Consider the following 57,671-nt stretch of genomic DNA (forward strand, 5'->3'; position numbering starts at 1 on the left):
CTGGCGCAGGCGGGATACCGTACGCTGGCGCAGAAGCTGCAGCAGGACGCAAACGTCACGTTCCCCCCGGTACTGGTGACGATGCTTGACGGGCTGGAGGCGGAGCTGCGGTGCGGGGAAATCAGTGCTGCTAATCAGCAGTGGCTGGCGCAGTGTGGACTGACGGCGGAGCAGATGGCGCGACAGCTGGAGCCGGTGTACACGCCGCTGCGTAAACTGCACCTGTACCACTGCGACCACCGGGGGCTGCCGCTGGCGCTGATATGTCATGACGGGCGTGTCGCGTGGCAGGCGGAGTACGATGAATGGGGGAACGTGCTGCGGGAGGATAACCCGGACGGGCTGGCACAGCTTCTCCGCCTGCCGGGTCAGCAGTACGATGCGGAGACGGGGCTCTGTTATAACCGGCACCGGTATTACGACCCGGCGCAGGGAAGGTATATCACGCAGGATCCGATAGGGCTGGCGGGGGGATGGAATCCTTATATATATCCGTTGGATCCTGTGGCATATGCAGATCCATTGGGGTTGCAGCCATTTGCTGGATTTGGTACGGGGTTCAATAATTATATGCAGGCCGCAGGTTCGTTGGGTTTTTCGATGGCAGAATCAGGAGCATCTCCTGAAGAGGCTACTGCTGCATTTAACCACATGGCAAAAGGAGATTTACCAAAACAAGCAAGACAATATATAGAGGGGTGGATATACGGTTCTGCTTCCCTTGCGTCTGTGACGGCAGTTGCCTGTTTTTCCGCTCCCTTAGCAATATCAGGAGCCTTAACCGGTGGAGCTAACGCTTTAAATCAAATATGGAATGGCGGAGATTTTAGTTTTAGTGACACTTACGTCGCAACTAATGTAGGGATTTTGACAGAAGGTCGTGGTCTGCTGGCAACCACAGGGATAAATGTCGCCGGTTACTCGATTAGTAATATAATTAAAGGAACTGCTCAGACAGTCGAAGGCATTATTTCAACAGTTTTTGGTACTATAACCGGATATGGCACAGCAAAAGGTTTAGGAACGACTGTCGGTAGTAATATTTCCACAGGAGTTGGAGCTATTGTAACTGAGGTTACTACAAGCCAAACTGTCGAAAAACTTAATGAGTAAGTACAATAAAATGAACACAAAGCAAAGCCCGTATATAACCCTTCTAATATTGACAGTCAAATGCTGTATTTCTGTTAGCGTCGCTCTTTATTTAGCACTGCTTGGCGTTTCTATTTTTCAGGGAGTGAAGGCTGGCGTATTTACATTCCATTTTTACAACGAATTTATCTTTTCTGTTAAGAAAGGGGTGTTTTTTGGCGTGATATATGGATTAGGTGAATGGTTAATAAAGAAAGCTAAAGATCCTGCCAAAAATAAAAAATAATTAAATCATTTTGGGCAAATTATTTATATAAGCGAATAATGCCCCTGATAATTATCAGTTTTTTTTGGAAGAAAAGGGTACTGTCTATGCATCTAACGGTCTTCCGCATCCGGCAGGTTTTTTACCTATAGAGCCGTTTGCCCCTTTACAGTTTCAAGGATGAAATATTTAGGTGGTAATGAGATTTTACCAGAGGATATCGTCACTCTTGGGGGAAAGATGACCAGAATCGTTGTTTATAATTTTGTAAAAGCTGAAGATTTCGATATTGAGGATTAGGAAGATTTTAAGACGTCAACAAATGGATGGACAGTCCGTGTCAGTTTATACACAACGGCTTAAACTCTGCTTATACCATTATCTGTCGCTGGCTTGATATACCTTGAGGGGACGTCTGCTAAGGGGAGTACTCGGCGCAGGGTTGAAGTATCATGGAAGTTTTGATTAGGTTGAGAGAGTGTTAAAAAATGTATGGATACCCGCTGAATCCTGTTACAGATGTAGAGCAGTTGGTGTTGTGGCTCTTTGTCATTTCGCTGGCAGAATGCGCGATCAAAAATACCTACACGGGTACGCATAAGATGAATGCTGCTGACGATCTGCCATAGCCCTTCCCGACCGGGTAAATGAACGTTCTGCACAAGTCAAAGCGGTGTTGTAGACATACCTTTCTCTAAAAAACCGGCTGAAATTTAGGAGTACCCTTTTTTAAAATTTAGCCCCTTAATTTGTACACAAAATCAACGATGACGAAAAGTCTGCGATTTCCAGAACTTATAAAAATCCTGACAAATCAGCAATCTACCACCTAAGGAGTAGTTTAAGGCGTATTTGATTTGCATCAATAAGTGCCTCTGCTGAATCGTTAAGGTAGGCAGTAATAGAAAAGAAATCGAGGCAAAAATGAGCAAAGTCAGACTCGCTATCATCGGTAACGGCATGGTCGGCCACCGCTTTATTGAGGATCTTCTCGATAAAGCCGATGCTGACCAGTTCGATATTACCGTGTTCTGTGAAGAACCCCGCAAGGCGTACGACCGTGTGCACCTGTCTTCCTACTTCTCCCACCATACCGCCGAAGAGCTCTCTCTGGTGCGCGACGGGTTCTACGAGAAGCATGGCGTAAAAGTGCTGGTGGGCGAACGCGCTATCACCATCAACCGTCAGGAGAAAGTGATCCACTCCAGCGCCGGGCGTACGGTTTTTTACGATAAGCTGATCATGGCGACTGGCTCGTATCCGTGGATCCCGCCGATTAAAGGGTCGGAAACCCAGGATTGCTTCGTTTACCGTACCATTGAAGACCTCAACGCCATTGAATCCTGCGCGCGTAGAAGCAAACGCGGTGCGGTTGTCGGCGGTGGTCTGCTGGGCCTGGAAGCGGCAGGCGCGCTGAAAAACCTCGGCGTTGAAACCCACGTCATCGAATTTGCCCCGATGCTGATGGCGGAACAGCTGGACCACATGGGTGGCGATCAGCTACGCCGTAAAATCGAAAGCATGGGCGTGAAGGTTCACACCAGCAAAAACACCAAAGAGATCGTGCAGGAAGGTACCGAAGCGCGTAAAACCATGCGCTTTGCCGACGGCAGCGAGCTGGAAGTGGACTTCATCGTCTTCTCCACCGGTATTCGTCCACGCGACAAGCTCGCCACGCAGTGCGGCCTGGCCGTCGCCCAGCGCGGCGGGATCATGATCAACGATACCTGCCAGACCTCCGATCCGGATATCTACGCCATCGGCGAATGTGCCAGCTGGAATAACCGCGTGTACGGTCTGGTGGCGCCAGGATACAAAATGGCGCAGGTTGCCGTTGACCATATCCTCGGCAACGAAAACGCCTTTACCGGCGCAGACATGAGCGCCAAGCTGAAGCTGCTGGGCGTGGACGTAGGCGGCATTGGCGATGCGCATGGCCGCACCCCGAACTCCCGCAGCTACGTCTATCTGGACGAAAGCAAAGAGGTCTACAAACGCCTTATCGTCAGCCAGGACAACAAAACCCTGCTCGGTGCGGTGCTGGTGGGCGATACCAGCGACTTCGGTAACCTGCTCCAGCTGGTGCTGAACGCCATTGAGCTGCCGGAAAACCCGGACGCGCTGATCCTGCCGGCGCACGCCTCCAGCGGTAAACCGTCGATCGGCGTAGATAAACTGCCGGACAGCGCGCAGATTTGCTCCTGCTTCGACGTCACCAAAGGCATGCTGATCTCCGCCATCAACAAAGGCTGCCACACCGTTGCGGCGCTGAAAGCCGAAACCAAAGCCGGTACCGGCTGCGGCGGCTGTATTCCGCTGGTCACGCAGGTGCTGAACGCTGAACTGGCGAAACAGGGCATCGAAGTGAACAACAACCTGTGCGAGCACTTCGCTTACTCTCGCCAGGAGCTGTATCACCTGATCCGTGTGGAAGGCATCAAATCCTTCGACGAGCTGCTGGAGAAACATGGCCAGGGCTACGGCTGTGAAGTGTGTAAGCCTACCGTCGGTTCCCTGCTGGCGTCCTGCTGGAACGAGTATGTGCTCAAACCAGAGCACACCCCGCTTCAGGACACTAACGACAACTTCCTGGCCAACATTCAGAAAGACGGGACTTACTCGGTGATCCCGCGTTCTGCCGGAGGGGAAATCACTCCGGAAGGGCTGGTCGCCGTGGGCCGTATCGCCCGTGAGTTTAACCTGTACACCAAAATCACCGGTTCTCAGCGTATCGGCCTGTTTGGTGCGCAGAAAGACGATCTGCCGGAAATCTGGCGTCAGCTGATTGAAGCGGGCTTCGAAACTGGTCACGCGTATGCCAAAGCGCTGCGCATGGCGAAAACCTGCGTGGGCAGCACCTGGTGCCGCTACGGCGTAGGCGACAGCGTGGGCTTCGGCGTCGAGCTGGAAAACCGCTACAAAGGCATCCGTACCCCGCACAAAATGAAGTTCGGCGTCTCAGGCTGTACCCGTGAATGTGCCGAAGCGCAGGGTAAAGACGTGGGTATCATCGCCACCGAGAAAGGCTGGAACCTGTACGTGTGCGGCAACGGCGGGATGAAACCTCGCCACGCGGATCTGCTGGCGGCGGATCTCGATCGCGATACGCTGATCAAGTATCTCGACCGCTTCATGATGTTCTACATTCGTACCGCCGATAAGCTGACCCGTACCGCGTCCTGGCTGGATAATCTAGAAGGCGGTATCGACTACCTGAAGTCGGTCATCATTGACGACAAGCTGGGTCTGAACGAACAGCTGGAGTCCGAGATGGCTCGCCTGCGCGAGGCGGTGATCTGCGAGTGGACCGAAACCGTGAACACGCCTGCGGCGCAGACGCGCTTCAAACACTTTATCAACAGCACCCAGCGCGACCCGAACGTGCAGGTGGTGCCGGAGCGCGAACAGCATCGTCCTGCAACCCCGTATGAACGCATTCCGGTGATGCTGGTGGAGGAAAACGCATGAGCCAGTGGGTAAACATCTGCAACATTAATGACATTCTGCCAGCAACCGGCGTCTGTGCTTTGCTGGGTAACGAGCAGGTGGCGATTTTCCGCCCTCGCCACGATGAACAGGTCTTTGCCATCAGCAATATCGACCCGTTTTTTGAGGCCAGCGTGCTCTCCCGCGGACTGATTGCCGAGCACCAGGGCGACCTGTGGGTCGCCAGCCCGCTGAAAAAGCAGCGCTTCCGCTTAACCGACGGGCGCTGCATGGAAGACGAAAGCTTCTCTGTGAAGCACTACGACGTCCGCGTGAAGGACGGCGAGGTGCAGCTGAAAGCGTAACCCTCCGCCTTTCCAATAGGAAAGGCTTATGACCTCTTGTGGGTAGCAGCAGGAAAAACCGTATGTTCTGTACGATCCCTGCTGTTATCCTGACGTCAATTCTTCCCCCGCTATGAATGCTGTGAGGTAACGTCGTGGATCACCTGCCGATTTTTTGTCAATTACGCAACCGCGACTGCCTGCTCGTGGGCGGCGGCGATGTGGCTGAGCGCAAAGCCCGCCTGCTTCTGGAGGCTGGCGCCCGCCTGACCGTTAACGCCCTCACCTTCGCCCCACAGTTTGACGTCTGGGCGCAGGAAGGGGTGCTCACGCTGGTGCAGGGCGAATTTGATGAATCCCTGCTGGAAACCTGCTGGCTGACCATCGCCGCAACGGATAACGATGACGTTAACCAGCGCGTCAGCGACGCCTGCGAAGCGCGCCGCATCTTCTGTAACGTGGTGGATGCGCCGAAAGAGGCGAGCTTTATCATGCCGTCGATTATCGACCGTTCACCGCTGATGATTGCGGTGTCGTCCGGCGGCCGCTCGCCCGTGCTTGCGCGCCTGCTGCGGGAAAAACTGGAGGCCGTGCTGCCGCAGCATCTCGGCCAGATTGCCCACTACGCCGGGCAGCTTCGTTCCCGCGTGAAGCAAACCTTCTCAACCGTGGGCGAGCGTCGTCGCTTCTGGGAGAAATTCTTTGTCAACGACAGGCTGGCGCAGTCGCTGGCCAATCAGGACGCAAAGGCGGTTGAAGAGACCACCGAGCAGCTTCTCTCTGAACCGCTGGATCACCGCGGTGAAGTGGTGCTGGTGGGCGCAGGTCCCGGCGATGCGGGCCTGCTGACGCTGAAAGGCCTACAGCAGATCCAGCAGGCCGATATCGTGGTGTATGACCGTCTGGTCTCTGATGACATCATGAACCTGGTACGCCGGGATGCTGACCGCGTGTTCGTCGGCAAACGGGCGGGCTATCACTGCGTGCCGCAGGAAGAGATCAACCAGATCCTGCTGCGGGAAGCGCAAAAAGGTAAGCGCGTGGTGCGCCTGAAGGGTGGCGATCCGTTTATCTTTGGTCGCGGCGGCGAAGAGCTGGAAACCCTGTGCAACGCGGGTATTCCGTTCTCCGTAGTGCCGGGCATTACGGCGGCATCCGGCTGTTCTGCCTATTCCGGTATCCCGTTGACCCACCGCGATTATGCCCAGAGCGTGCGCCTGGTAACGGGGCACCTGAAAACCGGCAGCGAGCTGGACTGGCATAATCTGGCCGCTGAAAAGCAGACGCTGGTCTTCTATATGGGGCTAAATCAGGCCGCCACTATTCAGGCGAAACTGCTGGAGCACGGCATGGAAGCAGATATGCCGGTCGCGCTGGTAGAAAACGGTACCGCCATTACGCAGCGCGTGGTTGATGGCGTGCTGACGCAGTTGGGCGAGCTGGCGCAGCAGGTTCAAAGCCCGGCGCTGATCGTTGTTGGACGCGTGGTTGAGCTGCGCGAAAAGCTGAACTGGTTCTCGAACCACTAACCATAGTCTCTCTTCCTGGAGTAGTCCTTATGCGGACTACTCCCTTCATACCTCAGTCGATAACATACCGCCCGCATAATGGAACTTTTCCATTTATTCCCTCGTGTTACATCCAATTTTAGATTTTTAGACAAGGAATGCGTATGTTCAAACTGGCAAAAGCTGCCGTTCTGGTCGGCCTGTTATCAACTCTGACGGCCTGCACCGGTCACGTTCAAAATACTAAAAATAATTGCAGCTATGATTACCTGCTGCACCCGGCGATCTCCATTTCGAAGATCATTGGCGGTTGCGGCCCGGCGGCACAGCAGTAAGCATTTTTCAGGCGTAAAAAAACCGGGAATTTCCCGGTTTTTTATTGAGTCCGTATTTGTCGGGTGGCGGCTTAAGGTTTCGCCACAAACCCAATCGCCTCGTACACCGCTTTCAGGGTTTCCGACGCGCGCGCGCTGGCTTTTTCCGCGCCCTCTTTCATCACTTTTTGCAGGAAAGCTTCGTCGTTACGGTAACGATGATAGCGCTCCTGCAACTCGGTCAGCATACCGGAAACGGCGTCAGCTACTTCGCCTTTCAGGTGGCCGTACATCTTGCCTTCGAAGTGTTTTTCCAGCTCAGGGATGCTCTGTCCGGTTACGCCGGAGAGGATGTCCAGCAGGTTGGATACGCCCGCTTTATTCTGCACGTCGTAGCGCACTACCGGCGGCTCGTCGGAGTCGGTTACCGCACGCTTGAGCTTTTTCACCACCGATTTCGGATCTTCCAGCAGGCCGATAACGTTGTTGCGGTTATCGTCAGACTTGGACATCTTTTTGGTCGGCTCCAGCAGCGACATCACGCGCGCGCCGGATTTTGGAATAAACGGCTCCGGCACCTTGAACACGTCGCCGTACAGCGCGTTGAAGCGCTGGGCGATATCGCGGCTCAGCTCCAGATGCTGCTTCTGGTCTTCACCCACCGGCACCTGGTTGGTCTGGTACAGCAGAATATCGGCCGCCATCAGCACCGGATAGTCAAACAGACCGGCGTTAATGTTTTCAGAGTAACGGGCAGACTTATCCTTGAACTGGGTCATGCGGCTCAGCTCACCGAAGTAGGTGTAGCAGTTCAGCGCCCAGCCCAGCTGCGCGTGCTCCGGCACGTGAGACTGAACGAAAATGGTGCTCTTCTCGGGATCGATACCGCAGGCCAGATACAGCGCCAGCGTATCCAGCGTCGCTTTACGCAGCTTCTCGGGATCCTGACGCGCGGTGATAGCATGCAAATCCACGATGCAATAAATGCAGTGGTAGTCATCCTGCATGCTCACCCACTGACGTAACGCACCCATGTAGTTACCAATGGTCAGTTCACCTGAAGGCTGTGCGCCACTAAAAACGATGGGCTTAGTCATTATTCAATTCCTGATGTTCACTGTGCGAGAGCCCGAGTGCGGGCAACAAATCTTTGAAGTGGTCGAACACAACGTCCGGCTCACTCAGCGTAATGGCCTCACCGTAGTTGTAGCCGTAGGTCAACCCAACAGACGGGCAACCTGCCGCTCTGGCAGCCAGAATATCATTGCGGGAATCTCCGACAAAGAGCAGCTCCGCCGGCGCTAAGGATAATTTTCCTGCCACCAGCAGTAGCGGTTCCGGATGCGGCTTTTTATTCTGCACGTCATCGCCGCCCACAATCACGGAGAAGTATTTCGCGATATCCAGCGCTTCCAGCAGAGGCGCAACGAACGGTGTTGGCTTGTTGGTCACCAGCCCCAGCGGGATGCCTTTCGCGTGCAGCGCGCTCAGGGTTTCAGCGACATCCGGGAACAGGAAACTGCCCTCTTCGACGGTCTCTTCATAGAAACGGTCGAACAGTTTACGCAGAATACGCTGCTGTTCGTCCTGGGGGATATCCGCGAGATCAACGCTCGGTTTTCCCTGTGCGGAACGCTGAGAGGCGCGCTCCTGACGCGCCCAGGCCAGCGCGCGCTCCATCAGCACGTCCGCACCGTTACCAATCCACGTCACGACGCGCTCTTCGCCCGCAACGGGGAGTTCAAGCGCATACAGCGCCCGATCGACGGCGCTGGTTAATCCTGGCGCGCTGTCGACCAGCGTGCCGTCGAGGTCAAATGCTACACCCCGAATAGCCTGCAATTTATCCATGACTTACCTTCGCCAGTTCACGGCGCATTTCATCAATAACTTTTTTGTAATCCGGCTGATCGAAGATGGCGGAGCCCGCAACGAACATATCCGCACCCGCAGCCGCAATCTCACCGATATTATTCACCTTCACGCCGCCGTCCACTTCCAGGCGAATATCATAGCCAGACTCATCGATACGGCGGCGCACTTCACGCAGTTTGTCGAGGGTCTGTGGGATAAACGACTGGCCGCCAAAGCCCGGGTTAACGGACATCAGCAGGATCACGTCCAGCTTGTCCATCACGTAGTCGAGATAGCTCAGCGGGGTCGCCGGGTTAAAGACCAGCCCCGCCTTACAGCCGTTCTCTTTGATCAGTTGCAGCGTGCGGTCAACGTGCTCGGAGGCTTCCGGGTGGAAAGTGATGATGCTGGCACCCGCTGCGGCAAAATCAGGCACGATGCGGTCAACCGGCTTCACCATCAGATGCACGTCAATGGGCGCGGTGATCCCGTAATTACGCAGCGCTTTAAGCACCATCGGACCGATGGTCAGGTTGGGAACGTAGTGGTTATCCATCACGTCGAAATGGACGACGTCCGCGCCAGCCGCGAGAGCTTTGGCAGTGTCTTCACCCAGGCGGGCAAAATCGGCCGACAGAATTGAGGGAGCAATCAAAAACTGTTTCATCCGCATCTCCTTGAAATGTGTTTACCGGCGGGCAAAGGCTCAGGGTCGATAAAGCGCCAGAAGTTCGTCCACCTTTTTACGTGTGCCGCCGTTGCTGCTAATGCTACGCCGCACTTTTACCTGAAAATGCTTCGCGGCTTTGTACCATTCGCGCGTATCAGGCGTGTCGTGATTCGAAATTAACACCGGAATTCTTTTGCTGACCAGCTTTTCCGCCAACTCCGCCAGACGCGCCTGCTCGGCAGGGCTAAAGCTGTTGGTATGGTAGGCGGTGAAATTTGCCGTGGCAGACAGCGGCGCGTAAGGCGGGTCGCAGTAAACCACCGAGTTTACGCCCGCCAGCTCCATGCACTCTTCATAGGAGAGGCAATAGAATTCGGCATTCTGCGCTTTTTCAGCAAAGTGATACAGTTCGTCCTGCGGGAAGTAGGGGCGCTTATAGCGGCCAAACGGCACGTTAAACTCGCCACGCAGATTATACCGGCACAAGCCGTTGTAGCCATGGCGGTTGAGATAAAGAAACAACAGCGCGCGACGGAACGGATCCTGGCTCTGATTAAACTCAGCGCGGAACTGATAGTAGACGTCCGGGTTGTTGTTCTCTGGGGTAAACAGCTTCCGCGCCTCTTCCACGTACTCATCGGTACGCAGTTTGACGATGTTATAGAGGCTGATAAGGTCGCTGTTGATATCCGCCAGGATATAACGAGAAAAATCGGTATTCAGGAACACCGATCCAGCACCCACGAAGGGCTCGATAAGACACTCGCCTTTCGGCAGGTGCTTTTTAATATCATCGAGCAGGGGGTATTTCCCCCCTGCCCATTTCAGAAAAGCGCGATTTTTTTTCATGCTGACTAACTGATTACACCTTCTCCGGCTGTGGAGAAAGCTCCGACAGCATCCTGCGCTTTAAACATTACTTCAGATCGGCCTGCACCTGATGAATCGGCTTCGCCCACGGATTTTTCGCCTGCACATCGGCTGGCAGCGTGGAGACGGCACGTTTTGCTTCATCTTTAGAAGCATAAACACCGCTTACCAGCACGTACCACGGCTGTCCGTTACGGGTCGTCTGATAAACCACATAGTTTTTCAGATTCGATTTCTTCGCCCAGGCGTTGAGGTTGTCGTAGTTAGACGAACTGCTCAGCTGCAACGTGTAGTTGCTGGATGACGCAGCTTTAAGAGAACCCACGTTACCCGTCGTTTTCCCTGCCGTAGTGCCGGATGCACTAGCGGCTGGCGTTGCAGCCGGTGCCGCAGGCGCGGTTGTGGTCGCCGTTGCTTTCGGTGCAGCGGTTGCCGCAGGCGTTGGCGCTTTAACCGGCTGGCTCACCGCAGGTTTTGTCTGCGCTGGCGCTTTCGTTTCTGGCGCTTTTGCCACAGCCTGTGGTTTCGTCTCACGCTTCGGCTCAATCACGGCCTGCTTACGTTCCTGACGCGGCGCAGTCTGCGTCTGGCGCGGTTTGGTTTCCGTTGCCGCAGTTTGCTGCTGGGCATTGCTGCCATGCACTGGCGCAACGGTGGCGGGTTCAGTTGGCAGCGTGGAGTTCACCACGGCGTTGTTAACCTGCTCCTGATTCTGCGGCTGCATCAGCGCGTTGTTCAGATCGCCCTGAACCTCAACACGCTGCTGGCCTTCAGGCGTAGCGGGTGCCTGGCCCTGAGTCGGGGTAGCAGAGACGGGCGGCAGAGAGATATCCTGACCGGCGCTGGTGTTGCCTGCGGTCTGCTCTGCGGAGGTGGTGCCCGGCGCAGGCTGAGCGCCATTCGCCTGGTTGCTCGCATCGTTACCAGACAGGTCGATGCTCTTCTCGGCAGACGCGGTCTGCTCGGTAGAATGGGTAGAAGGGGCTTTTAGCGCGGAACCAATGCCGACAATCAGCAGTACCAGCACCAGAACGCCAAGGCCCATCATGATGTACTGACGGGAGGCCGGTTTTGCCGCTACCGCTTTTTTACGCTTGCGCGGACGACGTTCAACAGGCTGTTCATCCATTAACTCTTCTTCGGATTCAAACGCCTCGTCTTCACGCTCATTGCGCGCGTTGCGGCTACGCGAAGGGCGACGATCGTCTGCATCCAGATCGACATCGTCAAAGTTGATCTGCGGCTCGTTATCACGTTCTGAAGATTGACGAGAACGACCAGTACGACGATCGCTGGGATCGGGTTTCAGCTCGTCTTCTGGTTTGAATTCATCCATTTAACACCCCACTCAAAGGCTTCTGCCAACGACTCTGCATTTACCTGAAGCTAAAACGACCACCTGTTACAGCGGTCTGACCTTTCTAGTTGTTACGCCTGCTGACAATCAGCAATAGCGCCAAGTACGACTTCGTGCGGCACTCCGCCGCGCACTTCACTTTTCCCTATTGCAAGCGGGAGCACCAGACGCATCTCACCTGCCAATACTTTTTTATCGCGCATCATGTGGGGAAGGTACGCCTGCGCAGACATTTCCTGCGGACCACTCACCGGCAAGCCAGCGCGCTTAAGCAACGCAATGATACGCGCTGTCTCTTCCGGCCTGAACTGCCCCAGACGTTCAGAGGCACGGGCCGCCATAACCATCCCGGCAGCGACAGCTTCACCGTGAAGCCAGTTACCGTAGCCCATTTCGGCTTCGATCGCGTGACCAAACGTATGCCCCAGATTCAGTAAAGCACGTAAGCCGGTTTCACGCTCATCTGCGGCAACGACTTCTGCTTTCAGCTCACAGCAACGGCGAATACAGTAGGCCATTGCCTGCCCATCGAGGCGCAGCAGTGCATCCATATTCTCTTCCAGCCAGTTGAAGAACTCACCATCAAGAATAATGCCGTATTTGATCACTTCTGCAAGGCCAGACGCCAGTTCGCGTGCTGGCAACGTTTTCAGACAGTCGAGATCCACCACCACCGATGCAGGCTGGTAGAACGCGCCAATCATGTTTTTGCCGAGCGGATGGTTAACCGCCGTTTTACCGCCTACAGAAGAATCGACCTGTGACAGCAACGTGGTTGGAATTTGAATAAAGCGCACACCGCGCTGATAGCTGGCGGCTGCAAAACCGGTCAGATCGCCCACAACGCCGCCGCCAAGAGCAAGCAGTGTTGTATCACGACCGTGCGGTTTTTGCAGAAGTGCGGTAAAGACGGTATCCAGTACCGTCAGGCTTTTGTACTGCTCGCCATCGGGCAGAATCACACTGTCGACCTTCACGCCCGCCTGCTCAAGCAGGTGGCGTACACGGTCGAGATAAAGCGGAGCCAGCGTCTCGTTGGTGACCAGCATCGCCTGATCACCCGCTTTCAGTGGTAAGAAGGAAGCTGGATCGTTAAACAAACCAGCCGCGATGGTGATAGGGTAACTACGTTCCCCGAGAGTAACTGTAATCCTCTCCATGACGCGACATCCACCTTAAATGCTTTTACCCGCAGGCGAGTGTATATAAAGCCAGAATCAGTTGCTTTCCAGCATATGAATAATCTGGTTTGCAACCACTTTAGCGCTTTGATCGTCAGTACGAATGGTCACATCAGCAATCTCTTCGTACAGAGGATTGCGTTCATCGGCCAAAGCTTCCAGAACTTCACGTGGCGGTGTTTCAACCTGCAACAACGGGCGCTTTTTATCACGCTGCGTGCGTGCCAGCTGTTTTTCGATGGTCGTCTCAAGATAGACCACTACGCCACGGGCGGAGAGACGGTTGCGGGTTTCGCGAGATTTTACAGAGCCGCCGCCTGTTGCCAGCACAATGCCCTGTTTTTCCGTGAGTTCGTTGATCACTTTTTCTTCTCGGTCACGGAAACCTTCTTCGCCTTCTACGTCGAAGACCCAGCCCACATCCGCTCCGGTTCGTTTCTCAATCTCTTGATCAGAATCGTAAAATTCCATATTGAGTTGTTGAGCTAACTGACGCCCAATAGTGCTTTTGCCGGCACCCATAGGCCCAACCAGAAAGATATTGCGTTTCTCTGCCATTTTTTCGGTACTACTAAGACTATTCGTTAATGGTAATCCCCGCTGCGCAGACACCTGGCGTAGCAGGACATGAACTGAAACCTCATTTGCAATAGAGCGAGAGTCAGACGAAAAATTATCTCAATACTCCGGCTTGTTTGGCAACTGATTAAATCACCGTTCCCGGCGCATAAGGAAATAAGACGTAAGTCCAACTCAAATCGGTACTCCTTGTATGCTAATTCATGCCCCACGTCAAACATCTGCAACAAACTGAATGCAAAATCATTGCGGGGATCGTTACCCATTAATGAATACTGACCAGACGTGGCGTGATAAACACCACCAGCTCGCGCCGTTCGTTATCTTTTCCGTCATGGCGAAACAACTGACCCAGCCACGGTATGTTGCCCAGCACAGGCACGCTATCGCGTCCGGTTTTATTCTTTTGCGAAAAGATCCCGCCCAGCGCGATCGTTTCCCCACTTTTTACTTCTACCTGCGTTTCGATCTCCTGTTTATCAATCGCCAGCGTTTCGCCGTCTGCCTGTTGCAGTACCTGTCCGGGCATATTTTCACTGATATGCAGCTTCAGACGTACGCGGCCGCCTGGCAGCACTACCGGTGTGACCTCCATCCCTAATACCGCCTCTTTAAATTCAACGGATGTCGCCCCGCTCTCGCCGCTGGAAACCTGATACGGAATTTCACTGCCCTGCTTGATGCTGGCCGGCTGCATATGCGACGCCAGCAGCCGCGGGCTGGCGATAATGTCCACCTGCTGCTTTTGCTCAAGCGCAGACAGCTCAAGATCCAGCATCCTGCCGTTGATGCGCCCGATGTTGAACCCCACGTGGGTGGTTGCGCTGGCGACCGACAGATCGGCACCAAGCGTCGTCACCTGCCCCACTTTTCCCGCCTCCGACGCCTCGGCGAGACTCCACTTCACGCCCAGCTCGCGCAGGCTTTTTTCATTGATGGTCACGATTTGCGCCGCCAGCTCCACCTGCTCGATGGGCAGATCCATCTGCGCCGCCCAGCGCGAGAGCGTGTCCACAACCGTCTGGTTATCCCTTATCAGGAGACGATTGGTGCGCTTGTCGACGGACAGACTGCCTTTCGGGCTTAAGAGCTTCTCCGCCGCTTTTTGCAATTCGGCTGCATCCGCCCAGGCAAACGGAATGCTGTGAGAGAGAAGCGGGGCATCGAGCAGACGCTGGGCCCGCTCCTGCTCTTTACGCGTCTGTTGTTCCCGTTGCCAGGCCGCCGTATGCACATAAAAAATGCCGCCCTCTTCCCGCAATACCAGCCCGGCGCTGTTCACTACCGTCTGGAGCGCCTGCCTCCAGGGCACCCGTGTTAAATTCAGCGAAAGCGAACCGCTGACGTCCGGCGAGACCACCAGATTGCGGTCCGCCTGTGCTATCAATGCCTGTAAAATCTGCACCACCGGGACATCATCCACCAGCAGGGTGACCGGTTTTGGCGTGGCGGCCCACAGGGGTTGGCTGAGTGCCGTCAGCAACAGCAATATCCTTAACTTCACTTTTTTTCGTTCCTTCTCGTTGCCATGTCCATCGCTTCGGCTCGCACATGTCGCCGACATCAACGGTCAGTTGTTGTTTATCTATCGCACTCACCCGCCAGCCTGGCGGTAACCGCATCTGCGTTTTTACCCGGTGCCAGCGTTTCTGCTCGTCCTGCATAAGGCCGATATCCATGCCGCCACTGACTATCCCCTGATAACGCCACTGGCTCAGTTGCCCTGCGGCGCAGCTCTCGTGTGGCACTGAGAAGGGATCCCGCATCCCGGTCAGGAAAAGCGGAGAAAGCAGGATCAGCAAACGGGCTTTACCGCGCATGACCGACCTCCAGTTGCAGGCTGAGGCGTAGCTGTTTGCCCTGAGGCGTAAGATCAAATGCGCTCACCCGCACGTTCTTAAGCGCCAGCCGTGAAAAGAGCGCCGGAACGGCACTCCATGAGATATCCAGCGCCAGCTCTCCCCCACTCTTTTGCGGCTTCCAGTACACCAGCCTTGCGTCCTCACGCTGAAATGCCAGCGGAGAAAAGGGCTGCAAGGGCTTCCCTTGCGTAACCCCCGGTCGCCGTCTGGCTTCTGGCCACAGCGAGGCATTAATCCGCTGTGTACTGATGGCCTGCGCCTGAATATCGGCGTGGCGAAGAGCTGCGGGTCTGAGCAGCAGCCCCCACATCACAAACGCGATGACCCCCGATGCCATCAACCAGCAAAGTACGCGTCGGGAAGGGCGTGCATCAGCCCAGCGTTGATACCAGATCCCCACTGGTTACCTCCGGCTATGCAGCTGAAAAGAGAACATCCATCGCCCCTGGCTATCCTGTTTCAGTTCGCCTGTCGGCCCGGGGTTAAAACCCGCCACCCTTTTTAGCGCATCGGTCATGGCGGAGAGCGCCGGGAGTGAGGAGGCATAACCTGTCAGGATCAGCGAGGGTGGCTGGTAACGCAGCGCCGTCAGCCAGGCCTGCTGGGGCATGGCGCCAGCGAGAGATTCCAGCGCGGGTTGCCAGGCCACCGGCTCGGGCGGCTGCGAAGGGGTATTCAGCGCCGCAGGCTGCGGCTGACGGGCTTTCAATACCTTCTGCACCGCACGCGTGTCCGCCAGATCGCTTTGCAACGCCTGTGACGATAGAGACTGAGCCGCCCGCAGGCTAACGCCGCCCGCCAGCATCACCAGCAACGAGGCGACGTACAGCAGGCCCCAGAAGCGCAGGCGCTGGATACGCTGTTGCCAACGCCACGGTAAAAGATTGGGCATGCTCATCAACGTGCCTCGCTCATGGCCAGCGCCAGGGCGACGGTGTACTCAGCACCGCATTCAGGCAGCGGCGGCTGACACAGCGTCACCGCTTCCCAGGGATCGCGAGCAGCATCAAAAACGGCGATGTCAGAAGCAGACAGCGCAAGCAGCGCCGCCAGCTCATTCACCGTCGCCGCTTCTGTGGTATAGCGCCGCCCCCACTGATGACGCATCGCCCATAACCACTGGTCTTCATCTCTCCAGGCCACGCACCGGGCGGGTTCAACAGCAGAGAGAAGATTAGCCAGCGCGCCGGCATCCGGGGCGATGGCGGCCAGGCGCAAACGCAGCGCTTTCGCCAGCGACAGCAGAGTATCGACCTCTCTGTTTTGCGCCGCGGTGACATGAAATGTGTTGCTGAACGTATCCTGCGCGTAGTCAAAGCAGAGCGTATCGGCGGGCATCTCCAGCTCACGTGCTAATGTGGCCCCTACCCAGGTGAGCTGTTCGCTGTCGCGCAAGGCTACGGTGGGCCGGGGCAACGCGCGTTGCAGCACGCGCGTCGCCGGAAATGAGAGAAAAACCCGATGCGCGTGCGGCAACGTCTTCCGCCAGCCGCGTAATGCATTAACCAGTTGATCGGGCTTGAGTATTTTCCCCTCCCCGATAATGCCGTCCGACAGCGGCACGGCCCACCAGCGGCGTAAACGCCAGCCGGCCCGCTCCCGGGTCAGCGCCACCGCGACCACCTTATCCTGTTGAATATGAACGCCTGTTTGCCACGTTTTAAAAGCCATGCTTCACGATCTCCTTATCGCCCGTCGGAGTGACGGCTATATCAATGAATCAGGCTTGCCTTTATACTACCGCGCGATTGTTTAGAAACTGCCCAGGCTAAACCAAATGGGAAATCTCCGGTGAAGTTCGTAAAGTATTTATTGATCCTTGCAGTCTGTTGCATTCTGCTGGGAGCAGGCTCGATTATTGGTTTGTACAAATATGTCGAGCCGCAACTACCTGATGTCGCCACGCTTCGTGATGTGCGGCTCCAGATCCCTATGCAGGTCTATAGCGCCGACGGTGAACTGATGGCGCAATACGGCGAGAAACGTCGTATCCCGTTGACCTTAAATGAAATTCCGCCCGTCATGGTGAAGGCCTTTATCGCCACCGAGGACAGCCGTTTTTACGAGCACCACGGTGTGGATCCGGTCGGTATTTTCCGTGCGGCAAGCGTGGCGCTGTTCTCTGGTCATGCCTCTCAGGGGGCAAGTACCATTACCCAGCAGCTGGCGCGTAACTTCTTCCTCAGCCCGGAAAAGACGCTAATGCGTAAGATCAAAGAGGTGTTCCTCGCGATCCGCATTGAGCAACTGTTAAGCAAAGACGAGATCCTTGAGCTTTACCTCAACAAGATCTATCTGGGCTACCGCGCCTATGGCGTAGGGGCAGCGGCGCAGGTCTATTTTGGTAAGCCGATCGATCAGCTCACGCTGAGCGAAATGGCGACCATTGCCGGCCTGCCAAAAGCGCCGTCCACGTTTAACCCGCTCTACTCGCTGGACCGCGCCACCGCGCGTCGCAACGTGGTGCTGTCGCGTATGCTGAGCGAAGGCTACATCAGCCAGGATGACTACAATCGGGCGCGCGGCGAGGTTATCGACGCCAATTACCATGCGCCGGAAATTGCTTTCTCATCGCCGTATCTGACGGAAATGGTTCGCCAGGAGATGGTGCGCCGTTACGGCGACAAAGCGTATGAAGACGGCTATCGCGTTTACACCACCGTGACTCGAAAGGTGCAGCAGGCTGCCCAGCAGGCGGTGCGTAATAACGTGATGGATTACGATATGCGCCACGGCTATCGCGGCCCGTCTAACGTGCTGTGGAGAGTGGGCGAAGGCGCATGGGACAGCCAAAAAATCACTGATTCCCTGAAGGCGCTGCCGACCTATGGCCCGCTGCGTCCGGCGGTGGTAACCCAGGCCGATCCGCAGGAAGCGGTGGCAATGATGGCCGATGGCACCTCTGTGTCGCTGCGCATGGAGGGTGTCCGCTGGGCGCGTCCGTACCGCTCCGACACTCTTCAGGGCCCGACGCCGCGTAAAGTGACCGATGTCGTACAAACCGGACAACAAATCTGGGTACGTCAGGTCGGTGATGCCTGGTGGCTGGCGCAGGTGCCGGACGTCAACTCTGCCCTGGTCTCCATCAATCCGCAAAACGGTGCCGTGATGGCGCTGGTGGGCGGGTTCGATTTCAACCAGAGCAAATTTAACCGCGCAACCCAGGCGCTGCGTCAGGTCGGTTCGAACATCAAACCGTTCCTGTATACCGCGGCGATGGACAAAGGTCTGACGCTCGCCAGTATTCTCAACGACGTGCCCATTTCCCGCTGGGATGCCGGTGCGGGCTCTGACTGGCAGCCGAAGAACTCTCCGGCGCAATACGCTGGCCCTATCCGTCTTCGTCAGGGGCTTGGCCAGTCGAAGAACGTGGTCATGGTTCGCGCGATGCGTGCGATGGGCGTTGATTATGCGGCAGAGTATCTGCAACGCTTCGGCTTCCCGGCGCAAAACATCGTCCATACCGAATCTCTGGCGCTCGGCTCCGCCTCCTTTACGCCGCTTCAGGTCGCGCGTGGATACTCGGTGATGGCGAACGGCGGCTTCCTGGTCGATCCGTATTTCATCAGCAAAATCGAGAACGATCAGGGCGGTGTGCTGTTTGAAGCGAAGCCGAAAATTGCCTGCCCTGAATGCGATATCCCGGTGATTTACGGCGACACGCCAAAATCAAATGTCCTTGAAAACAAGGATATGGAAGATGTGGCGATCTCTCAGGAACGTCAGAATCTGACGGTGCCGCAGCCTCAGCTGGAACAGGCCAATCAGGCGCTGGTCGCCCAGAGCGGCGCGCAGGAGTATGCCCCGCACGTCATCAGCACCCCGCTGTCGTTCCTGATTAAGAGCGCGCTGAACACCAACATCTTTGGCGAACCGGGCTGGCAAGGCACCGGCTGGCGAGCGGGCCGCGATTTGCAGCGCCGCGACATTGGCGGCAAAACCGGCACCACCAACAGTTCAAAAGATGCCTGGTTCTCGGGTTATGGCCCGGGCGTTGTCACCTCGGTCTGGATTGGTTTTGACGATCACCGCCGTACTCTGGGGCGCACAACCGCTTCTGGCGCGATTAAAGATCAGATTTCCGGTTACGAGGGCGGGGCGAAGAGTGCGCAGCCGGCCTGGGATGCTTACATGAAGGCCGCTCTCGACGGCGTACCGGAGCAGCCGCTAACGCCTCCGCCGGGCATTGTCACGGTCAATATTGACCGCAGCACCGGGCAGCTGGCGAATGGCGGCAACAGCCGCGCAGAGTATTTCATCGAGGGCACGCAGCCAACCACGCAGGCGGTGCACGAGGTGGGTACCGAAATCATTGATAACGGCGAAACGCACGAGCTCTTCTGACGCCGACAAAAAAGCCGGGTGGCGACGACGCCTGACCCGGCCTACAGCGTAATGCAAAACGGCAACCATCGGTTGCCGTTTTTACAGGTGGCGCTACAAACGCCCCTGCCCCTTCAGCCACTCCCGCACCAGGAACAGTGCGCTCACGTTGCGCGCCTCGTTAAAGTCAGGATCTTCCAGCAAATCCATCAGGTGGGCCAGCGGCCAGCGAACCTGCGGCAGCGGTTCCGGCTCGTCTCCTTCCAGCGATTCAGGATAGAGATCTTCCGCGACAACAATGTTCATTTTGCTGGAAAAATAGGATGGTGCCATGCTCAGCTTTTTCAGGAACGTCAGCTCCTTCGCGCCAAAACCGACCTCTTCTTTTAGCTCCCGGTTTGCCGCTTCAAAAACCGTTTCGCCCGGGTCGATCAGTCCTTTGGAAAAGCCCAGCTCGTAGGATTCAATGCCCACGGCGTATTCACGAATGAGGATCAGGTGCTCGTCGACAATGGGCACAATCATCACCGCTTCGCGCGTGGAGGGGCGCATACGTTCATAAACACGACGCACGCCGTTGCTGAATTCCAGATCCACGCTTTCAACATTAAACAGACGCGATTTCGCGACGGTTTCAACATTCAGAATGGTGGGCTTTTGTAAGGGTTTGGTCATCTTGACGGGTCTTTGCTGGGTGAACTGGCTTTATTGTGCGATACGCCGCACGGTTTCGGCAATGTCAATTGCTCTTTATTTACATTTATGCAACGTAACTGAATGCGATTCTCATTTCAAAACAAATGTCAAGAGGTTGAAATGTTTCCAGGAATTTGCTGATATCGCGCCGGAACAGGCTTTGGTATCATTACCGGTCACTGGGATGCGCGTCAACATGCTCAAGTTAGACTCCATACTTGCCGATAGCCGACCACAGAATCTCATTCATTGTACAAAAGGTGCGACTGACAACACCTGTAAGAAGATAAGTAAGATGGGGAAAGCATGAGCACCATTTTGATTTTTCTCGCTGCTGTGCTGGCCTGCGCGTCGATTGCGGTGTGGGTATTCAGGCGCCGCGTACATCGCCGTTACCGGCTGCCCTTTTTAAACGCGTTCGCCGGGGCAAACACGCGCAAGCTCTCGCCAGAGGAACGCAGCACCGTTGAGCAGTATCTCGACACGCTGAACCGATCCCGGCTTTCACCTGGCCCTACCGGCGCCAGCACCGCCCCCGTATCGCTTAACCTGAACGCACAAAGCGACACCGTTCTGTGCGTGACGCGCTCCATTACCCGCTACGGCATCACTACCGACGATCCCAACAAGTGGCGTTACTATCTCGATTCTGTTGAAGTCCACCTGCCGCCCTTCTGGGAGCAGTATATTAACGATGAAAACAGCGTCGAGCTCATCCATACCGATACGTTGCCGCTGGTTATTTCCCTTAATGGTCATACCCTGAGCGAATATGTTCAGGAAGCGCCACGCTTTGCGCTGGAGCGCGCGAGCGGAACGCAGGCCTCCATTCGCGGTGAAGAGACAGAGCAGATTGAACTGCTGAACATCCGTCAGGAGACGCATGAAGAGTACGTCCTGAGCCGCCCGGATGGCATTCGCGAAGCGGTGCTGATTGTCGTCTCGTTCATGCTCTTTTTCATCTGCCTGCTGACGCCGGACGTGTTTGTTCCGTGGCTCGCGGGTGGCGCGGTACTGCTTCTGGCCGCCGGACTGTGGGGCATATTTGCCCCGCCGGCAAAAACGTCGTTACGTGAAATTCACTGCCTGCGCGGAACCCCAAAACGCTGGGGACTGTTCGGCGAGAACGATCAGGAACATATCAACAATATCTCGCTCGGGATCATCGATCTTATCTATCCACGCCACTGGCAGCCGTGGATTGCGCAGGACCTTGGCCAAAAAACGGATATTGATATCTATCTCGACCGCCACGTTGTACGCCAGGGACGTTATTTGTCCCTGCACGATGAAGTGAAAAACTTCCCGCTTCAGCACTGGCTTCGCAGCGCGGTGATTGCCGGTGGCGCCGCGCTCGTCTTCGTTATGTTGCTGCTCTTCGTGCCGCTGGATATGCCGATTAAGTTTACCCTGTCGTGGATCAAAGGGGCGCAAACCGTGGAAGCCACCAGCGTCCAGCAGCTTGAAGAAGCGGGTGTCCGCGTGGGAGATACGTTGCGGCTGAAAGGTACCGGGATGTGTAATATCCACACACCGGGCGCCTGGAACACGCGCCAGAACTCGCCGTTCGCGCCGTTCGACTGCTCTCAGATCATCTGGAATGATGCCTCTCCGCTGCCGCTGCCGGAATCGGATGTGGTCAATAAGGCCACTGCGCTCACCCAGACGATTAATCGCCAGCTCCATCCGAAACCGGATGATGATTCTCGCGTGAGCCCTGCCCTGCGCTCGGCCATCCAGAAGTCGGGCATGGTGCTGCTGGATGACTTTGGCGAAATCGTCCTGAAAACTGAAGATCTCTGTTCCGCTCAGGATGACTGTATCCGGCTTAAGAACGCGCTGGTCAACCTCGGCAACAGCAAGGACTGGGATGCGCTGGTGAAACGCGCCGAAGCGGGACGCCTCGACGGCGTGAACGTGCTTCTGCGTCCGGTCAGCGCCGAGTCGCTGGATAACCTGGTGGCGACGTCTACCGCTCCCTTCGTGCTGCGAGAAACCACCCGTGCGGCCCAGGCGCTTAACAGCCCGGCGCCAGGCGGATTTGTGATTGCCAGCGATGAAGGCAGCGACCTGGTGGATCAACCCTATCCGCAGGTTTCACTGTATGACTATCCTGCTCAGGAACAGTGGAGCGAATTTCAGCGTCTGGCGCAGATGCTGATGCGAACGCCGTTCAGCGCGGAAGGGATCGTCACTACCCTGTTTACCGACGCCAACGGCACGCGTCATATTGGCCTGCACCGCATGCCGGATAGCGCAGGCCTGTGGCGCTACGTAGGAACATCTCTGCTGCTGATTGCGATGCTGGCGTGCATTGTCTGGAACGGTTATCAGGCCGTACGCCGCTACCAGCGCTCCCGCACGCGACTGGCAGACATCCAGGCCTACTACGAAAATTGCCTTAACCCGAAACTGATCTCCTCTTCTGAGAGCCTGATCGGATAACGTCCCTGCGCGACAAGTTGTGCTACCCTGTCGCGCACGTTTCTTCTGGCTGGAGTTCCCCCTTATGCATCTTGATATCGACTGGCAGGCGGTCGATACCGTCCTGCTTGATATGGACGGCACGCTGCTCGATCTCGCCTTTGATAACTATTTCTGGCAAAAGCTGGTCCCGGAAACATACGGTGAACAGCAGGGGATCTCCCCGGCGGAAGCGCAGGAATTCATTCGTTCGCAATATAGCGCGGTGCAGCATACGCTAAACTGGTACTGTCTTGACTACTGGAGCGAGCGACTCGGTCTGGATATTTGTGCCATGACAACCGCCCAGGGCGCACGCGCCGTACTGCGTGACGATACGGTCCCGTTTCTGGACGCGCTGAAAGCCTGCGGTAAGCGCCGCATTTTGCTGACAAATGCGCATCCCCATAACCTGGCCGTGAAGCTGGAACATACTGGTCTTGCTTCACACCTTGATTTATTGCTTTCCACCCACACATTTGGTTATCCGAAAGAGGATCAGCGGTTGTGGCATGCCGTGGTGGAAGAGACCGGTTTACAGCCGGAACGGACGCTGTTCATCGACGACAGCGAGCCCATTCTGGATTCTGCGGCCGCATTTGGCATTCGCTATTGCCTGGGCGTGACCAATCCTGATTCCGGCCTGGCTGAAAAAAGCTATCTGCGACATCCGGGGCTGAACGACTATCGCCGGATGATCCCCTCACTTACCGTGAAGGAGACGCCATGAAAGAAAAACCCTCTGATGGGGTAAGACTGGATAAATGGCTGTGGGCCGCCCGTTTTTATAAAACGCGCGCCCTTGCCCGTGAAATGGTTGATGGCGGAAAGGTGCATTACAACGGCCAGCGCAGCAAACCGAGCAAGCTGGTTGAACTGAATGCCACGTTGACGCTTCGCCAGGGCAACGATGAAAAAACGGTCGTGGTGAAAGCCATTACCGAACAGCGGCGGCCCGCAACCGAAGCCGTTTTGCTTTATGAAGAGACGGCCCAGAGCATAGAGAAGCGTGAGAAAACCGCGCTGGCGCGCAAAATGAATGCGCTGACCATGCCTCACCCGGACCGGCGACCGGATAAAAAAGAGCGCCGCGATCTGATGAAATTTAAACACGGTGAGAACGAGTAACCCTCACCTGCACGAGAGATGAAAATGGCCCAACACGACCAATTACACCGCTATCTGTTTGAACAATTCGCCGTGCGCGGCGAGCTGGTCACCGTATCCGAAACCTGGAAACAGATTCTGGAAAACCACAACTACCCGCTGCCGGTGAAAACCCTGTTGGGCGAACTGCTGGTTGCCACCAGCCTGCTGACCGCCACGCTGAAATTCGCAGGCGATATTACCGTACAGTTGCAGGGCGATGGCCCAATGTCGCTGGCGGTGATCAACGGCAATAACCAGCAGCAGATGCGCGGCGTGGCGCGCGTTCAGGGCGATATCCCTGAAAATGCCGATCTGAAAACGCTGGTCGGTAACGGCTACCTGGTCATCACCATCTCGCCTGAAGAAGGTGAGCGCTATCAGGGCGTGGTCGGTCTGGAAGGCGATACGCTTGCCGCCTGCCTGGAAGATTACTTCATGCGTTCCGAACAGCTGCCAACCCGCCTGTTCATCCGTACCGGTGAAGTTGACGGCCAGCCTGCCGCCGGCGGTATGCTGCTCCAGGTTCTGCCTGCGCAGGATGCGCAGACCAATGATTTCGAGCATCTGGCAACGCTGACGGAAACCATCAAAGCGGAAGAGCTGTTCACCCTGTCGGCGACCGACGTGCTGTGGCGTCTGTATCACGAAGAAGAAGTGACGGTTTACGATCCGCAGGCGGTGGAATTTAAGTGCACCTGTTCCCGCGAGCGTTGTGCTGGCGCACTGAAAACCCTGCCGGATGAAGAGATCGACAGCATCATGGCGGAAGACGGTGAAATCGATATGCACTGTGACTACTGCGGTACGCACTACGTGTTCAATTCGATGGATATCGCGGAGATCCGCAATAACGCCTCTCCGGCGGATCCGCAGGTTCACTAAGCTCTGAGCCAGTTGCCCGGCGGCGCTATGCTCGCACGGGCCTACAATGAATGGTGCAATTTTTTCATGTGATTGCTAATTGTAGGCCGGGTAAGCGTAGCGCCACCCGGCAAGAAAGAGCGCTAACGCCACTGCGCATTATTGTAACTGTCGTAGCTCATATCGACACGCTCCCCAAAAATCTCAATATCCGCCCAGGGCTTCACGACAGATTTCACTTTCCTCTGCCTCAATGCGCGGTCAAGTTCTTCTCTGGTCAACGCCTCCGGCATTTTCCACGCGTCCCCGGCGATCCTCCAGCCCGTGTCGGTTTGTGTGTAAGCCACTATCGTGCGATCGGTAAAGTGAAATAGCACGGCTTCTGGCTTGCCGTCGCCGTTAAGATCCAGCGGCATGAGTAAACAGTTACTCTGGGCGCTATCGCAGCTCTCAAAGCGATACTGATTGCTGAGCATGGCTTGCCACAATGCCTTATCAGGACGCGCCATTCCCGGTGCGAGCTGGACCTGTTTTTCCAGCATCGCGACGGTCATCTTACCTGCTCCGCCAGCGTTCCCGGAGAGAAGACCATTTATTTCACGCTGGCGTTTTGGGTTAGAGATAAACTGCGGATCGTTTTGCAGCGTGAGCATCGCCTCCCGCCCCTTTCGTCCAGCGTTACTGAGCATATACAGGCTGACTTGATCCGCAGTTATTCTGCCGTCCTGATAGCGGGCCATATGGCTTGCGACGCTTATTCGCCACGGATCCAGCACGGGGGTATGGAGCAACGCCAGGAAGACGAGGGAAAGCAGCCCGGTCGCCGGAATGACGTACGCATGGATTTTCTGCGGTTCACGGCGCTGAATCAGGACGCTGGCGCAAAAACCGACCGCCCAGACCAGCGCCACGATGGTTATTAATACCCCGTACAAACGCTCGGGTGACCAGCCGTATTGCGAAATGCGTAGCCACAGCGCCCATCCCGCCAGAACCGGATACGCGGGTACGATAGCCACGGCAAGGCGAATCATCCCTCGCAGCGGGGCATAGTAAGGCAGCGTTTGACGCTGTGGATGCCACACTATCGTCACCAGGAATAACAGCAGCAGCGCTAAGGTGGTCAGCAAGCCCGCGGCGGATATTCTGGCTGAAATGGATTCAAAGCCGACAAAAGGCAACGCGCCAATAAAGAGCAGCGCCAGCGCCGCCATCAGAGGAAGCAGACCGGTGGCGATGAGGGTCAGCAAATTTTGCAGGGCAAGGATTAACCTTACCTGCATACGCGTGAGCACGGCCGCACTGGCTGAAACCACGCCAATCGCCACTGAAATAAACCCGTCAGAATGGAAGAAAAGCCGATCAAAAAAGCCGATGCCGATAAGTTCGAAAAGCTCGGCCCAGAGGAAAAGCACCAGCCAGAAGAGACCATTCGAAACAAAAATAATGAGCAGCGTCAGCGCGTTATGCCAGTTGCGTTGATAAAAGTCGCTGTAAAACGAGGTAGTCGGGACAGGATCCAGACGCCGCTGAAGCCATGGCAACACCAACAGCGTCATCAGCAGCAGATGAAAGCCGAAAACGAGCATCTCATCTCTGAGACTCCAGCTTTCGAGTCCTGCAACGCTCCACTTAAGCCAGCCGCCCATACCCGCGACTGCCGCGCCGATCAACCCGAGCACCAGCCACAAAAAAGGCTTTCTGAACGATGTCACAGCAAGCGACATCGTGGTCGTCATTACCACGGTGGCAGGAATAACGCACATCAACCACAGCGTATCGGACGGCAATTTCGCATGCCCGATGTACCAGGTTATGGCATAGCAGAGCACTCCCTGTAGAGCGCCCGCCAGCACGACGGCCAGGCGCGTGGAAGGGGATAACGTTTCACTGTTGTCCATCTTTCATCCCTTGCTTACGAAAAATACAGTGTCCCATTAAAGCGATATCAGGGTGTCAACGGCAATATCTGAAATCATAGTTGCAGGAGACATGAATCGTTTTCCTAATGTAAGCCTTACGTAATTTTCTTTCATGTATGCGATTACATTCACATTCTTCCGGATAAATTCACCAGAGATTAACCTTTTAAGAACATTTTCCCCAACCAAAAAGCGATTCCTGCGATAATCTGCCCGCCCTGTGACTGGAGTCGCAGCGTTTTCCGTTAGTAAGGGTTTTGACCAGATACGTAAATCTATGAGCCCCGTCGCGGTTAACATCCCCAGAAAAACCCTACAATTTCAGGCAGTACATATTGGCTAAGGAGCAGTGATATGCGTGTTAATGGTTTAACCCCGCAAGATCTCAAGGCTTATGGTATTCACGACGTCCAGGAAGTGGTCTACAACCCCGATTACGATACGCTGTATCAGGAAGAGCTTAATCCCGCGCTGGAAGGGTACGAGCGAGGTGTGTTGACGAATCTTGGTGCTATCGCCGTCGATACCGGTATTTTTACCGGCCGTTCGCCGAAAGATAAATACATCGTCCGAGATGATACCACCCGCGATACGCTGTGGTGGGCCGATAAAGGCAAAGGGAAGAACGATAACAAACCGCTCTCTCCTGAAACCTGGCAGCATCTGAAAGGGCTCGTCACCCATCAGCTTTCCGGCAAGCGTCTGTTCATCGTCGATGCTTTCTGCGGCGCTAACGCCGACACCCGTCTCTCCGTTCGGTTTATCACTGAAGTGGCCTGGCAGGCGCATTTCGTGAAGAACATGTTCATTCGTCCGACCGATGAAGAACTGCAAAACTTCACCCCTGACTTTATCGTGATGAACGGCGCGAAATGCACCAACCCGCAGTGGAAAGAGCAGGGTCTGAACTCCGAAAACTTCATCGCCTTCAACCTGACCGAGCGTATCCAGCTGATCGGCGGTACCTGGTACGGCGGCGAAATGAAGAAAGGGATGTTCTCGGTCATGAACTACCTGCTGCCACTGCGCGGTATCGCCTCCATGCACTGCTCGGCGAACGTCGGTGAAAAAGGTGACGTGGCGGTGTTCTTCGGCCTTTCCGGCACCGGTAAAACGACGCTGTCCACCGATCCAAAACGTCGTCTGATTGGCGACGACGAGCACGGCTGGGACGACGACGGCGTGTTTAACTTTGAAGGCGGCTGCTACGCGAAGACCATTCGCCTGTCTGAAGAGGCAGAGCCGGATATCTACCACGCAATTCGTCGCGATGCGCTGCTGGAAAACGTCACCGTGCGTGCCGATGGCTCTGTCGACTTCGACGATGCATCCAAAACCGAAAACACCCGCGTGTCTTATCCGATCTACCACATCGACAACATCGTGAAGCCGGTGTCGAAGGCGGGCCACGCCACGAAGGTGATTTTCCTGACCGCGGACGCGTTCGGCGTGTTGCCGCCAGTTTCCCGCCTGACCGCCAGCCAGACGCAGTACCACTTCCTCTCTGGCTTTACCGCTAAGCTGGCGGGTACCGAGCGCGGCGTGACCGAACCAACCCCAACCTTCTCCGCCTGCTTCGGCGCGGCGTTCCTGTCGCTGCACCCGACGCAGTACGCGGAAGTGTTGGTGAAACGCATGCAGGCGTCCGGTGCCCAGGCCTATCTGGTAAACACCGGCTGGAACGGTACCGGCAAGCGTATCTCCATCAAAGATACCCGCGCCATCATCGACGCCATCCTGGACGGTTCACTGGACAACGCCGAGACCTTTACGCTGCCGATGTTCGATCTGGCGATCCCAACCGAGCTGCCGGGCGTGGATACGCGTATCCTTGACCCGCGCAACACCTACGGTTCACCGGAACAGTGGCGCGAGAAGGCAGAATCGCTGGCGAAACTGTTTATCGAAAACTTTGAGAAGTATACCGATACCCCGGCAGGTGAAGCGCTGGTGAGTGCGGGTCCGAAGCTGTAGCCCTTCTCCCTCTCCTTGTAGGAGAGGGTCGGGGTGAGGGCATCAGGCCGCAGAGAATAAATCTTGTCGGGTGGCGGCTTCGCCTTACCCGACCTACGAAAAGGGTGGCTAAAGCCACCCTTTTTTAACTCTCTTTTACCTGCCCCCGTAAAACCGGCACCGGTAACCATGCGCGAATACTCAATCCACCCCGTTCGCTGGTGCCAATTTCCAGCAGTCCGTTATGGTTATCAACAATACGCTGCACAATCGCCAGGCCTAAGCCCGTGCCGCTGGTGCTGCGCGCGCTGTCGCCGCGCACGAACGGCTGGAACAGGTGCTTACGCTGCTCAGGCTTGATGCCCGGACCATCGTCTTCCACCTGGAACCAGGCGCGGTTGAGTTCCGTACCGCTGCTGACTTTGATCCAGCCGTTGCCGTAGCGCGCCGCGTTGACCACCATATTCGCCACCGCGCGTTTGATGGAGAGCGGGTGCATACGTACCTGAATCTCACCCGCCTGAAGATCGGTCGCAATTTCACGTTCATAGCCGCTTTCCGCGGCGACCACTTCCCCCAGCACCGCGTTCAGATCCGCCATCTCCATCGGCATTTCCTGCCCGGTGCGCAGATAATCGATAAACTGCTCGATGATGGCGTTACACTCTTCTATATCTTTATTAATAGATTCAGCGAGATAACCGTCCTGCTCGCCCATCATCTCTGTCGCCAGCCGGATGCGCGTCAGCGGGGTGCGAAGGTCATGGCTGACCCCGGCCATCAGCAGCGTACGGTCGTCCGCCAGCTGTTTAACGCCTGCCGCCATGTGGTTAAACGCACGCGTCACCGAGCGCACTTCCGACGCGCCATACTCGCGCAGCGGCGGTGGGATAATCCCTTTACCGACCTGCAATGCCGCATGCTCCAGGTCGACCAGCGGTCGGTTCTGGATACGAATAAACAGCCACGCGCCGCCGATGGCCAGCAGCATGATCGCCAGGGTGTAACGGAACAGCGGCGAGAAGTCGCCCTGATGGATTTCAGTGAGCGGAACACGCACCCAGATGTTGGGTGACAGCCAGGTTTTCAGCCAGACAACCGGCGAGCTTTTATTGACCTCAACGCGCACTTCCGTCGGGCCGCCAAGCTGCTGCGCCATCTGCTGGCTGAGGAATTCATAATGCTGCGCCCAGCGCAGGCCAGCGTCTTCCGCCGCTTCGTTGGAGTAGAGCGAAATACCCAGCTCACGGTAGATTTCCCGACGGAACGCCGGGGGAACAACCAACTGCGTGCCGTCCTCCAGTTGCAGTTTGTCGGTCATCAGCATACGCACTTCGTATGCCAGCACCTTATTAAACTGCTGAAGGCTCGGCAGGATCGCAAAGTTCAGCACCACCAGGTAGGTCGTCACCAGGCTGACGAACAGCAGGGTGACGATCAATAACAGCGTGCGGGCAAACGAACTTCGCGGCGAGAAGCGCATTCGCCTCATGCTTTAGAGCCGTCCGGAACAAACACGTAGCCCAGACCCCACACGGTCTGAATGTAACGAGGATGCGCCGGATCTTCTTCCACCATGCGGCGCAGACGAGAGATCTGCACGTCGATGGAACGCTCCATCGCCGAGTATTCACGACCACGCGCCAGATTCATCAGCTTGTCACGGGAGAGCGGCTCACGCGGGTGGCTGACCAGCGCTTTCAGCACCGCGAACTCGCCGCTGGTGAGCGGCATTGGCTCATCTTCACGGAACATCTCACGGGTGCCGAGGTTCAGCTTGAACTTACCGAATGCAATGACTGCCTCTTCCTGAGACGGCGCGCCCGGCAGCTCGTTCGCCTGACGACGCAGCACGGCGCGAATACGCGCCAGCAGTTCACGCGGGTTGAACGGCTTAGGAATGTAGTCATCAGCGCCAATCTCAAGGCCGACGATACGGTCAACTTCTTCACCCTTCGCCGTCACCATGATGATCGGCATCGGGTTGCTCTGGCTGCGCAGGCGGCGGCAGATAGAGAGCCCGTCTTCGCCAGGCAGCATCAGGTCCAACACCATCAGGTGGAAGGATTCACGCGTCAGCAGACGATCCATCTGTTCCGCGTTCGCGACGCTACGAACCTGGAAGCCCTGCTCTGTCAGATAACGTTCCAGCAGCGCACGCAGGCGCATGTCGTCATCCACGACCAGAATTTTGTAGTTCTCTTGCATTGTGTGTACTCCCAAAGGTTCGGATAGGCCTGGAACAGCGTATTCTAAAAAAGTGCACGTGTTCGACCAGCAAATTCTGGTATAAATTCTAGACGAAATTGTTACAAAGCATATTTAACAGCAGCTTATCTGTTCATTTCATCACATAAATCATTATTAATCTTGTCTGTTACACTGTGCGCTACGTATTGTGCGCAAAGACAGTTAACCGGCATTAAAGGCTGCACCATGAAAACGCCTCTGATCACCCGTGAAGGGTACGAAAAACTCAAAAAAGAGATGGATTACCTGTGGCGCAAAGAGCGTCCGGAAGTGACCAAAAAAGTCACCTGGGCGGCAAGCCTGGGCGATCGCAGCGAGAATGCGGACTACCAGTACAATAAAAAGCGGCTGCGCGAAATCGATCGCCGGGTACGCTACCTGACGAAGTGCCTCGAGAATCTCAAAATCGTCGATTACTCCCCGCAGCAGGAAGGTAAAGTCTTTTTCGGCGCCTGGGTGGAGATCGAAAACGACGACGGCAACACCCTGCGTTTTCGCATCGTCGGTTACGATGAAATTTTCGGTCGTAAGGATTACATCTCTATCGACTCACCGATGGCCCGCGCCCTGCTGAAAAAAGAGGTGGGCGATTTAGCCGTTGTCCAGACGCCCGCCGGTGAAGCAAGCTGGTACGTCAACGAAATCGAGTATGTTAAATAGTCCGAGAGCGCCCTCCCCGGCTGGCATTTTTTGGTGTCAGCCCGTATAACTATCCCCCTGATTTTCGATCCACAAGATGAACTGACCATGATGAAAGAGTCGCTCTGCCGCATTATTGCGGGTGATATTCAGGCCAGAGCCGAACAGGTAGAAGCTGCCGTTCGCCTGCTTGATGAAGGGAACACCGTGCCGTTTATTGCACGTTATCGTAAGGAAGTCACCGGCGGTCTGGATGACACGCAGCTGCGTAACCTGGAGACGCGTCTGGGCTATCTGCGCGAACTGGAAGACCGACGTCAGGCGATCCTCAAATCTATCGGCGAGCAGGGCAAGCTGACCAGTGACCTGGAAAAAGCCATTAACGGCACCCTGAGCAAAACCGAACTTGAAGATCTCTATCTGCCGTACAAACCGAAGCGCCGCACGCGCGGGCAGATCGCGATCGAAGCCGGCCTTGAGCCGCTGGCCGACCTGCTGTGGAACGAGCCGTCTCACGACCCGGAAACCGAAGCCGCCAAATTTATCGACGCCGACAAAGGCGTAGCGGACACCAAAGCCGCGCTGGACGGCGCTCGCTACATTCTGATGGAGCGTTTTGCCGAAGACGCGGCGCTGCTGGCCAAAGTGCGTGATTACCTGTGGAAGAATGCGCATATCGTCTCCACCGTGGTGACCGGCAAAGAGGAAGAAGGCGCGAAATTCCGCGACTATTTCGATCACCACGAACCGATTTCTACCGCGCCGTCCCACCGCGCGCTGGCGATGTTCCGCGGCCGTAACGAAGGCGTGCTGCAACTCTCCCTGAATGCCGATCCGCAGTTTGACGAGCCGCCAAAAGAGAGCCACTGCGAGCAGATCATTATCGATCACCTCGGCCTGCGCCTGAACAACGCCCCGGCGGACAGCTGGCGCAAAGGCGTGGTGAGCTGGACCTGGCGCATTAAGGTGCTGATGCACCTCGAAACCGAGCTGATGGGCACCGTGCGCGAGCGCGCCGAAGACGAAGCGATCAACGTCTTCGCCCGTAACCTGCACGACCTGCTGATGGCCGCCCCCGCTGGCCTGCGTGCCACCATGGGGCTCGATCCGGGTCTGCGTACCGGCGTGAAGGTGGCGGTCGTTGACGGCACCGGCAAGCTGGTCGCCACCGACACCATTTACCCGCACACCGGCCAGGCGGCTAAGGCGGCGACGGTCGTGGCTGCGCTGTGTGAAAAATATAACGTCGAGCTGGTCGCCATCGGTAACGGTACGGCGTCCCGCGAAACCGAGCGTTTCTATCTTGACGTGCAGAAGCAGTTCCCGAAAGTGACGGCGCAGAAGGTGATCGTCAGCGAGGCGGGGGCATCGGTCTATTCCGCCTCAGAACTGGCGGCGCAGGAGTTCCCTGACCTGGACGTTTCCCTGCGCGGCGCGGTCTCTATTGCCCGTCGTTTACAGGATCCGCTGGCGGAGCTGGTGAAGATCGACCCGAAATCCATTGGCGTGGGCCAGTATCAGCACGACGTGAGCCAGACGCAGCTGGCGCGCAAGCTGGATGCGGTGGTGGAAGACTGCGTTAACGCCGTCGGCGTGGACCTGAACACCGCTTCCGTGCCCCTGCTGACCCGCGTGGCAGGCCTGACCCGCATGATGGCGCAGAATATCGTCGCCTGGCGCGATGAGAACGGTCAGTTCCAGAACCGCCAGCAGCTGCTGAAGGTGAGCCGCCTCGGGCCGAAAGCGTTTGAGCAGTGCGCGGGCTTCCTGCGCATCAACCACGGCGATAACCCGCTGGATGCCTCCACTGTTCACCCGGAAGCGTACCCGGTCGTTGAGCGTATTCTGGCCGCCACCCAGCAGGCGCTGAAAGACCTGATGGGCGACAGCAGCGCGCTGCGTAACCTGAAGGCGGTGGATTTCACCGACGAACAGTTCGGCGTGCCGACGGTGACCGACATCATCAAAGAGCTGGAAAAACCGGGCCGCGATCCGCGCCCTGAGTTCAAAACCGCGACCTTTGCTGACGGCGTGGAAACCATGAATGACCTGCTCCCGGGCATGGTGCTGGAAGGTGCGGTGACCAACGTGACCAACTTCGGCGCGTTTGTGGATATCGGCGTGCATCAGGATGGTCTGGTGCATATCTCGTCTCTCGCCGACAAGTTCGTTGAAGATCCGCACACCGTGGTCAAAGCGGGCGACATCGTGAAGGTGAAAGTGCTGGAAGTGGATCTCCAGCGCAAGCGTATCGCCCTGACCATGCGTCTGGACGAGCAGCCGGGCGACACCAGCGCGCGCCGTGGCGGTAATGGCGGTGGCCGTGAACAGCAGCGCCCTACAGCGAAAGCCGCGAAGCCACGCGGACGCGACGCACAGCCGGCGGGCAACAGCGCGATGATGGATGCGCTGGCAGCGGCAATGGGTAAGAAACGCTAAATCTGTAAATGCCCGGTGGCGCTACGCTTACCGGGCCTACGATTTTGTAGGCCGGGCAAATGCAGTGCCGCCCGGCAAGCAGGCCGCAGGAAATTAAAATAAATATGGTGTATCCATATTTAAACCACTATTTATCACTCCGTTAACAAAATACATTTATTCTTCCCTTTCGGTACTTCCGCAAATATTGAGCAAGGTCAATCCGACCGCAAAATAATACGTTTAACAACATCCCGTCACATTTTTATTATTGCTGATAAAAACTATTCTCATTATCATCGCAGTGTAGATTATTTAACCTCTCGTGGAATCAGGCGCTATGCAATTCACTCCAGACAGTGCGTGGAAAATTATCGGTTTTACCCGTGAGATAAGCCCGGCCTATCGGCAGAAGCTGCTGTCACTGGGTATGCTACCCGGCTCATCATTCCAGGTGGTGCGCGTCGCGCCGTTGGGCGACCCCATTCATATCGAAACCCGACGCGTTAATCTGGTTCTGCGAAAAAAAGATCTCGCATTAATTGAAGTTGAATCTTTATCCCGTTAACAAGCCAGCGGTTTCAGTGAGTCTACTACAATGAAAAAATTAACTATTGGCTTAATTGGCAATCCTAATTCCGGCAAGACAACCTTATTTAATCAGCTAACCGGCGCGCGCCAGCGCGTGGGAAATTGGGCAGGCGTAACGGTTGAACGCAAAGAAGGCCAGTTCACCACGACGGATAACCAGGTCACGCTGGTTGATTTACCGGGAACTTATTCCCTCACTACGATTTCCTCCCAGACCTCTCTCGATGAGCAAATTGCCTGCCACTATATTCTGAGCGGCGACGCGGATATGCTCATCAACGTGGTGGATGCTTCCAACCTCGAGCGCAATCTGTATCTCACGTTACAGCTGCTTGAGCTGGGTATTCCCTGCATCGTGGCGCTCAACATGCTCGACATCGCGGAAAAGCAAAAGCTGCGCATCGACGTCGACGCCCTCTCCGCCCGTCTGGGCTGCCCGGTGGTTCCGCTGGTTTCTACCCGCGCGCGCGGCATTGACGCCCTGAAGCTGGCGATTGACCGCCACGCGGGCAATGCCGACGTCGAGCTGGTGCACTACGCCCAGCCGCTGCTGCGCGAAGCCAGACAGCTGGCGCAGGAGATGGACAACACCATGCCCGCCAGACAGCGCCTGTGGCTTGGCCTGCAAATGCTGGAAGGCGATATCTACAGCCGCGCCTACGCGGGCGATGCGGCGGATAAGCTGGACGTTGCGCTGGCCCGCCTGAGCGACGAGCTGGATGACCCGGCCCTGCACATTGCCGATGCGCGCTATCAGGCCATCGCCGCGATTTGTGACGTGGTCAGTAATGCCTTAACCGCTGAACCGAGCCGCTTCACCGCCGCCGTGGATAAGATTGTGCTCAACCGCTTCCTCGGTTTGCCGATCTTTCTACTGGTGATGTACGTGATGTTCCTGCTCGCCATTAACATCGGCGGTGCATTACAACCTATCTTTGATGGCGGCTCTGTCGCTATCTTCGTGCACGGCATTCAGTGGCTGGGCTATACCTTCCACTTCCCGGAATGGCTGACTATCTTCCTTGCGCAGGGGATCGGCGGCGGGATCAACACCGTCCTCCCGCTGGTGCCGCAAATTGGCATGATGTACCTGTTCCTCTCCTTCCTTGAGGATTCCGGCTACATGGCGCGCGCGGCCTTCGTGATGGACCGCCTGATGCAGGCGCTGGGGCTGCCGGGCAAATCGTTCGTGCCGCTGATTGTCGGCTTCGGCTGTAACGTGCCGTCTGTGATGGGCGCGCGTACGCTGGATGCACCGCGCGAACGCCTGATGACCATCATGATGGCACCGTTCATGTCCTGCGGCGCGCGTCTGGCGATCTTCGCGGTCTTTGCCGCGGCGTTCTTTGGTCAGGAAGGGGCGCTGGCCGTCTTCTCCCTGTATGTGCTGGGTATTGTGATGGCGATCCTCACCGGCCTGATGCTGAAGCACACCATCATGCGCGGCGAAGCGTCGCCGTTCGTGATGGAGCTGCCGGTGTATCACGTTCCGCACCTGAAAAGTCTGGTCATTCAGACATGGCAGCGCCTCAAGGGCTTCGTTCTGCGCGCCGGTAAGGTGATTGTTATCGTCAGCATTTTCCTGAGCGCCCTGAACAGCTTCACCCTGAGCGGCCAGGCGGCGGACAACATTAACGATTCCGCCCTCGCCTCCGTCAGCCGGATCATTACGCCGGTCTTCAAACCGATTGGCGTTCAGGAAGACAACTGGCAGGCAACCGTGGGCCTGTTCACCGGCGCGATGGCGAAAGAGGTGGTGGTCGGCACCCTGAACACGCTCTACACCGCTGAGAATATCCAGGAAGAGGAGTTTAATCCGGCGGCGTTCCACCTCGGCGATGAACTGCTCGGCGCGGTGGAAGAGACCTGGCAGAGTCTGAAAGATACCTTCAGCCTGAGCGTGCTGGCGAACCCGATTGAAGCCAGCAAAGGCGACGGCGAAATGGCGACCGGGGCAATGGGCGTGATGGGCCAGAAATTTAGCAGCGCGTCAGCGGCCTACAGCTACCTGATCTTCGTCCTGCTCTATATTCCGTGCATCTCGGTGATGGGCGCCATTGCCCGCGAGTCCAGCCGCGGCTGGATGGGCTTCTCCATTCTCTGGGGGCTGAACATTGCCTACTCGCTGGCGACGGTGTTTTATCAGACCGTCAATTACAGTCAGCATCCGCGCTACAGCCTGGTCTGTATTCTGGCGGTGATCCTGTTCAACGTGCTGGTGATTGGCCTGCTGCGCCGGGCGCGTAGCCGCGTTGACATTAATCTGCTGGCGACGCGCAAAACCCCAACCACCTGCTGTAGCAGCCCTGCGGGCGACTGTCACTGAGGAGGAAAGCGATGGCATCGTTGATTCAGGTCCGGGACTTACTGGCGTTGCAGGGGCGAATGGAGGCGAAGCAGCTCAGCCTCAGCCTGCATACGCCGCAGCCGATGATCGATGCCATGCTGGAAAGGCTGGAGGCCATGGGAAAAGTCGTGCGCATTCAGGAAGAGCCGGACGGTTGTCTGTCCGGCAGCTGTAAACATTGCCCGGAAGGTAAAGCCTGCCTCAGGGAGTGGTGGACGCTTCGCTAATAAAACCGGACAGCGCCGAACAAAACTCAGCAGGATGAGAGATGAAAGGCGCATGTGCCGCTTTGGCAACCACCCGTGACTGACTCTCCGGCCACAGCGCATCCAGCAGCGGAACCACCTTGCGCGGAACCAGCCCATCCAGGTAGCCATAAATACGCAGATGCGGCACCGCCAGCGACGCCAGCGGCTCGCGCAGATCGACCGTTTTCAGGATTTCCAGCCCACCGTTCAGTACCTCAACGTCCGGCATCGGCAGGGAAAGCACCGTCTGCTTCAGCGTCCGTGCGTCCTGACGGGCGGTTTCTGTCCCCATGGTTTGTAGCGCCAGAAAACGCTCCACCGTCCGCTGGAAGTCTTCGCTCAGCTGGTGCTGGAAACCGGCGAGCACCTCGGGTTTAATGCCCGGCCACGCCTCGCGGGCGCTGAAGCAGGGTGATGAGGCCACGGTCACCAGCGCCTGCACCCGCTCAGGATGGCTCAGCGCAATCTGGCTTGCCACCAGCCCGCCCAGGCTCCAGCCGAGCCAGACGGCTTTTTGCGGCGCGGCATCCAGAACCTGCTTCGCCATGTCGTCGAGCGTCATCGCACCATAGCCGCGGCTGCGGCCATACCCCGGCAGATCGACCAGGTGCACCGTAAATTGCGAGGCCAGTTCCTCACTTATGCAACGCCACACTTCGGCGTTCAGTCCCCATCCGTGCAGCAGCACAAGATGACAATTTCCCGTTCCAACGGTCTGCCACCACAGCGTCTTCATCAGCTATCGTTCTCTTTTTTTACATGGAGGTTGCGTATGCTAACAGTGCCCGGCTTGTGCTGGCTATGCCGAATGCCGCTTGCGCTGAGTAAGTGGGGCGTCTGTTCCGTTTGTACGCGCGCGCTGGGCTGGCTGAAGGGCTGCCCGCAATGCGGCTTGCCTGCCGTCAGCCAGACGCTCCCCTGTGGGCGATGCCTGAAAAAAGCGCCGCCTTGGCGCGCGCTGGTGGCGGTGGATGATTACGTTTTGCCGCTGAGCCGTCTGGTTCATCAGTTTAAGTTTTCCAGCCAGACCCGCCTGGCGAAGCCGCTGGCGCGTCTGCTATTACTGGCGGTCTTGCAGGCGCGGCGAACGCGGGGGTTGCCGAAGATCGACCTGATTATGAACGTGCCCCTCTTTCGGCGTCGCCACTGGCAGCGGGGATATAATCAAAGCGACCTGCTGTGCCGTCCGCTCGCCCGTTGGCTGGGCTGTCGGTACGCTGCCTGCGCGCTGAAGCGCGTACATGCCACTGCGGTTCAGCACCGCCTCAATGCCCGGCTGCGCAAAAGGAACCTGAAAAACGCCTTTCGCCTTGAATTGCCGGTCAACGGTCTCCATATCGCGATTGTGGATGATGTCGTCACCACGGGCAGTACCGTCGCTGAACTTTCCCGACTGCTTTTGCAAAGCGGCGCCGCGTCAGTTCAGGTATGGTGTCTGTGCCGTACCTTGTAGCCCTTCTCCAATGGGCGTATGATTATACCCAGGTAATTTAGTCAACTATTAGGCCAAAGCTATGATCCGTATTTCCGATTCTGCACAAGCGCACTTTGCCAAACTGCTGGCAAATCAGGAAGAAGGGACGCAGATCCGCGTGTTTGTGATCAACCCAGGCACTCCGAATGCAGAATGTGGTGTCTCTTATTGTCCTCCGGATGCCGTGGAAGCAACTGACACTGCCCTTAAATTTGAACAGCTCACCGCGTACGTTGATGAGCTGAGCGCGCCGTATCTTGAAGATGCGGAGATTGATTTCGTTACCGACCAGCTGGGCTCTCAGTTGACGCTGAAAGCGCCAAACGCGAAGATGCGTAAAGTCTCTGACGATGCCCCGCTGATGGAGCGCGTGGAATATCTGCTGCAATCGCAGATCAACCCACAGCTTGCCGGCCACGGTGGACGAGTTTCCCTGATGGAAATCACCGAAGAGGGTCTGGCGATCCTGCAATTCGGCGGCGGCTGTAACGGCTGCTCCATGGTCGATGTTACCCTGAAAGAAGGGATCGAGAAGCAGCTGCTGAACGAATTCCCTGAACTGAAAGGCGTGCGCGATCTGACCGAGCACCAGCGCGGCGAGCACTCTTACTACTAATTCAGAACCCGTCTGTATTGCCCGGTGGCGCTGCGCTTATCGGGCCTATAAACACAGTCTGCAAGGCTCGTAGGCCGGGTAAGGCGAAGCCGCCACCCGGCTTTTGTTTTCCCGCCGATCTCACTCCATATGTTGACCTGCGTCTCATAATTCACATTTTGCCTCCCTGGGTGATTCTCAATCACAGTATGTTACCCGTATCATTCCCATGGGCACTCAACACCCCTATAACAGCCGACTAAACTTAACGTTTTCGCAGGCATCAGTATGAGTGCCGTTAACGCTCTGTTCCCAGTTGGGACAACCGGAATTTGTCGTTGAAACAATGACGTTACCCATAACAATTCAAAGGCCAGGTCAATCATGCCATTAGTCATCGTCGCTATCGGTGTTGTGTTATTACTGCTCTTGATGATCCGCTTCAAAATGAACGGATTTATCGCTCTGGTTCTGGTGGCACTTGCAGTCGGTCTGATGCAGGGAATGCCGCTGGTTAAAGTTATCAGCTCCATCAAAGCCGGTGTCGGCGGTACGCTCGGCAGCCTGGCGCTGATCATGGGCTTCGGCGCCATGCTGGGTAAAATGCTCGCGGACTGCGGTGGCGCGCAGCGTATTGCCACCACGCTTATCGATAAATTTGGCAAGCAGCATATCCAGTGGGCGGTGGTCTTAACCGGTTTTACCGTCGGTTTCGCGCTGTTCTATGAAGTGGGCTTCGTGCTGATGCTGCCGCTGGTGTTCACCATCGCCGCTGCCGCCAACATCCCGCTGCTGTTCGTGGGCGTGCCGATGGCTGCGGCGCTGTCCGTCACTCACGGCTTCCTGCCGCCGCACCCGGGCCCAACCGCTATCGCCACCATCTTCCACGCCGATATGGGTAAAACCCTGCTGTTCGGTACGATTCTGGCGATCCCAACGGTTATCCTGGCGGGCCCTGTTTATGCACGCTTCCTGAAAGGCATTGATAAGCCCATCCCGGAAGGCCTGTACAGCGCCAAAACCTTCTCAGAAGAAGAGATGCCGGGCTTTGGCGTCAGCGTCTGGACCTCACTGGTGCCGGTGATCCTGATGGCGATGCGTGCCGTAGCAGAGATGGTTCTGCCGAAAGGTCACGCGTTCCTGTCCGTTGCAGAGTTCCTGGGCGACCCGGTAATGGCAACGCTGATTGCGGTATTGATTGCGATGTTCACCTTCGGTCTTAACCGTGGTCGCTCCATGGATCAGATCAACGATACGCTGACCTCTTCCATCAAAATCATCGCCATGATGCTGCTGATCATCGGCGGCGGCGGCGCGTTCAAGCAGGTGCTGGTCGACAGCGGCGTGGATAAATACATCGCTGCCATGATGCACGAAACCAACGTCTCCCCGCTGCTGATGGCGTGGTCAATCGCCGCCGTTCTGCGTATTGCGCTGGGTTCTGCGACCGTTGCGGCGATCACCGCGGGTGGCATCGTTGCACCGCTGATTGCCACGACGGGCGTCAGCCCTGAGCTGATGGTTATCGCGGTCGGTTCCGGTAGCGTGATTTTCTCCCACGTGAACGATCCGGGCTTCTGGCTGTTCAAGGAGTACTTCAACCTGACCATCGGTGAAACCATCAAGTCCTGGTCCGCGCTGGAAACCATTATTTCGGTGTGTGGCCTGGTCGGGGTGCTGCTGTTGAATATGGTGGTCTGATGCCCTAAGTCGGGTGGCGGCTACGCCTTACCCGACCTACATGAGCACGACCTGATAATAAAAAACCCGCCACTGGCGGGTTTTTTATCACTTCTTCCCGGCTGCTTTTCGCCGCTTATCCAAATCCTTAATCAGCCTGTTCACGCCGTCATCCGTAAACATCTTCTCAAGCGTAGTGGAGAGCTTGCGACGCCAGTTTTTGTATTGATAGCTGGTGCCGGGAACGTTCACCGGCTCCGCCATATCAATCCAGTCTTCGGGTTGCAGGCCGAGCAACGCGCTGTTGCTGTCGGCAATATAGCGCTGTAAGCCACGGTTAAGCGTTGGCGTCATCGACATCAGCGATGCCTTATGCCCGGCGCGCTTCGGCAGACAGCCATGCTTATGCAGCGCGTCCAGCAGCCCCTGCTTCGCCAGCTCGCGATCCTGATACAGCCCGCGCAGAACCTCTTCATCAGGATAGAGACCCAGCGTTTTGCCGAGCGTCAGGTCACCGCTTTCCCAGTAGCCTCTGAGCGTAGGAAGATCGTGCGTCGTCGCGACTGCCATTGACTGTTCAGGGTACGCTTTCGGCGCGCGGAAGGTTTTCTCATGGTCGTTTTCAAAATAGAGCACTTTGTAGGAGTAAACCCCGCTGTCGCGGAGCTTGCTGACAATCTCAACCGGCACCGTACCGAGATCTTCACCAATCACCATGCACTGATGACGTTGACTCTCCAGCGCGAGGATCGACAGCAGATCGTCCACCGGATACTGCACGTACGCCCCGTGATCGGCCGTTTCACCGTACGGGATCCACCACAGACGCAGCACGGACATCACGTGATCGATACGCAGCGCCCCGCAGTTCTGCATGTTCGCGCGCAGCAGGTCGATAAACGGCTCGTAGGCACGCGCCGCCATCACGTGCGGATCCATCGGCGGCAGGCCCCAGTTCTGACCGAGCGGGCCCAGGATGTCCGGCGGCGCACCCACGGAAGCCTTCAGGCAGTAAAGCTCACGGTCACACCAGGTTTCCGCTCCGCCTTCCGCCACGCCGACGGCCAAATCGCGATACAGCCCGACCGGCATGTTATAGCCCTGGCTCACCTGCCAGCAGGCGGCAAACTGGCTGTACGCCAGCCACTGCAACCAGAGATAGAAATCCACCTCGTCGGCATGCGTCTTACAGAACGCTTTCACTTCCGGGGTATCCACGGACTGATACGCTTCCGGCCACACCGGCCAGCCCCAGCGCATCTCGTCCTCTTGCACCTGATACGCGTGCAGCGCATCAAACGCCGCCTGCCAGTACAGGCTCTCACCCTCCTGCATCACAAACTGGCGGAAGGCTGCCATCTGTTCGTCGTCACGCTTCGCAAAGCCCTTCCATGCCAGACGCAGCGCCGCGATTTTCAGCGCGGTCACGGTGGCATAGTCCACCCACTCCGCATCGCGAGCCTGTTTCAGCATCTGCTGCGTGGTGTCCAGCTTCCACCAGGCCTGCGCCTCTTTGCTGTTTTTGAAATCGTCTAACGCGTTAACGTCGATGTAAATCACGTTCAGCCAGCGGCGGGAAGACGGGCTGTACGGGCTCGCGCTTTCCGGGTTAGCCGGATAGAGGGCGTGGATCGGGTTGAGGCCGATAAACGCCCCGCCGCGCTCCCCCACGGATACCAGCATATTCTTCAGGTCGCCAAAATCGCCGATGCCCCAGTTGCTGTCGGAACGCAGCGTATAGAGCTGCACGCAGGCGCCCCACAGTTTTTTGCCTTCGAGCAGCGCCTGCGGCTCATAGCAGCGCTTCGGCGCGACGATCACCCGACAGTGAAAGCGGCTGTCATTCTGGGTGAGCGTCAGGCTGTGGTAGCCCTCCGGCAGCTTCGCCGGAAGGTTTAACGTTTTGCCGCCGGTGGCGTGGCCTTTGTGCTGGTGCCCCTCTTCGGTAGTGAGCAGCCAGCTGAATTCGCCGCGCCCTTCCACCATCAGCGGCATCTTTTTGCCTGCGGTAAAGACCTTCACGTTCGGCATTGGCATACCCGACGCTTTCGCGTCGGTTTTATGCATGGCATCCAGCAAACGTCTTTTGGTGTCCGCACCAATAGACTGCGGTTTGCCGTGCGCATTGATGTAACTGAGGCTAATTCCCGCCGCCTGCGCGGCACTGTCCAGACGTTTACTCTCCATCGCGCTTCCTTAGCGTTTTGCCTGCCAGATACGGGCCTGATAATCACGGATTGAGCGGTCAGAGCTGAACATGCCGCAGCGCGCGGTGTTCAGGATACACGCGCGGGTCCAGGCATCCTGGTCGCGGTACAGCTCGTCGACCTGCTTCTGCGCTTCAACATAAGCCGTGAAGTCAGCCATCACCAGATACGGGTCGCCGCCCTGTTTGTCCATGCTGTGCAGCATCTGGTCAAACGCGTGCTTGTCGCCGTCGCTGTACTTACCGCTTTCCAGCTCTTTCAGCACCGCATCCAGCACTTTGTCTTTTTTACGCCATTTCACCGGGTCGTACCCTTTGGCTTTGATGGCTTTCACTTCTTCAACAGTATGGCCGAAGATAAAGATGTTCTCTTCACCGACCTTCTCCGCAATTTCGACGTTCGCGCCGTCCAGCGTGCCGACGGTCAGCGCGCCGTTCAGGGCCAGCTTCATGTTGCCTGTACCGGACGCTTCTTTACCGGCGGTCGAGATCTGCTCGGAGATATCCGCCGCCGGGATCAGCATTTCAGCCGCAGAGACGCAGTAGTCCGGCAGGAACACCACCTTCAGCTTGTCGCCCACTTTCGGATCGCTGTTGATCGCCGCCGCTACCTTATTAATGGCGAGGATAATGTTTTTCGCCAGGTAGTAGCCCGGCGCCGCTTTCGCACCGAACAGGAACACGCGCGGCACGCGGTCGGCCTGCGGGTTCTCGCGGATCTCTTTGTACAGCGCCAGAATGTGCAGCAGGTTCAGGTGCTGACGCTTGTACTCGTGCAGGCGCTTGATCTGAATATCGAAAATCGCGTTCGGGTTGATTTCAATCCCGGTGCGCATTTTCACGAACGCTGCCAGGCGAACTTTGTTCTCCAGCTTGATCGCGCGGTACTGCTCGCGGAACTTCGCGTCGTCGGCATATTTTTCCAGATTGATGAGCTGGTCCAGGTCGTTGGCCCACTCTTTCTTCAGGGTCTTATCCAGCAGGCCGGCCAGCAGCGGGTTGCACTGCTTGATCCAGCGGCGCGGCGTGATGCCGTTGGTCACGTTGTGGAATTTGGTCGGCCACAGCTGGTGGTATTCCGGGAACAGGTCTTTCACCACCAGGTCAGAGTGCAGCGCCGCCACGCCGTTGACCGCAAAACCGCTGACTACGCACATGTTCGCCATGCGCACCTGCTTGTCGTGCACCACGGCCAGCTTCGCCCAGACGGCCTTATCGCCCGGCCAGGTTTTCTCCACCAGCGTTTTGAACTGGTCGTTAATCTTATTGATGATCTGCATATGGCGCGGCAGCAGCGTTTTCACCAGCTTCTCATCCCAGCACTCCAGCGCTTCCGGCATCAGGGTGTGGTTGGTGTAGGCGAAGGTGCGGCTGGTGATGGCCCAGGCGTCGTCCCAGCTCAGCTGATGCTCGTCAATCAGCACGCGCAGCAGTTCCGGGATGGCAATGGTCGGGTGCGTGTCGTTGAGCTGAATGACTTCGAAGTCCGGCAGCTGTGCCAGCTTGCGGCCCGCCAGGTGATGGCGACGCAGAATGTCCGCCACGGAGCAGGCGCACTGGAAGTACTGCTGCATCAGGCGCAGCTTTTTACCCGCCAGATGGTTGTCGTTCGGGTAGAGCACTTTCGTCAGCTTCTCGGCGTCGATACCCTGCTGCTCGGCGCGCAGGAAATCACCGCCGTTGAATTTGGTCAGGTTGAACGGATGCGCGTGCTTCGCCTGCCACAGGCGCAGCGGCTGCGCCACGCCGTTACGGTAGCCGAGCACCGGCAGGTCCCAGGCTTCACCGGTAATGGTGAACGCCGGCTCCCAGAGCCCTTGCTTCGTCACTTTCCCGCCAATCCCGACCTGCACGTCCAGCTGCGCGTTGTGGCGGAACCACGGATAGGTATTACGGTGCCAGTCGTCCGGCGCTTCCATCTGGTGGCCGTCAGCGAACGACTGACGGAACAGGCCGTACTGGTAGTTCAGACCATAGCCAATCGCCGACTGGCCAACCGTTGCCATGGAATCCAGGAAGCAGGCTGCCAGACGTCCCAGTCCGCCGTTACCCAGCGCCGGGTCCGTCTCTTCTTCCAGCAAATCGGTCAGGTTGATGTCGTGTTCTTTCAGCACGTCACCCACTTCCTGATACCAGCCAAGGTTCAGCAGATTGTTGCCTGTCAGACGGCCAATCAGGAACTCCATCGAAATGTAGTTGACGTGACGCTGGCCCTTAACAGGCTTCGTCACGGGCTGAGCGTCCAGTTGCTCCGCGAGCGCCCCGCTCACCGCCTGCCACCACTGGTGAGGCGTCATCTCGTTTGCAGCATGAAGGCCAAAACGCTGCCACTGACGCGTCAGGGCAGCCTGAAATTGAGCTTTGTTGAAAGTAGGCTGTGACATAGGGAATCGGCATCCTGTAGAGAGAAAACACATTTGGCGCTAGTGTGCCTGGCTCACTGCGCCTCTTCCTCATCCTGTCGGGGATTAGGCAGGGAGGAGTAGCGGGGATGAGCATAAAAGTGTGATCGAGGCCACTGTGTGAGTGTGCGCTTCGCAAAAATGATATACCGGAAGCGTGTCAAAGAAGTGAAATACCGTTTCGGAGGAAATTAATCATCGCTGAAATGATTACTTACGAAGAATATGATTTCCGGGCGCCCGGATTATTCAGCACCACTATTAAGCCCACGCAATCTTTGCCAAAGTTTATTAACTTCAGCGTCATTATCTCCTCCTGAAACCAGTTTCAGCGCAACCGCACGCCATGCAGACAAGCCAGCAGCAGCGCGGCATTCAGCCATTTAACAAAAGTTCCAACATAGATGAGAATGTTTTGTGACAGAGTGCAAATTCAGAGCCTCCAAACCCAGACATAACTTGCAATAGTTCCTGTATTGGCCGAACTTATAGGTATTAATTACGAAGCGCAAAAAAAATAAATTTTCTCGTTCCCCACAGTGAAGTGAAAACTATGTTGATTCCGTCCAAATTAAGTCGCCCGGTTCGTCTTGACCATACTGTGGTCCGCGAGCGCCTGCTGGCTAAACTTTCCGGTGCGCATAATTTCCGACTGGCGCTGGTTACGAGTCCTGCGGGTTATGGAAAAACAACGCTCATTTCACAGTGGGCGGCAGGCAAAAGCGATCTTGGCTGGTACTCCCTGGATGAAGGGGATAATCAGCAGGAGCGTTTTGCGAGCTATTTAATTGCCGCTATTCAGCAGGCAACCAACGGGCACTGCGTCACCAGCGAGGTGATGGTGCAGAAGCGCCAGTACGCCAGCCTGTCCTCTCTTTTCTCACAGCTGTTTATTGAACTGGCCGAATGGCATCGCCCGCTGTACGTGGTGATTGATGATTATCATCTGATCACGAACCCGGTCATTCACGAGTCGATGCGTTTCTTCCTGCGCCATCAGCCGGAAAACCTGACGCTGGTGGTCCTGTCGCGCAACCTTCCGCAGCTGGGCATTGCTAACCTGCGCGTGCGCGATCAGCTGCTGGAAATCGGCAGCCAGCAGCTGGCCTTTACCCATCAGGAAGCGAAACAGTTCTTTGACTGCCGTCTGACGTCTCCGATCGAGGCGTCTGAAAGCAGCCGCCTGTGTGATGACGTTGCAGGCTGGGCCACGGCGCTTCAGCTGATTGCCCTCTCCGCGCGGCAAAACAACAGCCCGACGCACCAGTCGGCACGCCGCCTGGCGGGCATCAACGCCAGCCACCTGTCGGATTATCTGGTGGATGAGGTACTCGACAGCGTTGACCTTTCCACCCGCCATTTCCTGCTGAAAAGCTCCCTGCTGCGTTCAATGAACGATGCGCTGATCGTGCGCGTCACCGGCATCGAAAACGGGCAGCTTCAGCTCGAAGAGATTGAACGTCAGGGTCTGTTCCTGACGCGCATGGACGATCCCGGTGAATGGTTTAGCTACCATCCGCTGTTTGGCAGCTTCCTGCGCCAGCGCTGTCAGTGGGAGCTGGCCGCAGAGCTGCCTGACATTCACCGCGCCGCCGCTGAAAGCTGGATGGCGCAAGGTTTCCCGAGCGAGGCTATCCACCACGCGCTGGCCGCCGGAGATGCCGGTATGCTGCGCGATATTCTGCTCAATCACGCGTGGGGACTGTTCAACCACAGCGAACTGTCGCTGCTGGAAGAGTCGTTAAAAGCGCTGCCGTGGGAGAGCCTGCTGGAGAATCCGCGTCTGGTGCTGCTCCAGGCCTGGCTGATGCAGAGCCAGCATCGCTACAGCGAAGTGAACACCCTGCTGGCGCGCGCCGAGCAGGAGATGGAAAGCGAGATGGATACCATCCTGCACGGCGAGTTTAACGCCCTACGCGCGCAGGTGGCGATTAACGACGGCGACCCGGATGAGGCCGAACGGCTGGCGATGGTCGCGCTGGATGAGCTGCCGCTGGCGAATTTTTACAGCCGCATTGTGGCCACTTCGGTGCACGGCGAAGTGCTGCACTGCAAGGGCGACCTCACGCGTTCGCTTTCGCTCATGCAGCAAACCGAACAGATGGCGCGCCGCCACGATGTCTGGCATTACGCCCTGTGGAGCCTGATCCAGCAGAGCGAGATTTTATTTGCTCAGGGGTTCCTGCAAGCCGCCTGGGAAAATCAGGAAAAAGCGTTCCAGCTTATCCGTGAACAGCATCTGGAACAGCTGCCGATGCACGAGTTCCTGTTGCGTATTCGCGCTCAGCTGCTGTGGGCATGGTCGCGCCTGGATGAAGCAGAAAGCTGCGCCCGCCAGGGGCTGAACGTGCTTTCGAGCTTCCAGCCTCAACAGCAACTCCAGTGTCTGGCCCTGCTGGTACAGTGCTCGCTGGCGCGCGGTGACCTGGATAATGCCCGCAACCACCTTAATCGCCTGGAAAACCTGCTCGGCAATGGGCAGTACCATAGCGACTGGGTGTCCAACGCCGATAAGGTTCGGGTAATTTACTGGCAGATGACCGGCGATAAAAAGTCCGCCGCCCACTGGCTGCGTCAGACGCCTAAGCCAGAATTTGCCAATAACCACTTCCTTCAAAGCCAGTGGCGCAACATTGCCCGCGTGCAGATCCTGCTGGGTGACTTCGAGCCTGCCGAGATCGTGCTGGAAGAGTTAAATGAAAACGCCCGCAGCCTGCGTCTGATGAGCGATTTGAACCGCAACCTGCTGCTGTTAAACCAGCTTTACTGGCAGGCAGGACGTAAAAACGATGCCCAGCGCGTGCTGCTGGAAGCGTTGCAGCTGGCGAACCGCACCGGGTTTATCAGCCACTTTGTGATTGAAGGTGAAGTGATGGCCCAGCAGTTGCGCCAGCTGATTCAGCTCAACACGCTGCCGGAACTCGACCAGCATCGCGCCCAGCGCATTCTGCGCGAGATCAACCAGCATCACCGCCACAAGTTTGCACACTTCGATGAGAACTTCGTGGAGCGTCTGCTGAACCATCCGGAAGTGCCGGAACTTATCCGCACCAGCCCGCTCACCCAGCGTGAATGGCAGGTACTGGGGCTGATCTACTCCGGTTACAGCAATGACCAGATAGCCGGTGAGCTGGCCGTCGCGGCGACCACCATCAAAACGCACATTCGTAATCTGTATCAGAAGCTGGGCGTAGCGCACCGTCAGGACGCGGTACAGCATGCGCAGCAGCTATTGAAGATGATGGGGTACGGTGTGTAATTTATTGCCCGGCGGCGCTACGCTTGCACGGGCCTACGGGTTTTGTAGGTCGGGTAAGCGCCGCGCCACCCGACAAAACGGTTAGCACAGTTCTAACTGCACATTATTATCCTTAATCACCTGCATCACGCCCGCCGGCGGCATTACGTCGGTATAGACCGCATTCACCAGGCCGATGCTGCCCATGTTCACCATCGCGTTACGGCCAAACTTCGAGTGGTCCACCACCAGCATCACGTGGCGCGAGTTCTCAATAATCGCGCGCTTGGTGCGCACCTCGTGATAATCAAACTCCAGCAGCGAGCCGTCGGTGTCGATGCCGCTGATCCCCAGAATGCCGAAATCGAGGCGGAACTGGGAGATAAAATCGAGCGTCGCTTCACCGATAATGCCCCCGTCGCGGCTGCGTAGCTCGCCGCCCGCGAGAATGATGCGGAAATCATCTTTCTGCATCAGGGTGTTGGCCACGTTCAGGTTGTTAGTGACCACGCGCAGGTTCTCGTGATCCAGCAGCGCGTGGGCGACCGCTTCCGGCGTGGTGCCGATATCAATAAACAGCGTCGCGCCGTTCGGGATCTGGCTCGCTACCTTACGGGCGATACGCTCTTTCTCTGCCGTTTGCGTCGCCTTACGGTCATGCCACGAGGTGTTCACCGAGCTGGACGGCAGGGCGGCGCCGCCGTGATGCCGCAGAATACGGTTCTGATCGGCAAGGTCATTCAGGTCACGACGGATGGTTTGCGGGCTGACGGCAAACTGCTCCACCAGCTCTTCCGTACTGACGTATCCCTGTTTTTTGACCAGTTCGATAATGGCGTCATGACGTTGTGTTTGTTTCATCAATTATCCCTGAGAATTATGTTCGTTTTCGCGCATGGAGCGTATCGGCAAGCGCCATCGCCAGCCCGACCGCCAGGCCGGTAACGTGCGCACCATTGGCGATAGACATACCAAACAGATCAAACCATCCGGCAATAAGCCATATTAACGCAAAGGTTATTAATCCACGTTGTAAATAGATGCCGCTTTCCGGGTCGCGCTCGCCTCTGAGCCAGGCGTAGCCCATCAGGGCGTAAACCACGCCGGATAACCCGCCAAACCACGGACCGCTGAATTTATGCTGCACATAGCCGCTCAACAGGGCGCTGATCACCGTGATGACAATCAGCTTGCCGCTGCCGAGCCGCTTCTCCACCGCCCCGCCGAGATACCACCACCACAGCAGGTTAAAGAGGATATGCATCACCGAGAAGTGCATCAGCGCATGCGTGAAGTAGCGCCAGACGTCAAATTGCAGGGAGGGATCGTATGGCCATGCGAGGGCAATCATCACGCTCTGGTCGCCCACCACGCTCATAATGATAAAGACGATGATGCAGGCCGCCATCAGCAGCAGGGTAAACGGCCCTGCGCGCTCGCGGAGGGTGGCGAGAAAAGGAAAACGTTGATAGTGCAGGCCACTGCCCGTCTGGCCGGACTGCCAGCTTGCCGCCAGATAGCGCGGGTCGCCCGGATTTTCCAGAAAACGCGCCAGCTCGGCGTTCACGCGCTCGGCCTGGCTTTCGTCCGCCAGCCAGACGTCCGTCTGCGTATGCTGCTGAATAGTCAGGATTATGCCCTGCGTCGCCATATAGTCGACAAACGCCTGGGCGACGCGTGGGTTGCTAAAAGAGGTGATCATCAACATGGGCAGCGGTCGCTTATTTCCACACAAAAGGGGACAGTATAGCGGGATCAGCGCTCAAACGCGTATTCTACTTCTGCCGGGAAATGACGGTGCCAGGCATCAAAGCCGCCGTCGACGCTGTACACCGCATCGTAGCCCTGCTGGATCAGATACTGCGCTGCGCCTTTACTGCTGTTGCCGTGGTAACACATCACCATCACCGGGGTTTCGAAGTCGTTATCGCGCATAAACGCGCCCAGCGTGTCGTTTGTCAAATGGAACGCGCCCGGCGTGTGGCCCATGGCAAAGCTCTGCGGATCGCGGATGTCCACCAGCACCGCGGTTTTCTGGTGCATCTTCTGATGGGCTTCTTCTACGTTAATACATTCAAACTGATCCATGGTGTTCTCTTTACAGTGGTCAACGACAAGATTTTACCCCGTAGTGTACGTCCTGGCGGCGGGTAAACGCCATTATGTTATCCATATCACTCTAAATTGTTTTTTTGATGTTACCAAAAGCGCGTTCCTTTGCTATTATGAGCGATATCGAACATTTCTGAGCTTTAACGAAAGTGCATGAGGGTGTTATGGAAACCAAAGATCTGATTGTGATAGGCGGTGGCATCAACGGTGCCGGTATTGCGGTTGATGCCGCAGGACGCGGTTTATCCGTGCTGATGCTGGAAGCTAACGATCTCGCCTGCGCGACGTCGTCCGCCAGCTCCAAGCTGATCCACGGTGGCCTGCGCTACCTGGAACACTACGAATTCCGCCTGGTCAGCGAAGCGCTGGCCGAACGCGAAGTGCTGCTGAAAATGGCCCCGCATCTGGCGATCCCGATGCGCTTCCGCCTGCCTCACCGCCCGCACCTGCGCCCGGCGTGGATGATCCGCATCGGCCTGTTTATGTACGATCATCTCGGCAAACGCACCAGCCTGCCGGGTTCGAACGGTTTGCGTTTTGGCTCAGAATCGGTCCTTAAGCCTGAAATCGTGCGCGGTTTCGAATATTCCGACTGCTGGGTGGACGATGCGCGTCTGGTGCTGGCTAACGCCCAGATGGTTGAGAAGAAAGGCGGCGAGGTGAAAACCCGCACCCGCGCGACCGCCGCCCGCCGCGAAAACGGCCTGTGGATTGTGGAAGCAGAAGACGTGGATACCGGCGAGAAGTTCAGCTGGAAAGCACGCGGCCTGGTGAACGCCACCGGCCCGTGGGTGAAGCAGTTCTTCGACGATGGAATGCACCTGCCTTCACCGTACGGCATTCGCCTGATCAAGGGCAGCCACATTGTGGTGCCGCGCGTACATACCCAGAAGCAGGCCTATATCCTGCAAAACGAAGACAAGCGCATCGTGTTTGTGATCCCGTGGATGGACGAGTTCTCCATCATCGGCACCACCGATGTGGAGTACAAAGGCGATCCGAAAAACGTTGAGATCGACGAGAGTGAAGTCAGCTACCTGCTGAAGGTGTACAACGCGCACTTTAAGAAACAGCTGGCGCGCGATGACGTAGTCTGGACCTACTCCGGCGTGCGTCCGCTGTGCGATGACGAATCTGACTCACCGCAGGCCATCACCCGCGACTATACGCTCGATATTCATGACGTAGACGGTCAGGCACCGCTGCTGTCAGTGTTTGGCGGCAAGCTTACCACCTACCGCAAGCTGGCCGAGCACGCGCTGGAAAAACTGGCGCCGTACTATAAAGGCATCGGCCCCGCGTGGACCAAAGAGGCTGTACTGCCGGGTGGGGATATCGGCGATAACCGCGACGATTACGCCGCGAAGCTGCGTCGCCGCTTCCCGTTCATCACCGAAGGGATGGCGCGCCACTATGCCCGCACCTACGGCAGCAATACCGAGCTGTTCCTCGGCGACGCGAAAGAGATTAGCGACCTGGGCGAACATTTCGGTCATGAGCTGTATGAAGCGGAGCTGCGCTACCTGGTTGAACACGAGTGGGTGCGCCGCCTGGACGATGCCATCTGGCGTCGTACTAAAGAAGGGATGTGGCTGAATGCCGAGCAGCAGTCTCGCGTCGCGCAGTGGCTGGCGCAACATGCGGGAAAGCGTGAATTGTCGCTGGCGTCCTGAGGGTGAAAAAAAAGCCGGGTGGCGGCTCCGCCTTACCCGGCCTACTCGATCCTGTAGGCCCGGTAAGCGCAGCGCCACCGGGCTAAATTTTTACAACCGCACCGGATCAATATGCCAGATGTTCTCGGCATACTCCTTGATGGTTCTGTCTGACGAGAAGTACCCCATGTTGGCGATGTTGTGCATCGCGGCGCTGGTCCACTTCTCCTGCTGACGGTACAGCTCGTCTACCCTGTCCTGACAGTCCACGTAGCTGCGGTAATCCGCCAGCACCTGATAGTGATCGCCGAAGTTAATCAGCGAGTCCACCAGGTCACGATAGCGTCCAGGCTCCTCAGGGTTAAACACCCCGGTGGCAATTTGCGTCAGCACCTGGCGTAGCTCTTCATCCTCTTCGTAATATTCGCGCGGCGAGTAGCCCTGCTTGCGAAGCGACTCCACTTCTTCCGCCGTATTGCCGAAGATAAAGATGTTCTCCTCCCCTACATGCTCAAGCATCTCGACGTTTGCGCCGTCCAGCGTGCCGATGGTCAGCGCGCCGTTCAGGGCAAACTTCATGTTGCTGGTGCCGGACGCTTCCGTCCCCGCCGTGGAAATCTGCTCGGAGAGATCCGCCGCCGGAATGATCAGCTGCGCCAGGCTCACGCTGTAGTTCGGGATGAATACCACCTTCAGCTTGTCGCCAATGTCCGGATCGTGATTGACCACCTTCGCCACATCGTTGATGAGGTGAATAATGTGCTTCGCCATGTAGTACGCGGACGCCGCCTTGCCGGCAAAAATTTTCACGCGCGGCACCCATTCCGCCGTCGGGTCAGCCTTAATGCGGTTGTAGTGGGTGATCACGTGCAGCACGTTCATCAGCTGACGCTTGTACTCGTGGATACGCTTGATCTGCACGTCAAACAACGCTTTCGGGTTCGCCACCACGTTGAGGTGCATCGCCAGCCACACCGCCAGACGTTTCTTGTTCAGCAGCTTGGCTTCCCGTACGGCTTTGTTCACCGTCGGGAAATCAATGTGCTGCTCAAGTTCGCTCAGCTGGCTCAAATCGGTGCGCCAGGTGCGGCCAATGTTCTCATCCAGCACGTCGGAGAGCGGCTGGTTCGCCAGCGCCAGCCAGCGGCGCGGCGTGACGCCGTTGGTCACGTTGCAGAAACGCGTAGGGAAGATCTTCGCGAAGTCCGCAAACAGCGACTGCACCATCAGGTTCGAGTGCAGCTCTGACACGCCGTTCACCTTGTGGCTGATCACCACCGCCAGCCAGGCCATGCGTACGCGGCGTCCGTTGGATTCATCAATGATCGACGCGCGGCTCAGCAGGCCGGTATCGTTCGGGTACTGCTCCTGCAAGGTCTTGAGGAAGTAGTCGTTGATCTCGAAGATGATTTGCAGATGGCGCGGCAGAATTTTGCCGAGCATGTCCACCGGCCACGTCTCCAGCGCTTCACTCATCAGCGTATGGTTGGTGTACGAGAAGACCTGACAGGTCACCTCAAACGCGTCGTCCCAGCTGAACTTATGCTCGTCAATCAGCAGGCGCATCAGCTCGGGGATCGACAGCACCGGATGGGTGTCGTTGAGGTGAATCGCGGTTTTCTCCGCCAGGTTGGCGTAGGTTTTGTGCAGCTGATAGTGACGGCTGAGAATATCCTGAATCGTTGCCGAGACGAGGAAATACTCCTGACGCAGGCGCAGCTCGCGGCCCGAATAGGTGGAGTCATCCGGGTAAAGCACGCGGGAGACGTTCTCGGAGTGGTTTTTGTCTTCCACCGCCGCGAAGTAGTCGCCCTGGTTGAATTTACCCAGGTTGATCTCGCTGCTGGCCTGCGCGTTCCACAGGCGAAGCGTGTTGGTCGCATCGGTGTCGTAGCCGGGGATGATCTGGTCATAGGCCACGGCGAGGATCTCCTCGGTTTCCACCCAGCGGGATTTTTTCCCTTCCTGCTGAATACGCCCGCCAAAACGCACCTTGTAGCGCGTGTTGTGGCGCTTGAACTCCCACGGGTTACCGTATTCCAGCCAGTAGTCCGGGGACTCTTTCTGACGGCCATCGACGATGTTCTGCTTGAACATACCGTAGTCGTAGCGAATACCGTAGCCGCGCCCCGGCAGCGCCAGCGTTGCCAGTGAGTCAAGGAAGCACGCGGCAAGACGCCCCAGACCACCGTTACCCAGCCCCGGGTCGTTCTCTTCGTCAATCAGCTCTTCTAAATCCAGACCCATCTCTTCCAGCGCGTTTTTGACGTCGTCATAAATCCCGAGCGACAGCAGCGCGTTGGAGAGGGTGCGACCTATCAAAAACTCCATCGACAGGTAATACACCTGTCGCGTCTCCTGCGAAAGCTGGGCGCGGTTGGAGCGCAGCCAGCGTTCGACCATACGGTCACGCACCGCAAACAGCGTGGCGTTCAGCCATTCGTGCTTGTTGGCAATAACGGGGTCTTTCCCAATGGTAAACATCAGCTTATAGGCGATGGAGTGCTTTAACGCCTCAACGCTGAGCGTGGGGGAAGAGTAGCTAAATGGAGCGTTCATATCTGTCACTTCGCCTCGTTACATCAAGCGTTGATAAAGGTCGCGGTAGGACTGCGCCGCAACGTGCCAGCCAAAGTCCATGGACATCGCCTGACGTTGGACGTAACGCCACAGGGATGGACGGGACCACAAGACGAACGCACGCCGGATCGCCCGAAGCAGCGACCAGGCATTACTGTCCTCAAAGACAAACCCGCTGGCGATACCGTCCGCCAGGTTTTCCAGAGAACTGTCAGACACCGTATCCGCCAGCCCGCCCGTGCGCCGCACCAGCGGCAACGTGCCATATTTCAGGCCATAGAGCTGCGTCAGGCCGCAGGGCTCGAAACGGCTCGGCACCAGAATCACGTCCGCACCGCCCATAATGCGGTGCGAGAACGCTTCGTGATAGCCAATCTGCACGCCCACCTGCCCCGGGTGTTCCGCCGCGGCCGCCAGGAAACCTTCCTGCAAGACCGGGTCGCCCGCGCCAAGCAGCGCCAGCTGGCCGCCCTGCTCCAGTAATCCAGGCAGCGCCTCCAGCACCAGATCCAGCCCTTTCTGGCTGGTCAGGCGGCTAACCACCGCAAACAGCGGCACCTTGTCGTTGACCTTCAGCCCCATCGCAATCTGTAGTTGGCGCTTGTTTTCCGCTTTGTCTTCCACCGAGTCGCGACCATAGCGCGCCGCCAGCAGGAGGTCCGTTTCCGGATTCCAGATCTGTTCATCCACGCCGTTCAGAATGCCCGACAGGCGGCCTTCACGGTGTCGCTGTTGCAGCAGCCCTTCCATACCGTAACCGAACTCCGGCTGGGTAATTTCACGCGCGTAGGTTGGGCTGACCGCCGTAATGTGGTCGGCGTAGTACAGCCCCGCCTTCAGGAACGAAATCTGTCCGTTAAACTCCAGCCCGTGCATGTTAAAGAACGACCATGGCAGATCGATGTCATTCATGTGATGGGCGTAATACATGCCCTGATACGCCAGGTTGTGCACGGTAAACACCGATTTGGCCGGATGCCCCTTCGCCGCCAGATACGCGGGTGCCAGCCCCGCATGCCAGTCGTGCGCGTGCACCACGTTCGGACGCCAGAACGGATCCAGCCCGACGGCCATCTCCGCCCCCACCCAGCCGAGCAGGGCAAAGCGCAGCACGTTATCGGTATAGGCGTACAGGTTGGTATCGTGATACGGGCTGCCGGGACGGTCGTATAAATGCGGCGCATCAATCAGGTAAATGCCTACCCCATTGTAATGTCCAAACAGCAGGGTGATACGTCCCGCGAAGGTCTCGCGACGGGAAACAACCTTTGCGTCAGGAATACCGCGCCGGATATCCGGAAAAGCGGGCAACAACACGCGGGTATCTACCCCTCCGGCAATTTGCGCCGCCGGTAGTGCACCAAGAACATCCGCCAGTCCGCCCGTTTTTAACAACGGGAACATCTCAGAACATACGTGTAAAACCTGCATCATCGCTCCTGTTTGATTTGCAGCTTCCGCAACATTTCCCGTGTTACTAACACGATCCCCTCTTCCGAACGGTAGAAACGACGCGCATCTTCTTCCGCGTTTTCCCCAATCACCATCCCTTCGGGAATGACGCAGGCGCGGTCAATGACGCAGCGACGCAGACGACATGAGCGCCCTACCCAGACGTCCGGCAGCAGGACTGCCGAATCGATATTACAGAATGAGTTTATACGCACGCGCGGGAACAACACGGACTGCACCACCACCGAACCGGAGATAATGCACCCGCCAGAGACCAGCGAGTTCAGCGTCATACCGTGGCTGCCGGAGCGGTCCTGCACGAACTTCGCCGGCGGCAGCGATTCCATATGGGTGCGTATTGGCCAGTTCTGGTCGTACATATCCAGCTCAGGCGTCACGGACGCCAGATCGAGGTTGGCTTTCCAGTACGCTTCCAGGGTTCCCACATCGCGCCAGTAGGGTTCCGCATTCGGATCGGACTGTACGCAGGACAGCGGGAACGGATGTGCATACGCCATGCCAGCTTTGGTAATTTTCGGGATAATGTCTTTGCCGAAATCGTGGCTGGAGTTTTCGTCTGTGTCGTCTTCTTCCAGCAGCTCATAAAGATAGTCAGCATCAAAGACATAGATCCCCATGCTGGCGAGCGATTTGGTGTCATCCCCCGGCATGGTTGGCGGGTTCGCCGGCTTTTCAACAAAATCGATAATCTTGTCGTCCGCATCCACGTGCATCACGCCGAACGCGGTTGCTTCCGCAACGGGCACCGGCAGACACGCCACGGTGCAGCGCGCCCCTTTTTCGACATGGTCGATCAGCATGTGGGAGTAATCTTGCTTATAGATGTGGTCCCCCGCGAGGATCACGACGTACTCCGCGTTGTAGCGGCGAATGATGTCGAGGTTTTGGGTCACCGCATCCGCCGTGCCGCGGTACCAGTTTTCCCCGTGTACGCGCTGCTGCGCGGGAAGCAGATCAACAAATTCGTTCATCTCTTCGCTGAAGAATGACCAGCCGCGCTGAATGTGCTGCACCAGCGTGTGCGACTGATACTGCGTAATGACGCCAATGCGGCGAATGCCTGAGTTCAGGCAGTTG

47 protein-coding genes (1 of these 47 running past the window's edge) are annotated in these 57,671 nt (G+C 56.9%); 22 read left to right on the forward strand and 25 right to left on the reverse strand.

Translation table 11 applies throughout. The features are described from left to right. The 6 genes from IM267_RS21485 to IM267_RS19105 all read left to right on the forward strand — a co-directional run. Window positions 1-1,113 (forward strand): RHS repeat-associated core domain-containing protein (locus tag IM267_RS21485; RefSeq protein ID WP_193034071.1); only part of this gene is annotated, 1,113 nt, incomplete at its 5' end. A gap of 10 nt (window positions 1,114-1,123) precedes the next feature. Continuing rightward, entirely contained in the window at window positions 1,124-1,378 is a 255-nt protein-coding gene (locus tag IM267_RS19085; protein ID WP_193034072.1) for a hypothetical protein, read from the forward strand. A gap of 903 nt (window positions 1,379-2,281) precedes the next feature. Then, window positions 2,282-4,825 (forward strand): nitrite reductase large subunit NirB, encoded by a 2,544-nt coding sequence (gene nirB, locus IM267_RS19090; protein WP_107534052.1) that lies wholly within the window; start codon window positions 2,282-2,284, stop codon window positions 4,823-4,825. Continuing rightward, the gene (gene nirD, locus IM267_RS19095; RefSeq protein WP_063449497.1) at window positions 4,822-5,148 is read left to right on the forward strand and encodes a nitrite reductase small subunit NirD; all 327 of its coding nucleotides are present in this window, start codon (window positions 4,822-4,824) and stop codon (window positions 5,146-5,148) included. The genes nirB and nirD overlap by 4 nt, the downstream gene beginning before the upstream one ends. A gap of 134 nt (window positions 5,149-5,282) precedes the next feature. Next, window positions 5,283-6,656, forward strand: a complete 1,374-nt coding sequence (gene cysG / locus IM267_RS19100; RefSeq protein ID WP_193034073.1) for a siroheme synthase CysG — start codon at window positions 5,283-5,285, stop codon at window positions 6,654-6,656. A gap of 143 nt (window positions 6,657-6,799) precedes the next feature. Then, window positions 6,800-6,970: a YhfL family protein gene (locus IM267_RS19105; RefSeq protein ID WP_008503029.1), complete on the forward strand. Its 171-nt coding sequence runs from the start codon at window positions 6,800-6,802 to the stop codon at window positions 6,968-6,970. A 71-nt stretch (window positions 6,971-7,041) separates the two neighbouring features. On the opposite strand, the gene trpS is transcribed toward IM267_RS19105, so the two are convergent. The 12 genes from trpS to pilM form a co-directional block, all read right to left on the reverse strand. Then, a complete protein-coding gene (gene trpS, locus IM267_RS19110) occupies window positions 7,042-8,046 on the reverse strand; it encodes a tryptophan--tRNA ligase (protein WP_023298773.1) in 1,005 nt (334 codons plus the stop codon). After that, on the reverse strand, window positions 8,039-8,800 hold the full coding sequence (gene gph / locus IM267_RS19115; RefSeq protein ID WP_193034074.1) for a phosphoglycolate phosphatase: 762 nt from the start codon (window positions 8,798-8,800) through the stop codon (window positions 8,039-8,041). Before gph ends, trpS begins: the two co-directional genes overlap by 8 nt. After that, window positions 8,793-9,470, reverse strand: a complete 678-nt coding sequence (gene rpe, locus IM267_RS19120; protein ID WP_003861634.1) for a ribulose-phosphate 3-epimerase — start codon at window positions 9,468-9,470, stop codon at window positions 8,793-8,795. The genes gph and rpe overlap by 8 nt, the downstream gene beginning before the upstream one ends. Before the next feature lie 39 nt (window positions 9,471-9,509). Beyond that, window positions 9,510-10,322 carry an adenine-specific DNA-methyltransferase gene (gene dam, locus IM267_RS19125; protein WP_063449500.1) on the reverse strand — a complete coding sequence of 271 codons (813 nt, stop codon included), beginning with the start codon at window positions 10,320-10,322 and terminating at the stop codon, window positions 9,510-9,512. 67 nt (window positions 10,323-10,389) lie between these two features. Then, the gene (damX, locus tag IM267_RS19130) at window positions 10,390-11,679 is read right to left on the reverse strand and encodes a cell division protein DamX (protein WP_193034075.1); all 1,290 of its coding nucleotides are present in this window, start codon (window positions 11,677-11,679) and stop codon (window positions 10,390-10,392) included. Window positions 11,680-11,771: 92 nt separating this feature from the next. Then, window positions 11,772-12,860, reverse strand: coding sequence for a 3-dehydroquinate synthase (gene aroB / locus IM267_RS19135; RefSeq protein WP_063865743.1), 1,089 nt, complete (start codon window positions 12,858-12,860; stop codon window positions 11,772-11,774). Between the two features lie 57 nt (window positions 12,861-12,917). Next, window positions 12,918-13,439, reverse strand: a complete 522-nt coding sequence (gene aroK, locus IM267_RS19140; protein WP_003861630.1) for a shikimate kinase AroK — start codon at window positions 13,437-13,439, stop codon at window positions 12,918-12,920. A gap of 286 nt (window positions 13,440-13,725) precedes the next feature. Continuing rightward, a complete protein-coding gene (gene hofQ, locus IM267_RS19145; RefSeq protein WP_193034076.1) occupies window positions 13,726-14,964 on the reverse strand; it encodes a DNA uptake porin HofQ in 1,239 nt (412 codons plus the stop codon). After that, on the reverse strand, window positions 14,876-15,280 hold the full coding sequence (locus tag IM267_RS19150) for a HofP DNA utilization family protein (RefSeq protein ID WP_193034077.1): 405 nt from the start codon (window positions 15,278-15,280) through the stop codon (window positions 14,876-14,878). The genes hofQ and IM267_RS19150 overlap by 89 nt, the downstream gene beginning before the upstream one ends. Continuing rightward, a complete protein-coding gene (locus IM267_RS19155) occupies window positions 15,270-15,722 on the reverse strand; it encodes a DNA utilization protein HofO (RefSeq protein ID WP_193034078.1) in 453 nt (150 codons plus the stop codon). Before IM267_RS19155 ends, IM267_RS19150 begins: the two co-directional genes overlap by 11 nt. A 3-nt stretch (window positions 15,723-15,725) precedes the next feature. Next, window positions 15,726-16,220, reverse strand: coding sequence for a PilN domain-containing protein (locus IM267_RS19160; protein ID WP_193034079.1), 495 nt, complete (start codon window positions 16,218-16,220; stop codon window positions 15,726-15,728). Beyond that, complete coding sequence (pilM, locus tag IM267_RS19165) at window positions 16,220-16,993, reverse strand: pilus assembly protein PilM (RefSeq protein WP_193034080.1); 774 nt, start codon at window positions 16,991-16,993, stop codon at window positions 16,220-16,222. Before pilM ends, IM267_RS19160 begins: the two co-directional genes overlap by 1 nt. Before the next feature lie 120 nt (window positions 16,994-17,113). On the opposite strand from pilM, the gene mrcA reads away from it, so the two are divergent. After that, the gene (gene mrcA / locus IM267_RS19170; RefSeq protein ID WP_193034081.1) at window positions 17,114-19,666 is read left to right on the forward strand and encodes a peptidoglycan glycosyltransferase/peptidoglycan DD-transpeptidase MrcA; all 2,553 of its coding nucleotides are present in this window, start codon (window positions 17,114-17,116) and stop codon (window positions 19,664-19,666) included. Window positions 19,667-19,759: 93 nt separating this feature from the next. Here the strand turns inward: mrcA and nudE are convergent, their stop codons facing one another. Next, the gene (gene nudE, locus IM267_RS19175) at window positions 19,760-20,320 is read right to left on the reverse strand and encodes an ADP compounds hydrolase NudE (RefSeq protein WP_063449510.1); all 561 of its coding nucleotides are present in this window, start codon (window positions 20,318-20,320) and stop codon (window positions 19,760-19,762) included. A gap of 327 nt (window positions 20,321-20,647) precedes the next feature. Here nudE and IM267_RS19180 point away from each other — a divergent pair, with 327 nt between their 5' ends. From IM267_RS19180 to hslO, 4 genes are all read left to right on the forward strand, one after another. After that, window positions 20,648-22,786 carry an intracellular growth attenuator family protein gene (locus tag IM267_RS19180; RefSeq protein ID WP_193034082.1) on the forward strand — a complete coding sequence of 713 codons (2,139 nt, stop codon included), beginning with the start codon at window positions 20,648-20,650 and terminating at the stop codon, window positions 22,784-22,786. A 64-nt stretch (window positions 22,787-22,850) separates the two neighbouring features. Further along, a complete protein-coding gene (gene yrfG, locus IM267_RS19185) occupies window positions 22,851-23,534 on the forward strand; it encodes a GMP/IMP nucleotidase (RefSeq protein WP_006812237.1) in 684 nt (227 codons plus the stop codon). Continuing rightward, complete coding sequence (gene hslR / locus IM267_RS19190; RefSeq protein ID WP_063449514.1) at window positions 23,531-23,932, forward strand: ribosome-associated heat shock protein Hsp15; 402 nt, start codon at window positions 23,531-23,533, stop codon at window positions 23,930-23,932. Before yrfG ends, hslR begins: the two co-directional genes overlap by 4 nt. Before the next feature lie 18 nt (window positions 23,933-23,950). Further along, window positions 23,951-24,835: an Hsp33 family molecular chaperone HslO gene (gene hslO / locus IM267_RS19195; protein ID WP_006812239.1), complete on the forward strand. Its 885-nt coding sequence runs from the start codon at window positions 23,951-23,953 to the stop codon at window positions 24,833-24,835. A gap of 122 nt (window positions 24,836-24,957) precedes the next feature. Here hslO and IM267_RS19200 read toward each other — a convergent pair whose 3' ends face one another. Beyond that, window positions 24,958-26,715: a DUF4153 domain-containing protein gene (locus IM267_RS19200; RefSeq protein WP_193034083.1), complete on the reverse strand. Its 1,758-nt coding sequence runs from the start codon at window positions 26,713-26,715 to the stop codon at window positions 24,958-24,960. A gap of 375 nt (window positions 26,716-27,090) precedes the next feature. On the opposite strand from IM267_RS19200, the gene pckA reads away from it, so the two are divergent. Continuing rightward, window positions 27,091-28,710, forward strand: coding sequence for a phosphoenolpyruvate carboxykinase (ATP) (gene pckA / locus IM267_RS19205; protein ID WP_063865721.1), 1,620 nt, complete (start codon window positions 27,091-27,093; stop codon window positions 28,708-28,710). A gap of 124 nt (window positions 28,711-28,834) precedes the next feature. On the opposite strand, the gene envZ is transcribed toward pckA, so the two are convergent. Then, window positions 28,835-30,181, reverse strand: coding sequence for a two-component system sensor histidine kinase EnvZ (gene envZ, locus IM267_RS19210; RefSeq protein WP_003861615.1), 1,347 nt, complete (start codon window positions 30,179-30,181; stop codon window positions 28,835-28,837). After that, window positions 30,178-30,897 carry a two-component system response regulator OmpR gene (ompR, locus tag IM267_RS19215; RefSeq protein ID WP_001157751.1) on the reverse strand — a complete coding sequence of 240 codons (720 nt, stop codon included), beginning with the start codon at window positions 30,895-30,897 and terminating at the stop codon, window positions 30,178-30,180. Before ompR ends, envZ begins: the two co-directional genes overlap by 4 nt. 228 nt (window positions 30,898-31,125) lie before the next feature. Here ompR and greB point away from each other — a divergent pair, with 228 nt between their 5' ends. The 5 genes from greB (at window position 31,126) to feoC (ending at window position 37,161) form a co-directional block, all read left to right on the forward strand. Further along, on the forward strand, window positions 31,126-31,599 hold the full coding sequence (greB, locus tag IM267_RS19220) for a transcription elongation factor GreB (protein ID WP_193034084.1): 474 nt from the start codon (window positions 31,126-31,128) through the stop codon (window positions 31,597-31,599). Between the two features lie 87 nt (window positions 31,600-31,686). Further along, window positions 31,687-34,017 carry a Tex family protein gene (locus IM267_RS19225; RefSeq protein WP_193034122.1) on the forward strand — a complete coding sequence of 777 codons (2,331 nt, stop codon included), beginning with the start codon at window positions 31,687-31,689 and terminating at the stop codon, window positions 34,015-34,017. Window positions 34,018-34,336: 319 nt separating this feature from the next. Then, window positions 34,337-34,564, forward strand: a complete 228-nt coding sequence (gene feoA / locus IM267_RS19230) for a ferrous iron transporter A (protein ID WP_006812243.1) — start codon at window positions 34,337-34,339, stop codon at window positions 34,562-34,564. Window positions 34,565-34,594: 30 nt separating this feature from the next. After that, window positions 34,595-36,913, forward strand: a complete 2,319-nt coding sequence (gene feoB, locus IM267_RS19235) for a Fe(2+) transporter permease subunit FeoB (protein WP_193034085.1) — start codon at window positions 34,595-34,597, stop codon at window positions 36,911-36,913. 11 nt (window positions 36,914-36,924) lie between these two features. Then, the gene (gene feoC / locus IM267_RS19240) at window positions 36,925-37,161 is read left to right on the forward strand and encodes a [Fe-S]-dependent transcriptional repressor FeoC (RefSeq protein WP_107534079.1); all 237 of its coding nucleotides are present in this window, start codon (window positions 36,925-36,927) and stop codon (window positions 37,159-37,161) included. Here the strand turns inward: feoC and bioH are convergent. Then, complete coding sequence (gene bioH / locus IM267_RS19245; RefSeq protein ID WP_063865711.1) at window positions 37,136-37,918, reverse strand: pimeloyl-ACP methyl ester esterase BioH; 783 nt, start codon at window positions 37,916-37,918, stop codon at window positions 37,136-37,138. The two genes, feoC and bioH, sit on opposite strands and share 26 nt — an antisense overlap. A gap of 36 nt (window positions 37,919-37,954) precedes the next feature. Between bioH and gntX the strand changes: the two genes are divergently transcribed. The 3 genes from gntX (at window position 37,955) to gntT (ending at window position 40,952) form a co-directional block, all read left to right on the forward strand. Further along, complete coding sequence (gene gntX / locus IM267_RS19250; RefSeq protein WP_063865709.1) at window positions 37,955-38,635, forward strand: DNA utilization protein GntX; 681 nt, start codon at window positions 37,955-37,957, stop codon at window positions 38,633-38,635. Window positions 38,636-38,696: 61 nt separating this feature from the next. After that, entirely contained in the window at window positions 38,697-39,272 is a 576-nt protein-coding gene (nfuA, locus tag IM267_RS19255; RefSeq protein WP_063449522.1) for a Fe-S biogenesis protein NfuA, read from the forward strand. Between the two features lie 363 nt (window positions 39,273-39,635). Next, on the forward strand, window positions 39,636-40,952 hold the full coding sequence (gntT, locus tag IM267_RS19260) for a gluconate transporter (protein WP_063449523.1): 1,317 nt from the start codon (window positions 39,636-39,638) through the stop codon (window positions 40,950-40,952). A gap of 87 nt (window positions 40,953-41,039) precedes the next feature. On the opposite strand, the gene malQ is transcribed toward gntT, so the two are convergent. Further along, on the reverse strand, window positions 41,040-43,118 hold the full coding sequence (gene malQ / locus IM267_RS19265; protein ID WP_193034086.1) for a 4-alpha-glucanotransferase: 2,079 nt from the start codon (window positions 43,116-43,118) through the stop codon (window positions 41,040-41,042). Window positions 43,119-43,127: 9 nt separating this feature from the next. Beyond that, window positions 43,128-45,521 (reverse strand): maltodextrin phosphorylase, encoded by a 2,394-nt coding sequence (gene malP / locus IM267_RS19270; RefSeq protein ID WP_193034087.1) that lies wholly within the window; start codon window positions 45,519-45,521, stop codon window positions 43,128-43,130. A 571-nt stretch (window positions 45,522-46,092) separates the two neighbouring features. Between malP and malT the strand changes: the two genes are divergently transcribed. Next, window positions 46,093-48,798 carry an HTH-type transcriptional regulator MalT gene (malT, locus tag IM267_RS19275; protein WP_063865394.1) on the forward strand — a complete coding sequence of 902 codons (2,706 nt, stop codon included), beginning with the start codon at window positions 46,093-46,095 and terminating at the stop codon, window positions 48,796-48,798. 81 nt (window positions 48,799-48,879) lie between these two features. Here the strand turns inward: malT and IM267_RS19280 are convergent, their stop codons facing one another. The 3 genes from IM267_RS19280 to glpE are packed head-to-tail and all read right to left on the reverse strand — an operon-like array spanning window position 48,880 to window position 50,865. Further along, window positions 48,880-49,638, reverse strand: coding sequence for a DeoR/GlpR family transcriptional regulator (locus tag IM267_RS19280; protein ID WP_063865393.1), 759 nt, complete (start codon window positions 49,636-49,638; stop codon window positions 48,880-48,882). Between the two features lie 16 nt (window positions 49,639-49,654). Beyond that, the gene (glpG, locus tag IM267_RS19285; RefSeq protein WP_107534085.1) at window positions 49,655-50,485 is read right to left on the reverse strand and encodes a rhomboid family intramembrane serine protease GlpG; all 831 of its coding nucleotides are present in this window, start codon (window positions 50,483-50,485) and stop codon (window positions 49,655-49,657) included. Window positions 50,486-50,532: 47 nt separating this feature from the next. Next, window positions 50,533-50,865, reverse strand: a complete 333-nt coding sequence (gene glpE / locus IM267_RS19290; RefSeq protein WP_063865391.1) for a thiosulfate sulfurtransferase GlpE — start codon at window positions 50,863-50,865, stop codon at window positions 50,533-50,535. Window positions 50,866-51,053: 188 nt separating this feature from the next. On the opposite strand from glpE, the gene glpD reads away from it, so the two are divergent. Next, window positions 51,054-52,562: a glycerol-3-phosphate dehydrogenase gene (glpD, locus tag IM267_RS19295; RefSeq protein ID WP_193034088.1), complete on the forward strand. Its 1,509-nt coding sequence runs from the start codon at window positions 51,054-51,056 to the stop codon at window positions 52,560-52,562. Window positions 52,563-52,652: 90 nt separating this feature from the next. Here glpD and glgP read toward each other — a convergent pair whose 3' ends face one another. The 3 genes in view from glgP to glgC are tightly spaced (at most 18 nt apart) and all read right to left on the reverse strand, a layout consistent with a single transcriptional unit that may run on beyond the window. Beyond that, window positions 52,653-55,100: a glycogen phosphorylase gene (gene glgP / locus IM267_RS19300; protein WP_112792200.1), complete on the reverse strand. Its 2,448-nt coding sequence runs from the start codon at window positions 55,098-55,100 to the stop codon at window positions 52,653-52,655. A gap of 18 nt (window positions 55,101-55,118) precedes the next feature. Next, window positions 55,119-56,552 carry a glycogen synthase GlgA gene (gene glgA / locus IM267_RS19305; protein ID WP_063865387.1) on the reverse strand — a complete coding sequence of 478 codons (1,434 nt, stop codon included), beginning with the start codon at window positions 56,550-56,552 and terminating at the stop codon, window positions 55,119-55,121. After that, window positions 56,552-57,671, reverse strand: partial view of a glucose-1-phosphate adenylyltransferase gene (glgC, locus tag IM267_RS19310; protein WP_063449532.1) — the 3' portion only. The gene runs 176 nt beyond the window's last position; 1,120 of the gene's 1,296 nt are visible here — the last part of the coding sequence; its start codon lies off the right edge, out of view; it ends in the stop codon at window positions 56,552-56,554. Before glgC ends, glgA begins: the two co-directional genes overlap by 1 nt.

The sequence above is a fragment of the Enterobacter cloacae complex sp. P15RS genome, from assembly GCF_014895905.1.
Taxonomy (GTDB): Bacteria; Pseudomonadota; Gammaproteobacteria; order Enterobacterales; family Enterobacteriaceae; genus Enterobacter; species Enterobacter quasihormaechei.

Coding starts and splice junctions, on each gene's coding strand:
- IM267_RS19085 (WP_193034072.1), top strand. CDS start 1,124: ATGAACACAAAGCAAAGCCCGTATATAACCCTTCTAATATTGACAGTC.
- nirB (WP_107534052.1), top strand. CDS start 2,282: ATGAGCAAAGTCAGACTCGCTATCATCGGTAACGGCATGGTCGGCCAC.
- nirD (WP_063449497.1), top strand. CDS start 4,822: ATGAGCCAGTGGGTAAACATCTGCAACATTAATGACATTCTGCCAGCA.
- IM267_RS19105 (WP_008503029.1), top strand. CDS start 6,800: ATGTTCAAACTGGCAAAAGCTGCCGTTCTGGTCGGCCTGTTATCAACT.
- trpS (WP_023298773.1), bottom strand. CDS start 8,046: ATGACTAAGCCCATCGTTTTTAGTGGCGCACAGCCTTCAGGTGAACTG.
- gph (WP_193034074.1), bottom strand. CDS start 8,800: ATGGATAAATTGCAGGCTATTCGGGGTGTAGCATTTGACCTCGACGGC.
- rpe (WP_003861634.1), bottom strand. CDS start 9,470: ATGAAACAGTTTTTGATTGCTCCCTCAATTCTGTCGGCCGATTTTGCC.
- dam (WP_063449500.1), bottom strand. CDS start 10,322: ATGAAAAAAAATCGCGCTTTTCTGAAATGGGCAGGGGGGAAATACCCC.
- damX (WP_193034075.1), bottom strand. CDS start 11,679: ATGGATGAATTCAAACCAGAAGACGAGCTGAAACCCGATCCCAGCGAT.
- aroB (WP_063865743.1), bottom strand. CDS start 12,860: ATGGAGAGGATTACAGTTACTCTCGGGGAACGTAGTTACCCTATCACC.
- aroK (WP_003861630.1), bottom strand. CDS start 13,439: ATGGCAGAGAAACGCAATATCTTTCTGGTTGGGCCTATGGGTGCCGGC.
- IM267_RS19150 (WP_193034077.1), bottom strand. CDS start 15,280: ATGCGCGGTAAAGCCCGTTTGCTGATCCTGCTTTCTCCGCTTTTCCTG.
- IM267_RS19160 (WP_193034079.1), bottom strand. CDS start 16,220: ATGAGCATGCCCAATCTTTTACCGTGGCGTTGGCAACAGCGTATCCAG.
- pilM (WP_193034080.1), bottom strand. CDS start 16,993: ATGGCTTTTAAAACGTGGCAAACAGGCGTTCATATTCAACAGGATAAG.
- nudE (WP_063449510.1), bottom strand. CDS start 20,320: ATGACCAAACCCTTACAAAAGCCCACCATTCTGAATGTTGAAACCGTC.
- IM267_RS19180 (WP_193034082.1), top strand. CDS start 20,648: ATGAGCACCATTTTGATTTTTCTCGCTGCTGTGCTGGCCTGCGCGTCG.
- yrfG (WP_006812237.1), top strand. CDS start 22,851: ATGCATCTTGATATCGACTGGCAGGCGGTCGATACCGTCCTGCTTGAT.
- hslR (WP_063449514.1), top strand. CDS start 23,531: ATGAAAGAAAAACCCTCTGATGGGGTAAGACTGGATAAATGGCTGTGG.
- hslO (WP_006812239.1), top strand. CDS start 23,951: ATGAAAATGGCCCAACACGACCAATTACACCGCTATCTGTTTGAACAA.
- IM267_RS19200 (WP_193034083.1), bottom strand. CDS start 26,715: ATGGACAACAGTGAAACGTTATCCCCTTCCACGCGCCTGGCCGTCGTG.
- pckA (WP_063865721.1), top strand. CDS start 27,091: ATGCGTGTTAATGGTTTAACCCCGCAAGATCTCAAGGCTTATGGTATT.
- envZ (WP_003861615.1), bottom strand. CDS start 30,181: ATGAGGCGAATGCGCTTCTCGCCGCGAAGTTCGTTTGCCCGCACGCTG.
- ompR (WP_001157751.1), bottom strand. CDS start 30,897: ATGCAAGAGAACTACAAAATTCTGGTCGTGGATGACGACATGCGCCTG.
- greB (WP_193034084.1), top strand. CDS start 31,126: ATGAAAACGCCTCTGATCACCCGTGAAGGGTACGAAAAACTCAAAAAA.
- IM267_RS19225 (WP_193034122.1), top strand. CDS start 31,687: ATGATGAAAGAGTCGCTCTGCCGCATTATTGCGGGTGATATTCAGGCC.
- feoA (WP_006812243.1), top strand. CDS start 34,337: ATGCAATTCACTCCAGACAGTGCGTGGAAAATTATCGGTTTTACCCGT.
- feoB (WP_193034085.1), top strand. CDS start 34,595: ATGAAAAAATTAACTATTGGCTTAATTGGCAATCCTAATTCCGGCAAG.
- feoC (WP_107534079.1), top strand. CDS start 36,925: ATGGCATCGTTGATTCAGGTCCGGGACTTACTGGCGTTGCAGGGGCGA.
- bioH (WP_063865711.1), bottom strand. CDS start 37,918: ATGAAGACGCTGTGGTGGCAGACCGTTGGAACGGGAAATTGTCATCTT.
- gntX (WP_063865709.1), top strand. CDS start 37,955: ATGCTAACAGTGCCCGGCTTGTGCTGGCTATGCCGAATGCCGCTTGCG.
- nfuA (WP_063449522.1), top strand. CDS start 38,697: ATGATCCGTATTTCCGATTCTGCACAAGCGCACTTTGCCAAACTGCTG.
- gntT (WP_063449523.1), top strand. CDS start 39,636: ATGCCATTAGTCATCGTCGCTATCGGTGTTGTGTTATTACTGCTCTTG.
- malQ (WP_193034086.1), bottom strand. CDS start 43,118: ATGGAGAGTAAACGTCTGGACAGTGCCGCGCAGGCGGCGGGAATTAGC.
- malP (WP_193034087.1), bottom strand. CDS start 45,521: ATGTCACAGCCTACTTTCAACAAAGCTCAATTTCAGGCTGCCCTGACG.
- malT (WP_063865394.1), top strand. CDS start 46,093: ATGTTGATTCCGTCCAAATTAAGTCGCCCGGTTCGTCTTGACCATACT.
- IM267_RS19280 (WP_063865393.1), bottom strand. CDS start 49,638: ATGAAACAAACACAACGTCATGACGCCATTATCGAACTGGTCAAAAAA.
- glpG (WP_107534085.1), bottom strand. CDS start 50,485: ATGTTGATGATCACCTCTTTTAGCAACCCACGCGTCGCCCAGGCGTTT.
- glpE (WP_063865391.1), bottom strand. CDS start 50,865: ATGGATCAGTTTGAATGTATTAACGTAGAAGAAGCCCATCAGAAGATG.
- glpD (WP_193034088.1), top strand. CDS start 51,054: ATGGAAACCAAAGATCTGATTGTGATAGGCGGTGGCATCAACGGTGCC.
- glgP (WP_112792200.1), bottom strand. CDS start 55,100: ATGAACGCTCCATTTAGCTACTCTTCCCCCACGCTCAGCGTTGAGGCG.
- glgA (WP_063865387.1), bottom strand. CDS start 56,552: ATGCAGGTTTTACACGTATGTTCTGAGATGTTCCCGTTGTTAAAAACG.